General features: G+C 72.9%; 49 protein-coding genes and 1 pseudogene (1 of these 50 cut by a window edge). 24 read left to right on the top strand and 26 right to left on the bottom strand.

Annotation, left to right across the window (positions count from 1 at the left end; all coding sequences use genetic code 11):
• Window positions 1-519, top strand: partial view of an alkaline phosphatase PhoX gene (locus AB0D94_RS12130; RefSeq protein WP_362049666.1) — the end only. Its footprint begins 642 nt before the window's first position; 519 of the gene's 1,161 nt are visible here — the last part of the coding sequence; the start codon falls outside the window, past its left edge; it ends in the stop codon at window positions 517-519.
• Between the two features lie 57 nt (window positions 520-576).
• On the opposite strand, the gene AB0D94_RS12125 is transcribed toward AB0D94_RS12130, so the two are convergent.
• From AB0D94_RS12125 to dusB, 3 genes are all read right to left on the bottom strand, one after another.
• Entirely contained in the window at window positions 577-1,629 is a 1,053-nt protein-coding gene (locus AB0D94_RS12125) for a helix-turn-helix domain-containing protein (protein WP_362049663.1), read from the bottom strand.
• A 386-nt stretch (window positions 1,630-2,015) separates the two neighbouring features.
• Window positions 2,016-4,724: a pyruvate, phosphate dikinase gene (ppdK, locus tag AB0D94_RS12120; protein WP_362049660.1), complete on the bottom strand. Its 2,709-nt coding sequence runs from the start codon at window positions 4,722-4,724 to the stop codon at window positions 2,016-2,018.
• A gap of 365 nt (window positions 4,725-5,089) precedes the next feature.
• Entirely contained in the window at window positions 5,090-6,232 is a 1,143-nt protein-coding gene (dusB, locus tag AB0D94_RS12115; protein ID WP_362049657.1) for a tRNA dihydrouridine synthase DusB, read from the bottom strand.
• A 52-nt stretch (window positions 6,233-6,284) separates the two neighbouring features.
• Between dusB and AB0D94_RS12110 the strand changes: the two genes are divergently transcribed.
• From AB0D94_RS12110 to AB0D94_RS12100, 3 genes are all read left to right on the top strand, one after another.
• Window positions 6,285-7,730, top strand: a complete 1,446-nt coding sequence (locus AB0D94_RS12110; RefSeq protein WP_362049654.1) for an MFS transporter — start codon at window positions 6,285-6,287, stop codon at window positions 7,728-7,730.
• A 162-nt stretch (window positions 7,731-7,892) separates the two neighbouring features.
• Complete coding sequence (locus tag AB0D94_RS12105) at window positions 7,893-8,849, top strand: aldo/keto reductase (protein ID WP_362049932.1); 957 nt, start codon at window positions 7,893-7,895, stop codon at window positions 8,847-8,849.
• Window positions 8,850-8,870: 21 nt separating this feature from the next.
• Complete coding sequence (locus AB0D94_RS12100) at window positions 8,871-9,464, top strand: TetR/AcrR family transcriptional regulator (protein ID WP_362049651.1); 594 nt, start codon at window positions 8,871-8,873, stop codon at window positions 9,462-9,464.
• Between the two features lie 102 nt (window positions 9,465-9,566).
• Here the strand turns inward: AB0D94_RS12100 and AB0D94_RS12095 are convergent, their stop codons facing one another.
• Window positions 9,567-10,949 carry a glycine--tRNA ligase gene (locus AB0D94_RS12095; RefSeq protein ID WP_362049648.1) on the bottom strand — a complete coding sequence of 461 codons (1,383 nt, stop codon included), beginning with the start codon at window positions 10,947-10,949 and terminating at the stop codon, window positions 9,567-9,569.
• 154 nt (window positions 10,950-11,103) lie between these two features.
• Here AB0D94_RS12095 and AB0D94_RS12090 point away from each other — a divergent pair, with 154 nt between their 5' ends.
• The 4 genes from AB0D94_RS12090 to AB0D94_RS12075 are packed head-to-tail and all read left to right on the top strand — an operon-like array spanning window position 11,104 to window position 14,281.
• Entirely contained in the window at window positions 11,104-12,114 is a 1,011-nt protein-coding gene (locus AB0D94_RS12090; protein WP_362049644.1) for a metal ABC transporter substrate-binding protein, read from the top strand.
• Window positions 12,115-12,143: 29 nt separating this feature from the next.
• Complete coding sequence (locus tag AB0D94_RS12085; RefSeq protein ID WP_362049641.1) at window positions 12,144-12,935, top strand: metal ABC transporter ATP-binding protein; 792 nt, start codon at window positions 12,144-12,146, stop codon at window positions 12,933-12,935.
• Complete coding sequence (locus AB0D94_RS12080; RefSeq protein ID WP_362049638.1) at window positions 12,935-13,801, top strand: metal ABC transporter permease; 867 nt, start codon at window positions 12,935-12,937, stop codon at window positions 13,799-13,801. The genes AB0D94_RS12085 and AB0D94_RS12080 overlap by 1 nt, the downstream gene beginning before the upstream one ends.
• A gap of 51 nt (window positions 13,802-13,852) precedes the next feature.
• Window positions 13,853-14,281 carry a transcriptional repressor gene (locus AB0D94_RS12075; RefSeq protein ID WP_362049635.1) on the top strand — a complete coding sequence of 143 codons (429 nt, stop codon included), beginning with the start codon at window positions 13,853-13,855 and terminating at the stop codon, window positions 14,279-14,281.
• An 85-nt stretch (window positions 14,282-14,366) separates the two neighbouring features.
• On the opposite strand, the gene AB0D94_RS12070 is transcribed toward AB0D94_RS12075, so the two are convergent.
• From AB0D94_RS12070 to AB0D94_RS12045, 6 genes are all read right to left on the bottom strand, one after another.
• Window positions 14,367-14,897 (bottom strand): SMI1/KNR4 family protein, encoded by a 531-nt coding sequence (locus tag AB0D94_RS12070; protein WP_362049632.1) that lies wholly within the window; start codon window positions 14,895-14,897, stop codon window positions 14,367-14,369.
• Between the two features lie 68 nt (window positions 14,898-14,965).
• Window positions 14,966-15,541, bottom strand: coding sequence for a hypothetical protein (locus tag AB0D94_RS12065; RefSeq protein WP_362049629.1), 576 nt, complete (start codon window positions 15,539-15,541; stop codon window positions 14,966-14,968).
• Between the two features lie 21 nt (window positions 15,542-15,562).
• Entirely contained in the window at window positions 15,563-16,384 is an 822-nt protein-coding gene (locus AB0D94_RS12060; RefSeq protein WP_362049626.1) for an isoprenyl transferase, read from the bottom strand.
• 11 nt (window positions 16,385-16,395) lie between these two features.
• Window positions 16,396-17,142, bottom strand: a complete 747-nt coding sequence (recO, locus tag AB0D94_RS12055; protein WP_362049623.1) for a DNA repair protein RecO — start codon at window positions 17,140-17,142, stop codon at window positions 16,396-16,398.
• An 87-nt stretch (window positions 17,143-17,229) separates the two neighbouring features.
• Window positions 17,230-18,837, bottom strand: a complete 1,608-nt coding sequence (locus tag AB0D94_RS12050; protein ID WP_362049620.1) for a nucleobase:cation symporter-2 family protein — start codon at window positions 18,835-18,837, stop codon at window positions 17,230-17,232.
• Between the two features lie 634 nt (window positions 18,838-19,471).
• Window positions 19,472-20,167, bottom strand: coding sequence for a TerB family tellurite resistance protein (locus AB0D94_RS12045; RefSeq protein WP_362049617.1), 696 nt, complete (start codon window positions 20,165-20,167; stop codon window positions 19,472-19,474).
• Between the two features lie 181 nt (window positions 20,168-20,348).
• Here AB0D94_RS12045 and AB0D94_RS12040 point away from each other — a divergent pair, with 181 nt between their 5' ends.
• A complete protein-coding gene (locus AB0D94_RS12040) occupies window positions 20,349-21,107 on the top strand; it encodes an SDR family NAD(P)-dependent oxidoreductase (RefSeq protein WP_362049614.1) in 759 nt (252 codons plus the stop codon).
• A gap of 90 nt (window positions 21,108-21,197) precedes the next feature.
• Here the strand turns inward: AB0D94_RS12040 and leuA are convergent, their stop codons facing one another.
• Entirely contained in the window at window positions 21,198-22,961 is a 1,764-nt protein-coding gene (gene leuA / locus AB0D94_RS12035) for a 2-isopropylmalate synthase (RefSeq protein ID WP_362049611.1), read from the bottom strand.
• 366 nt (window positions 22,962-23,327) lie between these two features.
• Here leuA and AB0D94_RS12030 point away from each other — a divergent pair, with 366 nt between their 5' ends.
• From AB0D94_RS12030 to AB0D94_RS12005, 6 genes are all read left to right on the top strand, one after another.
• Entirely contained in the window at window positions 23,328-24,401 is a 1,074-nt protein-coding gene (locus AB0D94_RS12030; protein ID WP_362049608.1) for a M4 family metallopeptidase, read from the top strand.
• A gap of 9 nt (window positions 24,402-24,410) precedes the next feature.
• Window positions 24,411-24,680, top strand: coding sequence for a protealysin inhibitor emfourin (locus tag AB0D94_RS12025; RefSeq protein WP_362049605.1), 270 nt, complete (start codon window positions 24,411-24,413; stop codon window positions 24,678-24,680).
• Window positions 24,681-24,782: 102 nt separating this feature from the next.
• Entirely contained in the window at window positions 24,783-25,613 is an 831-nt protein-coding gene (locus AB0D94_RS12020) for a GNAT family N-acetyltransferase (RefSeq protein ID WP_362049601.1), read from the top strand.
• A gap of 104 nt (window positions 25,614-25,717) precedes the next feature.
• A complete protein-coding gene (locus AB0D94_RS12015) occupies window positions 25,718-26,377 on the top strand; it encodes a class I SAM-dependent methyltransferase (protein WP_362049598.1) in 660 nt (219 codons plus the stop codon).
• A gap of 319 nt (window positions 26,378-26,696) precedes the next feature.
• Window positions 26,697-28,136, top strand: coding sequence for a cytochrome P450 (locus tag AB0D94_RS12010; RefSeq protein ID WP_362049595.1), 1,440 nt, complete (start codon window positions 26,697-26,699; stop codon window positions 28,134-28,136).
• Window positions 28,137-28,244: 108 nt separating this feature from the next.
• The gene (locus tag AB0D94_RS12005; RefSeq protein ID WP_362049592.1) at window positions 28,245-29,294 is read left to right on the top strand and encodes a hypothetical protein; all 1,050 of its coding nucleotides are present in this window, start codon (window positions 28,245-28,247) and stop codon (window positions 29,292-29,294) included.
• Between the two features lie 6 nt (window positions 29,295-29,300).
• On the opposite strand, the gene AB0D94_RS12000 is transcribed toward AB0D94_RS12005, so the two are convergent.
• Complete coding sequence (locus tag AB0D94_RS12000; RefSeq protein WP_362049589.1) at window positions 29,301-30,698, bottom strand: gluconate:H+ symporter; 1,398 nt, start codon at window positions 30,696-30,698, stop codon at window positions 29,301-29,303.
• A gap of 111 nt (window positions 30,699-30,809) precedes the next feature.
• Window positions 30,810-31,307, bottom strand: a pseudogene (locus tag AB0D94_RS11995) (gluconokinase); the annotation flags it as partial.
• Window positions 31,308-31,444: 137 nt separating this feature from the next.
• On the opposite strand from AB0D94_RS11995, the gene AB0D94_RS11990 reads away from it, so the two are divergent.
• Entirely contained in the window at window positions 31,445-32,155 is a 711-nt protein-coding gene (locus AB0D94_RS11990) for an FCD domain-containing protein (protein WP_362049586.1), read from the top strand.
• A gap of 72 nt (window positions 32,156-32,227) precedes the next feature.
• Here the strand turns inward: AB0D94_RS11990 and AB0D94_RS11985 are convergent, their stop codons facing one another.
• The 4 genes from AB0D94_RS11985 to AB0D94_RS11970 form a co-directional block, all read right to left on the bottom strand.
• Window positions 32,228-32,644, bottom strand: a complete 417-nt coding sequence (locus AB0D94_RS11985) for a VOC family protein (protein ID WP_362049584.1) — start codon at window positions 32,642-32,644, stop codon at window positions 32,228-32,230.
• A gap of 10 nt (window positions 32,645-32,654) precedes the next feature.
• Window positions 32,655-33,074: a helix-turn-helix transcriptional regulator gene (locus AB0D94_RS11980; protein WP_362049581.1), complete on the bottom strand. Its 420-nt coding sequence runs from the start codon at window positions 33,072-33,074 to the stop codon at window positions 32,655-32,657.
• 223 nt (window positions 33,075-33,297) lie between these two features.
• A complete protein-coding gene (locus tag AB0D94_RS11975; protein WP_362049578.1) occupies window positions 33,298-33,720 on the bottom strand; it encodes a VOC family protein in 423 nt (140 codons plus the stop codon).
• 53 nt (window positions 33,721-33,773) lie between these two features.
• Window positions 33,774-35,675, bottom strand: coding sequence for an ABC transporter ATP-binding protein (locus AB0D94_RS11970; RefSeq protein WP_362049575.1), 1,902 nt, complete (start codon window positions 35,673-35,675; stop codon window positions 33,774-33,776).
• Between the two features lie 199 nt (window positions 35,676-35,874).
• Here AB0D94_RS11970 and AB0D94_RS11965 point away from each other — a divergent pair, with 199 nt between their 5' ends.
• Window positions 35,875-37,920, top strand: coding sequence for an AMP-binding protein (locus AB0D94_RS11965; protein ID WP_362049572.1), 2,046 nt, complete (start codon window positions 35,875-35,877; stop codon window positions 37,918-37,920).
• A gap of 26 nt (window positions 37,921-37,946) precedes the next feature.
• On the opposite strand, the gene AB0D94_RS11960 is transcribed toward AB0D94_RS11965, so the two are convergent.
• On the bottom strand, window positions 37,947-40,070 hold the full coding sequence (locus AB0D94_RS11960; RefSeq protein ID WP_362049569.1) for a GNAT family N-acetyltransferase: 2,124 nt from the start codon (window positions 40,068-40,070) through the stop codon (window positions 37,947-37,949).
• A 95-nt stretch (window positions 40,071-40,165) separates the two neighbouring features.
• On the opposite strand from AB0D94_RS11960, the gene AB0D94_RS11955 reads away from it, so the two are divergent.
• Window positions 40,166-40,588, top strand: coding sequence for a DUF350 domain-containing protein (locus AB0D94_RS11955; protein WP_328929280.1), 423 nt, complete (start codon window positions 40,166-40,168; stop codon window positions 40,586-40,588).
• A gap of 87 nt (window positions 40,589-40,675) precedes the next feature.
• On the opposite strand, the gene AB0D94_RS11950 is transcribed toward AB0D94_RS11955, so the two are convergent.
• The 4 genes from AB0D94_RS11950 to AB0D94_RS11935 form a co-directional block, all read right to left on the bottom strand.
• Complete coding sequence (locus tag AB0D94_RS11950; RefSeq protein ID WP_362049565.1) at window positions 40,676-41,905, bottom strand: acyltransferase; 1,230 nt, start codon at window positions 41,903-41,905, stop codon at window positions 40,676-40,678.
• Window positions 41,902-42,945, bottom strand: coding sequence for an alpha/beta hydrolase (locus AB0D94_RS11945; RefSeq protein ID WP_362049562.1), 1,044 nt, complete (start codon window positions 42,943-42,945; stop codon window positions 41,902-41,904). Before AB0D94_RS11945 ends, AB0D94_RS11950 begins: the two co-directional genes overlap by 4 nt.
• Before the next feature lie 174 nt (window positions 42,946-43,119).
• Window positions 43,120-43,800, bottom strand: coding sequence for a response regulator transcription factor (locus AB0D94_RS11940; protein WP_362049559.1), 681 nt, complete (start codon window positions 43,798-43,800; stop codon window positions 43,120-43,122).
• Complete coding sequence (locus AB0D94_RS11935) at window positions 43,797-45,152, bottom strand: sensor histidine kinase (protein WP_362049556.1); 1,356 nt, start codon at window positions 45,150-45,152, stop codon at window positions 43,797-43,799. Before AB0D94_RS11935 ends, AB0D94_RS11940 begins: the two co-directional genes overlap by 4 nt.
• A 95-nt stretch (window positions 45,153-45,247) precedes the next feature.
• On the opposite strand from AB0D94_RS11935, the gene AB0D94_RS11930 reads away from it, so the two are divergent.
• From AB0D94_RS11930 to AB0D94_RS11920, 3 genes are all read left to right on the top strand, one after another.
• On the top strand, window positions 45,248-46,192 hold the full coding sequence (locus tag AB0D94_RS11930; protein WP_362049553.1) for an AEC family transporter: 945 nt from the start codon (window positions 45,248-45,250) through the stop codon (window positions 46,190-46,192).
• Window positions 46,189-46,722, top strand: a complete 534-nt coding sequence (locus AB0D94_RS11925) for an HXXEE domain-containing protein (RefSeq protein WP_362049550.1) — start codon at window positions 46,189-46,191, stop codon at window positions 46,720-46,722. The genes AB0D94_RS11930 and AB0D94_RS11925 overlap by 4 nt, the downstream gene beginning before the upstream one ends.
• A 71-nt stretch (window positions 46,723-46,793) precedes the next feature.
• A complete protein-coding gene (locus AB0D94_RS11920; protein WP_362049547.1) occupies window positions 46,794-47,186 on the top strand; it encodes a hypothetical protein in 393 nt (130 codons plus the stop codon).
• Here the strand turns inward: AB0D94_RS11920 and AB0D94_RS11915 are convergent.
• Together AB0D94_RS11915 and AB0D94_RS11910 are read right to left on the bottom strand one after the other, a co-directional pair.
• Window positions 47,140-48,288, bottom strand: coding sequence for a hypothetical protein (locus tag AB0D94_RS11915; protein WP_362049544.1), 1,149 nt, complete (start codon window positions 48,286-48,288; stop codon window positions 47,140-47,142). The genes AB0D94_RS11920 and AB0D94_RS11915 overlap by 47 nt on opposite strands.
• A 63-nt stretch (window positions 48,289-48,351) precedes the next feature.
• The gene (locus AB0D94_RS11910) at window positions 48,352-49,884 is read right to left on the bottom strand and encodes an FAD-binding oxidoreductase (RefSeq protein ID WP_362049541.1); all 1,533 of its coding nucleotides are present in this window, start codon (window positions 49,882-49,884) and stop codon (window positions 48,352-48,354) included.
• A gap of 147 nt (window positions 49,885-50,031) precedes the next feature.
• On the opposite strand from AB0D94_RS11910, the gene AB0D94_RS11905 reads away from it, so the two are divergent.
• On the top strand, window positions 50,032-51,216 hold the full coding sequence (locus AB0D94_RS11905) for a cytochrome P450 (protein WP_362049538.1): 1,185 nt from the start codon (window positions 50,032-50,034) through the stop codon (window positions 51,214-51,216).
• 36 nt (window positions 51,217-51,252) lie between these two features.
• Here AB0D94_RS11905 and AB0D94_RS11900 read toward each other — a convergent pair whose 3' ends face one another.
• Both AB0D94_RS11900 and AB0D94_RS11895 read right to left on the bottom strand, forming a co-directional pair.
• A complete protein-coding gene (locus tag AB0D94_RS11900; RefSeq protein ID WP_362049535.1) occupies window positions 51,253-51,906 on the bottom strand; it encodes a class I SAM-dependent methyltransferase in 654 nt (217 codons plus the stop codon).
• A 33-nt stretch (window positions 51,907-51,939) separates the two neighbouring features.
• Window positions 51,940-53,580, bottom strand: coding sequence for an IucA/IucC family siderophore biosynthesis protein (locus tag AB0D94_RS11895; protein WP_362049929.1), 1,641 nt, complete (start codon window positions 53,578-53,580; stop codon window positions 51,940-51,942).
• 101 nt (window positions 53,581-53,681) lie between these two features.
• On the opposite strand from AB0D94_RS11895, the gene AB0D94_RS11890 reads away from it, so the two are divergent.
• Window positions 53,682-55,214 (top strand): IucA/IucC family protein, encoded by a 1,533-nt coding sequence (locus AB0D94_RS11890; protein WP_362049532.1) that lies wholly within the window; start codon window positions 53,682-53,684, stop codon window positions 55,212-55,214.
• Between the two features lie 175 nt (window positions 55,215-55,389).
• Window positions 55,390-56,172 (top strand): GntR family transcriptional regulator, encoded by a 783-nt coding sequence (locus AB0D94_RS11885; protein WP_362049530.1) that lies wholly within the window; start codon window positions 55,390-55,392, stop codon window positions 56,170-56,172.
• Window positions 56,173-56,359 lie beyond the last annotated feature (187 nt).

Below are 56,359 nucleotides of genomic sequence, written 5' to 3'. Positions count from 1 at the left end.
GTCCTCAAGGCGGGTACGGCCACCTCCGGCTCCTTCACCTGGGCCAACGTGCCGGACCCGGACGGCTCCCCGACCGCGACCCGCAGCCAGGTCTCGGGCGCGAAGAAGTTCAACGGCGGCGAGGGCTGCCACTACGCCAACGACACCGTCTGGTTCACCACCAAGGGCGACAACCGGGTCTGGCAGCTCAACCTCACGAACAACACCTACGAGCTGGCCTACGACGACTCGCTCGTCCCCGGCGGCTCGGCCCCGCTGACGGGGGTGGACAACGTCACCGGGTCCTCGTACGGCGACCTGTACATCGCCGAGGACGGCGGGAACATGGAGATCTGCCTGATCACCCCGGACGACGTGGTCGCCCCGTTCCTGCGGATCACCGGCCAGTCCTCCTCGGAAATCTGCGGCCCGGCCTTCTCCCCCGCCGGCAACCGGCTGTACTTCTCCAGCCAGCGCGGCACGAGCGGCAGCTCCACGGGCGGCATCACCTACGAGGTCACGGGCCCGTTCCGGGTCTGACCTCCAGCGCCGAGGGCGCGGCTCCGGGCTTCCCCGGGGCCGCGCCCTTCCGGCCTTCTACGAGGCCACCGCCCCGCCCTTGAGGAGGGCGGCGCCCAGCGGGGTCACCGTGTGCAGCACCGCGTTGCCGTGGCGCAGGGTGGTGACCAGGCCCGCCTCGCGCATCACGCAGGCGTGCTGGCTCGCGGAGGCCAGCGAGACCCCGGCCCGGCGGGCGAGTTCGCTGGTGGTGGCCCCGTCGCCGATGGCCCGCAGCACCACCGAGCGGGTGTGGCCGACGAGCTTGCCCAGGGTGCGCACCCGCTGCTCCTCGACGACCGGGCGCACGTCCCCGCCGGTCGGCGCGGAGACCAGCTGCGCGGCGGCCGGGTAGACCAGCACCGGCGGCAGTTCCGGGTCGTGCAGGGTCACCGCGGTCCGCCGGCAGAAGAAGGAGGGCTGGAGCAGCAGCCCGCGCCCGCGCAGACGTACGTCCCGGTCCACGGGGTAGTCGCACTCCAGCACCGGGGCCCGCCAGCGCAGCATCGGCGGCAGCGAGGCCAGCAGCTCGTCCGCGCCCCCGTCCAGCAGGGCCCGGCCGCGTGCGGCCCGCTCGGCCTCGATCTGGGCCTGGATGTGCGTCCAGTACGGTTCGACGGCCGCCCGGTGGTAGGCGCGCAGCTCGCCCAGCAGGCGCGGCAGGTGCTTGGTGCCGCCGTCCATGAGCTCCCGGAGCCGCCGCGGGAGGGAGGACTCGGCGCCCCCGCTCACGGCGGAGGGCATGCCGAACGCCGCTCCGAGACCGGCTCCCGCGCCCAGCAGCGCCAGCTCCTGCCGCATGCGGTCCGGGCGGATGCCGCGCAGCGCGTCGACGCCGACGTCCCACCCGTACTGCCCCTCCACGGGGGTCAGGAAATCCGGAAAATATCCGCGGCTCGGTATGAGCATACCGAGCACGCGTGTTTCACTATTCAACCTGCTCCGAGTTTCCGTTCGCCATTCACCGAACAACCGGGCGTCACGCCGGTCCCTTAAACGGTGAAAGCTGAGAACTGTTTCCCACAACGCATCGGGACGCCCTGCCATCCGTACGCGTGCCAGGTCCACTCCAGTGAAATGGATACGCAGCACCGAACCCCCACCTGTGCAACCGCAATCCCCCCGCCCCATGAGTATGCATGCCGTCACACGTGGTCACCACGCCCTTTCGGCCACAGTTGAAACCCCTTTCGGCAGGGGCGTGACAACCGAAATCCTGTACTCCGCCGGGCACACTCCGATGCGACCGAAACGCTCCGTGAAGGCCGTGGGGGGCTTTGCGGGGCCTGGCGGTCGGTCGCACGGGAAGCGCCGACGTGCCCGGCAGAATGACAGCAGGCGGTGGACGGGTGGGGATCCGTCCACCGCCTGCTGACGTAAAGACTTGTTGAACGAACAAAAATAGGCGCGCCCGCCCCCAGGGCGTCAGGGAACCCGGGGGCAGGCGCGGTCTGTGGGGCCCTTCGCGGGCCGGGGGGTCAGCGGCTGTCGCTGCCCTTCGCCTCGGCGGCGGCACGGCCGGCCTCCAGGCGCGCCACCGGGATCCGGAAGGGCGAGCAGGAGACGTAGTCGAGGCCGACCTCGTGGAAGAAGTGGACGGACTCGGGGTCACCGCCGTGCTCGCCGCAGATGCCGAGCTTGAGGTCGGGGCGGGTGGCCCGGCCGGCCTGGACCGCGCTGCGGACGAGGGCGCCGACGCCGTCCTTGTCGATGGTCTCGAAGGGCGAGACCCCGAAGATGCCCTTCTCCAGGTACGCGGTGAAGAAGCTGGCCTCGACGTCGTCGCGGGAGAAGCCCCACACCGTCTGGGTCAGGTCGTTCGTGCCGAAGGAGAAGAACTGCGCGGCCTCGGCGATCTGCCCGGCCGTCAGCGCGGCGCGGGGCAGCTCGATCATGGTGCCGATGGTCAGCTTGAGGCTGGTGCCGGTGGCGGCCTCGACCTCGGCGATGACCTGGTCGGCCTCGTCGCGGACGATCTCCAGCTCCTGGACGGTGCCGACGAGCGGGACCATGATCTCGGCGCGCGGGTCGCCCTTGGCGTTCTTGCGCTCGGCCGCGGCCTCGGCGATCGCCCGTACCTGCATCTTGAACAGGCCGGGGATGACCAGACCGAGGCGGACGCCGCGCAGACCCAGCATCGGGTTCTGCTCGTGCAGCTTGTGCACGGCCTGGAGCAGGCGCAGGTCGTTCTCGTTGGCGTCCTTGCGGGACTCGGCGAGGGCGACGCGCACCGACAGCTCGGTGATGTCGGGCAGGAACTCGTGCAGCGGCGGGTCGAGGAGGCGGACGGTGACGGGCAGGCCGTCCATCGCCTCGAACAGCTCGACGAAGTCCTTCTTCTGCAGCGGCAGGAGGGCACTGAGTGCCGCCTCGCGCTCTTCGTCGGTGTCCGCGAGGATCAGTCGCTCCACCAGTTCGCGGCGCTCACCGAGGAACATGTGCTCGGTGCGGCACAGGCCGATGCCCTGGGCGCCGAAGCGGCGGGCACGCAGCGCGTCCTCGGCGTTGTCGGCGTTGGCGCGCACGCGCAGCCGGCGGACGCGGTCCGCGTAGGCCATGATCCGGTGCACGGCGGCGACCAGCTCGTCGGCGTCGTCGGCGCCGGCGTGCATGCGGCCCTCGAAGTACTCGACGACCGGGGACGGTACGACGGGTACCTCACCGAGGTACACCTTGCCGGTGGAGCCGTCGATGGAGACGACGTCGCCCTCTTCGATGACCGTGTCGCCGACCGTCATCCGGCGGCGCTTGGTGTCGACGTCGAGCTCCTCGGCGCCGCAGACACAGGTCTTGCCCATGCCGCGGGCGACGACGGCGGCGTGCGAGGTCTTGCCGCCGCGCGAGGTCAGGATGCCCTCGGAGGCGATCATTCCGTCGAGGTCGTCCGGGTTGGTCTCGCGGCGGATCAGGATGACCTTCTCGCCGGAGCGGGACCACTTGACGGCCGTGTACGAGTCGAAGACGGCCTTGCCGACGGCCGCGCCCGGGGAGGCGGCGATGCCGCGGCCCAGCAGCGTGGTCTTCGCGTCCTCGTCGAAGCGCGGGAACATCAGCTGCGCGAGCTGGTGGCCGGTGACTCGCTGGAGGGCCTCGGCCTCGTCGATCAGGCCCTGGTCCACGAGCTGCGTGGCGATACGGAAGGCGGCGCCGGCGGTGCGCTTGCCGACGCGGGTCTGGAGCATCCACAGCTGGCCGCGCTCGATGGTGAACTCGATGTCGCACAGGTCCTTGTAGTGCGTCTCGAGGGTCTCCATGATGCCCATGAGCTGGTCGTACGACTTCTTGTCGATCTGCTCCAGATCGGCGAGCGGCACGGTGTTGCGGATGCCCGCGACGACGTCCTCGCCCTGCGCGTTCTGCAGGTAGTCGCCGTAGACGCCCTGGTGGCCGCTGGCGGGGTCGCGGGTGAAGGCGACGCCGGTGCCGGAGTCGGGGCCGAGGTTGCCGAAGACCATGGAGCAGATGTTGACGGCGGTGCCGAGGTCGCCGGGGATGCGCTCCTGGCGGCGGTACAGCTTGGCGCGGTCGGTGTTCCAGGAGTTGAAGACCGCCTCGACGGCGAGGTCCATCTGGTCGCGGGCGTCCTGCGGGAACTCGCGGCCCGCCTCCTTCGCCACGATCTTCTTGAAGAGCTTGACCAGCTTCTTCAGGTCAGCGGCGTCGAGGTCGGTGTCGACGGTGACCTTCTTGGCGGCCTTGGCCTCTTCGAGGGCTTCCTCGAAGAGCTCGCCGTCGACGCCGAGGACGGTCTTGCCGAACATCTGGATGAGGCGGCGGTAGGAGTCCCACGCGAAGCGCTCGTCACCGGACTGGGAGGCGAGGCCGGCGACCGACTCGTCGGAGAGGCCGATGTTGAGGACCGTGTCCATCATGCCGGGCATCGAGAACTTGGCGCCGGAACGCACGGAGACCAGCAGCGGGTCGTCCGACTGACCGAGCTTCTTGCCCATCTTCGCCTCGAGGGCCGCCAGGTGGGCGCTGACCTCGTCGCGCAGCTCGGCCGGGGCCGTACCGCTGTCGAGGTAGACCTTGCAGGCCTCGGTGGTGATGGTGAAGCCGGGAGGGACCGGCAGACCCAGGTTGGTCATCTCGGCGAGGTTGGCCCCCTTGCCGCCGAGAAGGTCCTTGAGGTCGCGGTTGCCCTCGGTGAAGTCGTAGACGAACTTCTGATCTTTGTTTTCCGACACGGGTCTCGACTCCTCGAGGCTCGGCTGGCTGCCCTGACGGCCAGGAACATACCCAGATCGAAGGCTTCTGGGTACGTCCACTTGGTCGTCATACGGCTGTAACCACCCGTGCGCCAGCAGATCGAAAGTAACTCATGGGTAATCAGAAAGTACGAAGAGCGTTCACAAGCCGAAGGGTGAGGGGGCTGGTGAGGCTTGATCCTGCTCGGATGAGCGATCATCGATACATTTGCGTTCAAGTATTGAACGCACAAAGGGTGGCACCCAGTGCCACCCTTTGAAAGTCTTATCCGTGACGTCGGCGCTCATCTGAGCGAAACCTCACCCATGCGTGGCGTATATCACGCGCCACGGAGGGCGATTTGTCAGCCTCCGGAGGTGTCCAGTTCGGCTTCCTCGCCGACGCCCGCGCAGTCGTACGGGTCCTTCAGCCAGCCGTCGGGCAGGACAACTCGGTTGTTTCCGGACGTCCGGCCGCGCGGACCGTCCGCACTCTCGGGCCATGCCTGATCCAGATCCAGCTCGCTCAGATGAGCGTCCAGCTCGGCCAGCGACGAAGTGACCGCCAGCTTCTTGCGCATCTCCGAACCCACCGAGAAGCCCTTGAGGTACCAGGCCACATGCTTACGGAAGTCGATCACCCCGCGCGCCTCGTCGCCGATCCATTCCCCGAGCAGCTGGGCGTGCCGGTGCATGGTGCCCGCGACCTCGCGCAGCGTGGGCTTGCGGAAGTCCTCCGGGCGCCCCTCGAAGGCCGCCACCAGGTCGTTGAACAGCCACGGCCGACCCAGGCAGCCGCGGCCCACGACCACGCCGTCGCAGCCGGTCTCGCGGACCATACGCAGGGCGTCCTCGGCGCACCAGATGTCGCCGTTGCCGAGCACCGGGATCTCCGGCACGTGCTCCTTGAGCCGGGCGATGGCCTCCCAGTCGGCGGTGCCGCCGTAGTGCTGGGCGGTGGTGCGCCCGTGCAGGGCGATGGCGGTGACGCCCTCCTCGACGGCGATCCGGCCGGCGTCGAGGTAGGTGAGGTGCTCGTCGTTGATGCCCTTGCGCATCTTCATGGTCACCGGCAGGTCGCCGGCGCCGGCGACGGCCTCGCGCAGGATCGCGCGCAGCAGGTTCCGCTTGTACGGGAGGGCCGAGCCGCCGCCCTTGCGGGTCACCTTGGGGACCGGGCAGCCGAAGTTGAGGTCGATGTGGTCGGCGCGGTCCTCTTCCACGATCATGCGGACGGCCTTGCCGACCGTCACGGGGTCGACGCCGTACAGCTGGATCGAGCGGGGCTTCTCGGCCTCGTCGAAGTGGATCAGCTGCATGGTCTTCTCGTTGCGCTCGACCAGGGCGCGGGTCGTGATCATTTCGCTCACGAACAGCCCCTTGCCGCCCGAGAACTCGCGGCAGAGGGTACGGAACGGGGCATTGGTGATACCGGCCATGGGCGCGAGCACCACCGGGGGCTGCACGGTGTGCGGGCCGATCGCGAGAGGCGGAGGGAGCGTGGTCATTCCCCCATTGTCGCGCACCGCTCGATCGTTAGTTTGACGTACTATCCCCGATATGTCCGACTTGAGTCACCGGCGACGCTTGCTCGTGCTGGGGATCTGCTGCACGAGCCTGTTCATCGTCAGCCTCGACAACACCGTCCTGAACGTCGCGCTCCCCTCCATGCGCCGGGACCTGAACGCCTCGGTCGCCGGAATGCAGTGGACGATCGACGCATACACGCTGGTCCTCGCCTCCCTGCTGATGCTGGCGGGCTCCACGGCCGACCGGATCGGGCGCCGGAAGGTGTTCATCGCGGGCCTGGTCCTCTTCACGCTCGGCTCGTTGCTGTGCTCGCTGACGCCGAACCTGGAGTGGCTGATCGTCTTCCGGATGATCCAGGCCGTCGGCGGCTCGATGCTCAACCCGGTCGCCATGTCGATCATCACCAACACCTTCACGGACCCCGCGCAGCGCGCCCGCGCCATCGGGATCTGGGGGGCGGTGGCGGGCATCTCCATGGCCGCGGGCCCGCTGATCGGCGGCGTACTGGTGGACTCGGTGGGCTGGCGGTCCATCTTCTGGGTGAACCTGCCGGTCGGACTCCTCGCCCTCGTACTGACCCTGCGCTACGTCCCGGAGTCGCGGGCCGCACGGGCCCGCCGCCCGGATCCCGTCGGCCAGCTGCTCGTCATGACCTCGCTCGGCACGGTCACCTACGCGATCATCGAGGCCCCGGCCGCGGGCTGGGGCTCGCCGGTGATCACCGGCTGCGTCCTGGTGGCCGTCGCCTCGCTGGTGGCGCTGCTGCTGTACGAGCCCCGGCGGGCGGATCCGCTGATCGATCCGCGCTTCTTCCGCAGCATCCCCTTCAGCGGGGCGACGGTGATCGCGGTGAGCGCCTTCGCGGGGCTGAGCGGAGTGCTGTTCCTGAACACCCTCTACCTCCAGGACGTACGGGGGCTCAGCGCCCTGGACGCCGGGCTCTACCTGCTGCCGATGGCGGCCCTGACCTTCCTGTGCGCGCCGCTGGCGGGGCGGCTGGTCGGCTCCCGGGGGCCCCGGCTGCCGCTGCTGATCGCGGGCGTGACGATGGCGGTGAGCGGGCTGCTCTTCGCGGTCTTCTCGGCCGAGACCTCCACGCCCCTCCTCTTCGCCGGGTACGTGCTCTTCGGGATCGGCTTCGGCATGGTGAACGCGCCCATCACCAATACGGCTGTCTCCGGCATGCCCCGTTCCCAGGCGGGTGTCGCGGCCGCGATCGCCTCCACCAGCCGGCAGACCGGCGGGGCGCTGGGCGTCGCGATCGCCGGTGCGGTCCTGTCGGCCGGGCTGGCGGGCGGCGCGGAGTTCACCGCGGCGGCCCGGCCGGCCTGGTGGTTCATCACGCTCTGCGGGCTGGCCGTCCTGGTGGTGGGCGTGGCGAGCAGTGGGCGCTGGGCCATGGCGACGGCCGAACGGACGGCCCGCACCCTGGAGGCGACCACGGACCCGGACCCCGACCGGACCCGCTCACACTGACGAGTGACAGATATTGAAATCTGTCATCCGTCATGCCATTCTCGTTTCATGGCTACGAACGAGAACGTCACCAGCACCGTCGGCACCACCCACCGCGACACGACCGCCTACCGCAGGCTCGGCGCCACCGGGCCGTCCGTCTTCCCGCTCGGCCTCGGCTGCATGGGGATGTCCGCCCTCTACGGGGAGGCGGACCGGGCCGAGTCCCTCGCGACCATCCACGCCGCGCTCGACGCGGGGGTCACCCTGCTGGACACGGGCGACTTCTACGGCATGGGCCACAACGAACTGCTGATCAACGAAGCCCTGCGCACCGCGCCCGCCGCGGCCCGCGAGAAGGCGCTGACCAGCGTCAAGTTCGGCGCACTGCGCACCGTCGAGGGCGGCTTCACCGGCTACGACGGCCGGCCCGAGGCCGTCAAGAACTTCCTGGCCTACTCGCTCCAGCGGCTCGGCCGGGACCACATCGACATCTACCGGATCGCCCGCGTGGACCCGGACGTGCCGATCGAGGAGACGATCGGTGCGATCGCCGAGGCCGTCGAGGCCGGGCACGTCCGCCACATCGGGCTCTCCGAGGTCGGCGCGGACACCATGCGCCGGGCCGCCGCCGTGGCCCCGATCTCGGACCTCCAGATCGAGTACTCGCTGATCTCCCGCGGCATCGAGGAGGAGATCCTGCCGACCGCCCGCGAGCTCGGCATAGGCGTCACGGCGTACGGGGTGCTGTCCCGCGGCCTGATCAGCGGCCACTTCACCCGCGACCGCGCGCTGGCCCCGGGCGACTTCCGCGGTATGAGCCCCCGCTTCCAGGGCGACAACCTCGACCGCAACCTGGACCTGGTGGACGCCCTGCGCAAGGTCGCGGAGGGCAAGGGCGTGAGCGTGGCCCAGACGGCCATCGCCTGGGTGCTCGCGCAGGGGCCGCGGCACGGCGTCGACATCGTGCCGCTGGTGGGCGCCCGCCGCCGCGACCGCCTCGCCGAGGCACTGGGCGCCCTGGACATAGAGCTCGACGCCGCCGACCTGGCCGCCGTCGAGGAGGCCGTGCCCGTCGGCGCGGCGGCCGGCGAGCGGTACCCCGCCGCGCAGATGGCCCACCTCGACAGCGAGCACTGAGCTGGCGGTACGGTCGTACTCATGCCTCCCGCAGCTGCCGAGCCCCTGACGTCCGAGCGCATCCTCGAGACCACCGAGGAGGTGCTGCGCCGCTTCGGCCCCACCAAGGCGACCGTGGTGGACGTGGCGCGCGCCCTGGGTGTCAGCCACGGCAGCGTGTACCGCCACTTCCCGTCGAAGGCGGCGCTGCGCGAGGCCGTCACGGACCGCTGGCTCGCCAAGAGCGTCGTCATGCTGGAGGAGATCGCCTCGGCCCCCGCAGCGAGCGCCCCCTCCAAGCTCGAAGCGTGGCTGGAGGCCCTCTTCGAGGCCAAGCGCCACAAGGCGGGGGACGACCCGGAACTGTTCGCCACCTACACCGTGCTGCTCGCCGAGAACAGTGACGTGGTGGACGCCCACCTCACCGAGCTGATCGCGCAGTTGGCCCGGATCATCGCCGAGGGAGTCGCGGCGGGCACGCTGGCCGCCGAGGACGTGCCTGGCGCCGCGCGCGCGGTGTTCGACGCCACCGGCCGCTTCCACGATCCGCAGTACGCGGCCGACTGGCTCTCGCCCACGATCACCACGGAGTTCGAGGCGGTCACCTCCCTCGTCATCCGGGGCCTGCGCGCCTGACGGGGGTCCGCGCCGTCCGAAGCGGACCGGGCTTGCCGGCGAAAGACCGGTGGCCCGGTGCGCAGCGTGCGCACCGGGCCACCGGTCTTGGTACGGCAGGTACTAGCAGCCGAGCAGGCGGCTGCCGAGGTAGCTCTGGATCTGGTCCAGGGAGACGCGCTCCTGCTTCATGGTGTCGCGCTCGCGCACGGTCACCGCGTTGTCGTCCAGGGTGTCGAAGTCGACGGTGACGCAGAACGGCGTACCGATCTCGTCCTGGCGGCGGTAGCGGCGGCCGATGGCGCCCGCGTCGTCGAACTCGATGTTCCAGTTCTTGCGCAGGTCGGCGGCGAGGCCCTTGGCCTTCGGCGACAGCTGCGCGTTGCGGGACAGCGGCAGGACGGCGACCTTGACCGGGGCCAGGCGCGGGTCGAGGCGCATCACGGTGCGCTTCTCCATGATGCCCTTGGCGTTGGGGGCCTCGTCCTCGTTGTACGCGTCGAGCATGAAGGCGAGCATGGCGCGGTTGACACCGGCTGCCGGCTCGATGACGAACGGGGTGTAGCGCTCGCCGGACTCCTGGTCGTGGTAGGTCAGGCTCGCACCCGAGGCCGCCGAGTGGGCCTTGAGGTCGTAGTCGGTGCGGTTGGCGATGCCCTCGAGCTCGGAGAACTCGTTACCACCGAAGTTGAAGCGGTACTCGATGTCGGCGGTGCGCTTCGAGTAGTGGGACAGCTTCTCCTTCGGGTGGTCGAACCAGCGGATGTTCTCCTCGCGGATGCCGAGGTCGCGGTACCAGTTCCACCGCTCGGCCATCCAGTACTCCTGCCACTGCTCGTCCTCGCCCGGCTTGACGAAGAACTCCATCTCCATCTGCTCGAACTCGCGCGTGCGGAAGATGAAGTTGCCGGGGGTGATCTCGTTGCGGAAGGACTTGCCCATCTGCGCGATGCCGAAGGGGGGCTTCTTGCGCGAAGTGACCTGCACCTGGGCGAAGTTGGTGAAGATGCCCTGGGCGGTCTCGGGGCGCAGGTACGCCTTGGAGCCGGTGTCCTGGGTCGGGCCGAGGTGGGTCTCCAGCATGCCGGAGAACTGCTTGGGCTCGGTGAACTGGCCCTTCACACCGCAGTTGGGGCAGTTGATGTCGGCGAGGCCGTTGGCGGGCACACGGCCGTGCTTGGCCTCGTACGCCTCTTCCAGGTGGTCGGCGCGGTGACGCTTGTGACAGGAGGTGCACTCGGTGAGCGGGTCGGAGAAGGTGGCGACGTGACCGGAGGCCACCCACACCTCGGGAGCCAGGATCACGGAGGAGTCGAGGCCGACGATGTCCTCACGCCCGGTGACCATCGCCTTCCACCACTGGCGCTTGATGTTCTCCTTGAGCTCGACACCGAGCGGGCCGTAGTCCCAGGCGGCCTTGGAGCCGCCGTAGATCTCACTGCACGGGAAAACGAAGCCACGGCGCTTGCTCAGGCTGACGATGGTTTCGATCTTGTCGGCGGCCACGGTGCTCTCTTCATTACGAGGACGAACGGCGAAGTCTTTAGGTTACCGGCGCCCGCACCCCCCCTTTCAAATCGGATCCCCTTCTACGGCCCGGACCGGGGCCGCCCACCTGGGTTTTTGACAATCGTTTCCATTTTTGATGAAAATGGATGTCATGAACGTACGACGCCTCATACCCACAGCCGCCCTCGCCGGAGCCGTCGCCCTCGGCGCCACGGCCCTCACCGCCTGCTCCGGAGCCGCTGCCACCGGTGGGACGGACGGCAAGCTCGACGTGACGGCGTCGTTCTACCCGATGCAGTTCCTCGCCGAGCAGATCGGCAAGGACCACGTGAAGGTCAGCAGCCTGACCGAGCCGGGCGTCGAACCGCACGACCTGGAGATCACCCCGAAGCAGACCGCCCAGCTGGGCGAGGCCGACGTGATCCTCTACCTCAAGAGCCTGCAGCCCGCCGTCGACAAGGCCGTCGCCCAGTCCGACGTGAAGAACATCGTCGACGCCGCCACCCTCACCACGCTGGAGTCCCACGGCGCCTCCGGCCACGACCACGAGCACGGCCACGAGGGCGAGGCGGGCCACTCCGAGGAGGAGCACGGCAAGGAGGAGCACGGCAAGGAGGAGCACGCCAAGGAGGGCGAGGCCACCACCGACCCGCACGTCTGGCTCGACCCGGCCAAGTACGCCGAGATCGCCCAGGGCGTCGGCAAGGCGCTGGAGAAGGCGGACCCCGACCACGCCGCCGACTACAAGAAGAACACCGAAGAGCTGGTCGCCAAGCTGACCGGGCTCGACACCGAGTTCAAGGACGGCCTGAAGAACACGGCCACCAAGACCTTCATCACCACCCACGCCGCCTTCGGCTACCTCGCCGAGCGCTACGGCCTGGACCAGGAGGGCATCTCCGGCGTCGACCCCGAGTCCGAGCCCAGCCCGGCCCGGATGAAGGAGCTCCAGGAGGTCGCCAAGAAGGACAATGTCTCCACCGTGTTCTTCGAGACCCTGGCCAGCGACAAGACGGCCAAGACCCTCGCGGCGGACACCGGCCTGAAGACCGACGTCCTCGACCCGCTCGAGGGAATCACCGACAAGTCCCAGGGCGCTGACTACTTCGAGGTCATGCGGTCCAACCTGAAGAACCTCCAGAAGGCGCTCGGAGCCAAGTAATGACAGCAGCAGCAACGGAGGCGCGAGCCATGCAGTCCACGCCCCGACAGGCAGCGGACCAGCCCGTCATATCCCTGCGCGGGGCCACGGCCTCGCTCGGCTCGCGCCCCGTGCTGCGCGGGATCGACCTCACCGTCCACTCCGGTGAGGTCGTCGCGCTTCTCGGAGCCAACGGTTCAGGCAAGTCCACCGCCGTCCGCGCCGTCGTCGGCCAGGTCCCGCTGACCGGCGGCTCGCTGTCCCTCTTCGGCACCGACCTCAAGCGCTTCCGGGACTGGTCGCGCATCGGCTACGTCCCGCAGCGCACGACCGCCGCCAGCGGCGTCCCCGCCACCGTCCGGGAGGTCGTCTCCTCCGGCCGGCTGGCCCGCGCCCGGTTCGGTCTGCTGCGCAAGGCCGACAAGGCGGCCGTCGAGCGCGCCCTGGCCCTCGTCGACATGGAGACCTACGCCGACGCCTCGGTCAACGCCCTCTCCGGCGGCCAGCACCAGCGCGTGCTCATCGCCCGGGCGCTCGCCGTCGAGCCCGAGCTGCTGATCATGGACGAGCCGATGGCCGGCGTGGACCTCGCCAACCAGGAGGTCCTGGCGAACGCCCTGCGCCGGCAGGTCGCCGAGGGCTCCGCCGTCCTGCTCGTCCTGCACGAGCTGGGCCCGCTGGAGCCGCTGATCGGCCGGGCCGTCGTACTGCGCGACGGCTGCGTCGTGCACGACGGCCCGCCCCCGGAGGCCGTCGGCCAGCACGCCCTGCCCGGCCACGACCACGTACACCCCCACGCGGCGCACGACGCCGAGCCCCTGCGGACGGGACTGCTGAGCTGATGGACCTCCTCGACTACCCCTTCATGGTGCGGGCGCTGATCGCCGCCGGTCTGGTGGGCATCACCGCACCCGCGATCGGCACGTACCTCGTCCAGCGCCGCCAGGCGGTCATGGGCGACGGTCTCGGCCACGTGGCCATGACCGGTGTCGCGCTCGGCTTCCTGCTCAACACGAGCCCGGTGTGGATGGCCACCCTGGTCGCGTCCATCGGCGCCATCGGCATGGAGCTCATCCGCTCCCGGGGCCGCACCAGCGGCGACGTCGCGCTCGCCATGCTCTTCTACGGCGGCCTGGCCGGCGGAGTCATGATCATCAACATGGCTCCGGGCGGCTCCACGACCAACCTGCTCAGCGCCATGTTCGGATCGATCACCACGGTCGCGTCCGAGGACGTCACCGCGATGGCGATCCTCGCCGCCTTCGTCCTCGCCGTCACCCTCGGCCTGCGCCGGCAGCTCTTCGCCGTCTGCCAGGACGAGGAGTTCGCCCGGGTCACCGGCCTGCCGGTGCGCCTGCTCAACCTGCTGATCGCGGTCACGGCCGCGGTGACCGTCACCGTCGCCATGCGCATCGTGGGCCTGCTGCTGGTCAGCGCCATGATGGTGATCCCGGTCGCGGCCGCCCAGCGGGTCACGCGCGGGTTCACGGCGACGTTGTCCCTGGCCATGGCGATCGCGCTGCTGGTCTCCCTGACCGGCACGGCCACCACGTACTACATCGACGCCCCCTCCGGCGCGACCATCGTTCTGCTCGCCATCGCCGTCTTCATGATCATGACGGCCCTGTCGGCACCGCTGGCCCGGCGCCGCGCCAAGGCCGCGAGCGCGGCCGAAGAGGTCTGCACGCGAGACGATGTGAAGGTATAGAGAGACCGGCCGCCTGGCACAATGGGCCAAGGCCGATACGAGGAGGAACCGGTGGCGACTGCGCCTGGCGAGATGAATACCGCGCCAGTACGAGGGCGATCCACCCGGCAGCGGGCAGCCGTGGCGGCGGCGCTGGACGAGGTGGACGAGTTCCGCAGTGCCCAGGAACTGCACGACATGCTCCGGCACCGGGGCGATTCCGTGGGCCTGACCACCGTCTACCGCACCCTCCAGTCGCTCGCCGACGCCGGAGAGGTCGACGTACTGCGGACCAGTGACGGCGAGTCCGTCTACCGCCGCTGCTCCACCGAGGACCACCACCACCACCTGGTCTGCCGCAAGTGCGGCAAGGCCGTCGAGGTGGAGGGCCCGGCCGTGGAGAAGTGGGCGGAGTCCATCGCGGCCGAGCACGGCTACGTGAACGTGGGCCACACGGTGGAGATCTTCGGCACCTGCGCGGACTGCGCGGCCGCCGCGTAGGGAGTCCCCAGGGGGCTCCCGCACCGGCTCCGCCGCATACGGCGACCGGCCGGCTCCCGCACCGGCCGGCAGCCGGGGCCGCGCCTCAGCGGCAGAGCTCGAAGAGGTCGTCCTCGAAGGTCGCGAACTCCGCCTGCGCCTCGGTGATGATCTCCCGGGCCGGCCGGCGCGGGGTGGTCGCGTGCCGCTCGGCGATCGCGGTCAGGGCCGCGTCCGGGCGTGCCTCACGCTCCGCGTGCAGGGCGGCCTCCCGCGGCCCGAAGCCGTCGGCCAGCACCCACAGGAAGCCGGACAGGTCCCCGGCCACCACCCCGCACTCGCCCTCCGACCCCAGGAACACCACGGGCTGCTCGGCGAGGGGCCGCCCCGCCCGCACGCACCAGACGGCGGCGAGCCCGCCGGAGCCGTCCTGGCCGAAGACCCGGTAGGCGTCGCCGTCGAGCTCGTGGTTCGCCGTCCAGTGGCGCAGCCAGTCGGTGGTCTCCTCGGCGGACTCGAAGGCCTCGTAGGGCGAGAAGTCGACGCCCTCGCCCTCGTCGCCGTAGTCGAACTCGACCCGGGACACCTCGGCCAGGGCGGGGGGAAAGCGGCGGTCGTCGCCGGTGGTGCTGATCATCCCCGCAGGCTAACGGCCCCCACTGACACTCTTGCGCCGGGCGGCCTGCGCCCCTATGCCGACGCTCCCTAGAGCCTGCGCAGGTTCCGGTCCAGGATCGCCCGCAGGCGGTCGACGTCGGCGGGCTGCTGGGCGCCGCGCTTCGGCAGCACCCCCACGGCGGCCGCGCGCGTGCCCCCGACGAGGACGAACAGCTCCGGGGTCTCGATGTAGTGCGGGAAGAGCTTCCAGTCGGTCGTGAAGGACATGGTCTCGCCCGTGGTCGCGGTGCCCCGTTCGTCGGCCACCGTGCGGCACTGGCCGTACTGCCCCACCACGGAGTACATCTGGCGGGCCATGGTGCGCCGGATCCACACGACACCGCAGAGCGCGACGGCCAGGGCCGGCACCACCGAGACCGCGGTCACGACCGGCAGCGTCCCCCGGAACAGGCAGAGCCCCACCACGGCGAGGACCGTCAGCACCGGGAGCAGGAGCGTCTCCGCCCGGCCCGCAGCCGTACGGCGGGCCCGGGCCTGCACGGCCCCCTGGATGTCGGCGAGCGTCGGCCGGTAGACGAAGGCGACCTGCTCCTCCGTCTGCCCGGCCGGCTCGGCCTGTTCGCCCTGTTCTGCCTGCTGTCTGTGATCCCCACCCGTGTTCATCCGGCGAGGATAGCGACAGGGTCAGCCCTTGGAGCCCTCGGCCTGGTTCGGGACCGCGCCGCCGAAGCGGCGGTCGCGCTGGGCGTACTCCAGGCAGGCCGCCCACAGGTTGCGCCGGTCGAAGTCCGGCCACAGCACGTCCTGGAAGACCATCTCGGCGTACGCGCTCTGCCAGAGCAGGTAGTTGGACGTGCGCTGCTCACCGCTCGGACGCAGGAACAGGTCCACGTCCGGCATGTCCGGGTAGTACATGTACTTCGCGAAGGTCTTCTCGTTGACCTTCGACGGGTCCAGCCGGCCCGCCGCCACGTCGCGGGCGATGGCCTGCGCCGCGTCCGCGATCTCCGCGCGGCCGCCGTAGTTCACGCAGAAGTACAGGGTCATGGCGTCGTTGTCGACGGTCTGCTCCTGCGCGACCTGGAGCTCCTGGACGACCGACTTCCACATCTTCGGCATGCGGCCGACCCAGCGGATGCGGATGCCCAGCTCGTTCATCTCGTCGCGGCGGCGCCGGATCACGTCGCGGTTGAAGTTCATCAGGAAGCGCACCTCGTCGGGCGAGCGCTTCCAGTTCTCCGTCGAGAAGGCGTACAGGGAGAGGTTCTTGACGCCCATCTCCAGGCAGCCCTTGAGCACGTCCAGCACGACGCCTTCGCCGACCTTGTGGCCCTCGGTGCGCGGCAGGCCGCGCTCCTTGGCCCAGCGGCCGTTGCCGTCCATGACCACGGCGACGTGGTTGGGGACGAGCTCGCCGGGGATCTTCGGCGGGCGCTCACCGGACGGGTGCGGCTCGGGAACCTTGTACTCGCGGCGAGAGCGTCCCAGAATCCCGCGTCGTGCCATGTGCCCAGCTCCTATTTCTCGACGTATCGCAGGGAGCGTAGCCCGCGCTCCAGATGCCAGTGCAAATAGGCGGAGACCAGCCCGCTGCCCTCCCGCACGTGACGCGCCTCGCACGCGTCGGCATGGCCCCAGTCGCCCGTCAGCAGTGCGCTCAGCAGGGCGATGGCCTCCGACGAGGGTACGACGCTGCCCGGTACCCGGCAGTCCCCGCATATGACCCCGCCCGCGGCGACGGAGAAGTGCCGGTTGGGACCGTGGATCCCGCACTTGGCGCAGTCGTCGAAGCTGGGCGCGTAGCCGTTGACGGCGAGGGAGCGCAGCAGGAAGGCGTCGAGGATGAGGTGCGGTTCGTGTTCGCCGCGGGAGAGCGTCCGCAGCGCCCCTACGAGGAGCAGGTACTGCTGGACGGCGGGTTCGCCCTCGTTCTCGGTGAACCGCTCGGCGGTCTCCAGCATGGCGGTGCCGGCGGTGTAGCGGGCGTAGTCGGTGACGATGCCGTTGCCGTACGGGGCGATGATCTCGGTCTGGGTGCAGAGCGGGAGGCTGCGGCCGATGAGCTCGCTGCCGCGGGCGAAGAACTGCACGTCGGCGTGGGAGAAAGGTTCCAGCCCGGCCCCGAACTTGGATTTGGTGCGCCGGACCCCGCGGGCGACGGCCCGTACCCGGCCGTGGCCCCGGGTCAGCAGCGTGATGATGCGGTCCGCCTCACCCAGCTTCTGGGTGCGCAGCACGATGCCGTCGTCGCGGAACAGACTCATGGGCCCATTGTCGCCTGCCGCGCGGACAGCGAAGGCCCCTCGCCCGGGACGGGGGTCCGGGCGAGGGGCCAGCACCCCTTGGGAGGATCAGGTGGCGGAGGACGGTTCCGCGTCGTCCGCCTTCTTGGAACCGGACGCTTTCTCGGCTCCGGCCGCGGGGGCCGCAGCCTGGGCGGGGACCACCGCGGCGACCGCCTCGGCGTCGGGTTCGGCGGCGGATTCCGCGTCGGCTTCGGCTTCGGCGGCGGGTTCCACGGCCAGGCCGGTGGCGGCCTCGGCGGCGGGTTCCACGGCCAGGCCGGTGGCGGCCTCGGTGGCGGCGGCCACGCCGTGCGCGTCGTCCTTGGCCGGGCCGTTGAAGAGCAGGTTGAGGACGATGGCCGCCGTGGCACCGAGGGTGACACCGCTGTTGAGCAGCGAGGACAGGTCCGCGTCCAGGTGCTTGGAGAAGAAGACCGGGACGGTCGCCGGGAGCAGGGCGAAGGCGAGGGAGACGCCGACGATCAGCGCGTTCTTCTCCTCCTTGAGGTCCACCTTGCCCAGGGTCTGGATGCCTGCCAGGGCGACCATGCCGAACATGACGGTCGCGGCGCCGCCGAGGACCCCGTGCGGGACGGCGGCGACGATCGCGGCGGCCTTGGGCAGCAGACCCAGGACGATCATGAAGACACCGGCGGCGACGACCACGAACCGGCTCTTGACCTTGGTCATCCGCACCAGGCCGACGTTCTCGGCGAAGGCGACGTACGGGAAGGAGTTGAGGACGCCGCCGAGGGCGGTCGCGGCGCCGTCGGCGCGCAGGGCGCGGGCGACGGTCTCGCTGTCGATGTCCTTCTCGACGATCTCGCCGACCGCGTAGGTGTCACCGGTCGTCTCGACCATGGTGATCAGCATGACGATCAGCATCAGGACGATGGGGAACCACTGGAACTGCGGGACTCCGAAGTGGAAGGGGGTGGTGACCCCGATCCAGTCCGACTTGCCGACGTCGCCGAACTTCGCGTCGCCGAGGAGGAAGGCGGCCGCGGTGCCGCCGACCAGGCCGAGGAGGATCGAGATGCTGGAGAGGAACGGCTTGCCGATCTTCATCAGGATCAGGATGAAGAGCATCGTGCCGCCGGCGTAGGCGAAGTGCTTGGGGTCGCCGAAGTCGGGGCTGCCGACGCCGCCCGCCGCGTCGTTGAGGCCGACGGGGATCAGGACCACGCCGAGCACGGTGATCACCGTGCCGGTGACGACCGGCGGGAACAGCCGCATGACGGCCCGGAACGCCTTGGCGGGCAGCCAGGCGAAGGCGAAGGTCGCGATGCCGGCGGTGATGACCGCGCCGTAGATGACCAGCAGCGCGGCGGTCCCGCCGCTCGCGCCGAGTCCGATGGCGATCATCGGGGAGACGGCGGTGAAGGTCACGCCCTGGATCAGGGGCAGGCGCGCACCGATCCGGCCGATGCCGAAGGCCTGGATGATCGAGGCGATACCGCAGGTGAAGAGGTCCGCGTTGATCAGGTAGACCAGCTGCTCAGGGCTCAGTTTCAGCGCGTTGCCGACGATGATCGGGACGATCACCGCGCCGGCGTAGAACGCGAGGACGTGCTGGAAGCCGTAGAGCGCGAGCTTGGGGAGGGGGAGCACCTCGTCGACCGGGTGGGTGCTCTGCTTTCCGTTGCCGGAAAGCCGGGCGGCGACACGTGCCATCTCTGCCTGGCCCTTCAAAGAGGTAGGTAAGTGAGAGGAGATCTGGTTGTCCCTGGCCGGAGTGGGTCGCTAACCCGTTGGTCCGTCAGGGTTGTCAGTGGAGTTCACCGTGAATCGAAGCCCCGCTGTGTTACGGGCGGCGTCTCGTCGTGTGACCGGAATTGAACGCCTGTGGGGGGACTCACAGATATCGTCAACTTCTACAAATTGTTGACGCTTCGCGATCTTCGATCTGTCGATTCCTCCCATTGCGGAGGCTTCCGCACAGGCGTATGCACGACACCCCCCTGAGGGGCGCATTCCGGCCGCGCAGTCGCGAACTCCCACGCCAACTGCCCACGCCACGCCCGGTCATGTGCTTCAGGTGCGCAAACCCGCCGTCCCCGCTCCGGCTGTCCGACAGGTGGGACGCACCCGGCCCGAAACGGCCGCCGCCGTCAGCCGCACCCCGCCCGGAGGGTACGAATCCGGTCGCGTGCGGCCGGATCGTTACGTCCGGCGGGGCCGTTTCGGCCGCTTCCGGCGCGCCCGCCACCGTCCGCCGCCGCCCGCCGGGGACCCGCCCGTACACGAGCGAGGGCCCGGCGGAGATCCGCCGGGCCCTGGGAAGGCTCCGTACACCGCCCGCGCGCGCTCAGGGCGCGCGGACCGCCGACAGCAGCCGGGCCACCTCGTCCGTGCCGATCCGCAGCGCCGCGCCCACCGTGGCGAGGACCTCGCGCTCCGCCGGGGTGTACGGGCCGTCCGCGAGCGCGATACGGGCGCCCTGCAGCAGGATCGATTCGCGGCCCGGTCCGGCCAGGTGCGGGGCCAGCGGCTCCAGGGCCTCGTGGAGCTCTATCGACAGGGCCGCCCCGCAGCACTCCGGGACGTCGTACAGGCCGAGCCGGCCCTCCTCGGTGGACAGCGCCTCCACGAGGGCCTCCAGCTGCTCCTCGGTGCAGTCCTGGAAGCCCACGGCCCGTACGGCGCACACGGCGGCCTCCAGGGCCCCCTGCGAGGCCGTCCCGCCCGCGGCGAGCACGGCCAGCGTCACGGTGTGCACGGCGTCGCGCAGCAGCGCCGTGAACCGGGTCGTCGTGAGGTGGTCGAGGACCTCGGTGCCGAAGCGCTCCCGGCACCCCTGGCACTCGACGACGGGCCCGGCCTCCCCGCGCGGCACCAGCGGCACCCCGAGGACGGTGAACCGGCGGCGCCCGGTCCGCCTGCGGTAATTGCGGTCCCCACCGCAGGCGGGGCAGAAGAACTCCCCGTCACCCACGGTGCTCCAGGTGGTACGGATGCCCCAGACCGTCAGCTTCCGGCCGTCCCCACCCCGAACTGGCAGCACGTCGCACCTCCGTAACCTTCCGGCAACATCGCCGGGTTGGCGTGATGTTAGCCACATCGGTGAGGATGCGTCAGTCGTGTGACAAGACAACCTCTGCCACGACGCGGACTTGGCCGAACTGCGCCCCCGCCCCGGCCCCGTCCGGCCCCGACCCGACCTGCGGTTCTCTAGGGTCTGCCGCATGAACGAGAAGTCCTGTCTGGTGACCGGCGCCGCGAGCGGGATCGGCCGGGCCACGGCCCTGCTGCTGGCCCGCTCGGGGGCCCGGGTGACCGCCGCCGATGTCAACGGCCCCGGGGTCGAGGCCCTGCGTGCGCAACTGGCCGGGGAGGGGTACGGGATCACCGCGGTCACCGGTGACGTCTCCGATCCGCGGGCCAACCGGGCCATGGTCGACGCCGCCCTCGACGCGTACGGGCGGCTCGACGTCGCCGTGGCGAACGCCGGGGTGCTCCCCCTTTCGGACGTACGCGAGACCAGCCCCGAGGACTGGGACCACGTCATGGCCATCGACGGCCGGGGCATGTTCCTGACCTGCAAGTACGCCATCGAGGCGATGACGGCGCAGCCGCGGCCCGGCGGGGCGCTGGTCTGCGTCTCCTCGATCTCGGGGGTGGCGGGGCAGGCCCGCCAGGCGGCATACGGGCCGGCGAAGTTCGTCGCGTCGGGGCTGACCAAGCACCTCGCGGTGGAGTGGGCCGCGCACGGGATCCGGGTCAACGCGGTGGCCCCCGGCACCATCCGTACGGAGCGGGTGCTCGCGCTGAAGGACGAGCCCGGCGGGCCGGAGTACCTGGAGGAGATCGCGGGGGCCCACCCGATGGGGCGGCTCGGCGAGCCGGAGGAGGTGGCCCGGGTCATCGCCTTCCTGGCCTCCGACGCGGCCTCGTTCGTGACGGGCGTGGTGCTCCCGGTGGACGGCGGGTACCTGGCGCGCTGAGCCGCGCCCGGCCCGGCCGACGGGGCACCCCCCGGGAAACGGCGCTGCCCCGCCCCTCCGGGTGGAGGGACGGGGCAGCGGCCGGGTGACTCAGCGGCCCGCGCGGTTGACGGCGGAGATGACCGCCTTCAGGGAGGCGCGGGTGGTGTTGGCGTCGATGCCGATGCCCCACAGGACGCGGCCGTCGATGGCGCACTCGATGTACGAGGCGGCCACGGCGGAGGCGCCCTCGCTCATGGTGTGCTCGGTGTAGTCCAGCAGGCGGGCGTCGACGCCGATGCCGGCCAGCGCGTCGAAGAAGGCGGAGATCGGACCGTTGCCGGTGCCGTTCAGGACGGCGTCGACGCCGTCGACGACCGCCTCGACGGTCAGCGTGTCCGTGCCGTCCTTGTCGGTGGCCGTCGAACCGGAGCGCAGCTGGATGCGGCCCCACGGGTTCTCGGGGTTGGGCAGGTACTCGTCCGAGAACACGTCCCAGATCGCCTTCGGCGTGACCTCGCCGCCCTCGGCGTCGGTCTTGGCCTGGATGATGCGGGAGAACTCGATCTGCATGCGGCGCGGCAGGTCCAGCTTGTGGTCGTTCTTCAGGACGTACGCGATGCCGCCCTTGCCGGACTGCGAGTTGACCCGGATGACGGCCTCGTAGGAGCGGCCGACGTCCTTGGGGTCGATGGGCAGGTACGGCACGGCCCACTCGATGTCGTCGACCGTCTTGCCCGCGGCGGCCGCGTCGGCCTCCATGGCGTCGAAGCCCTTCTTGATGGCGTCCTGGTGGGAGCCGGAGAAGGCGGTGTAGACCAGGTCGCCCGCGTAGGGGTGGCGCGGGTGGACCTCCATCTGGTTGCAGTACTCGCTGGTGCGGCGGATCTCGTCGATCTGCGAGAAGTCGATCTGCGGGTCGATGCCCTGGGAGAACAGGTTCATGCCCAGGGTGATCAGGTCGACGTTGCCGGTGCGCTCGCCCTGGCCGAACAGGCAGCCCTCGATGCGGTCGGCGCCGGCCATCAGGGCCAGCTCGGCGGCGGCGACGGCGGTGCCGCGGTCGTTGTGCGGGTGCACGGAGATGCAGATGTGCTCGCGGCGGGTCAGGTTGCGGGCCATCCACTCGAAGCGGTCCGCGTGGGTGGAGGGCGTCGAGCGCTCCACGGTGGCGGGCAGGTTCAGGATGATCTCGCGGCCCTCGGCCGGCTGCCAGACGTCGCAGACGGCCTCGCAGACCTCCAGGGCGAAGTCCAGCTCGGTGTCGGTGAAGATCTCCGGACTGTACTGGTAGCCGAAGGTGGTCTCGGGGCCCAGCAGCTTCCCGGCGTACTCCATGACCAGGCGGGTGCCGTCGACGGCGATCTGCTTGATCTGCTCCTTGGAGCCGCGGAAGACGACCCGGCGGAAGGTCGGCGCGGTCGCGTTGTACAGGTGGACGGTGGCGCGCTTGGCGCCGACCAGGGACTCCACGGTCCGCTCGATCAGGTCCTCGCGGGCCTGGGTCAGTACGGAGATGGTGACGTCGTCCGGGATCGCGCCCTCTTCGATGATGGAGCGCACGAAGGCGAAGTCGGTCTCGCCGGAGGACGGGAAGCCGACCTCGATCTCCTTGTAGCCCATGCGCACCAGCAGGTCGAACATCTCGCGCTTGCGGGCGGGGGTCATCGGGTCGATCAGCGACTGGTTGCCGTCGCGCAGGTCGGTGGAGAGCCAGCGGGGAGCCTTGGTGACGCGGGCGTCCGGCCAGGTGCGGTCCGGGATGTCCACCTGCTCGTACTGGCCGTACTTGTGGATCGGCATCCCGGAGGACTTCTGGGTGTGGGTCGCGTTGGTGATGGGCGTGGGGCGACCGACAAAAGGCTGCTGGCTCATGGCGTTGGGCTCCTCGCGTGTCCGCGTGTAGTTCGCTGGGACGGCCGACGGCGGTCGTAAAAACCGCAACACCAAACTCCGCGGGGAGGGGGTCGGCCTACGACTACAGACCCTCGCCGCGGCAGCTAAGGAGAAGCAGCCCGAAACGCATGATGGACCGAGCCTAGCCGAGCCGCGCCGTGACGCGAGGACCTGTTTCAGTATGCAAGACCCAGGCGTCCGTTTTGTACCGAATGTGAGCTAGGCCTCTTCTGTCCCGCCCGGGTCAGGTGGATCCGTCAACTCCATGTCACGTCTTTCAGACAGGTGAATGAATCATGGTCGCAACTAGTGACAGCGGCATGACCCACTGCCACATTGCCGGGCATGGATGCCTCCCGTACCCACCGCCACCCCGTCTTCTGCACCGTCGTGCCCCCGCACCTCCTCGACAAGATCGCCCGGTCCGAGGACGCCCGGCGCGCCGGTCTCGCCCAGCGCACCCTCGAACGTGACGCCCTCCTGCGCACCCGCCGCCGGATCACCACCGTCCGGGGGATCGCCCCCGCTCTGGGCGCTGCCGGCTCCGACGATCCGAACCGCACGGTCTACGACGCGCAGCACCGCACCCAGCTGCCCGGCAAGAAGGTCCGCGCGGAGGGCGACCCCGCGGGCAAGGACGCCACCGTCAACCGCGCGTACGCCGGGCTCGGCGCGACGTTCGAGCTGTTCCTGAAGGGGTTCGGGCGGCGCTCGATCGACGATGCCGGGCTGGCCCTGGACGCGACCGTCCACTACGGCGAGGACTACAACAACGCCTTCTGGGACGGGCAGCAGATGGTCTTCGGCGACGGGGACGGGGACCTCTTCCTCGACTTCACGGTGTCGCTCGACGTCATCGGCCACGAGCTGACCCACGGAGTCACCCAGTACACGGCGAACCTCGAGTACTACCAGCAGTCCGGCGCCCTGAACGAGTCGATGTCCGACGTCTTCGGCTCACTGATCAAGCAGTACTCGCTGGAGCAGACGGCGGAGGAGGCGGACTGGCTGATCGGGGCGGGGCTGCTGGGGCCCGAGGTGAGCGGGGTCGCACTGCGGTCGATGAAGGCGCCGGGGACCGCGTACGACGACGACGAGCTCGGCAAGGACCCGCAGCCCGCGACGATGGACGACTACGTGCGGACCTCCCGCGACAACGGCGGTGTGCACATCAACTCCGGCATCCCCAACCACGCCTTCTACATCGCCGCGACCGAGCTGGGCGGCAAGGCCTGGGAGCGGGCGGGCCAGATCTGGTACGACACCCTCACGGGCGGGGAGCTGGCCCCGGACGCGGACTTCGCGGACTTCGCCCGGCTGTCGGTGGCGGCGGCCGTGACCCGGTACGGGGACGGGGGCGCGGAGCACCAGGCCCTCCAGAAGGCGTGGTCGGCGGTGGGCGTCCCGCTGGCCGGGTAAACGGTCCCCATGCGCATTCTGGTGATCAGGACGGGTGGCTTCGCGGGCATCGAGCGCCGGGCCGAGGTGGACACCTCGGACCGGCCCGACGAGGACGAGTGGCGGGCCCTGGCCCAGCTGGCCCTGCGGCCGGGTCCGCCGGGGCACGGGGCGGACCGGGTGCGGGACGGGTTCTCGTACCGGATCACGGTGGACGGGCGGACGGTGTCCTGCCAGGAGCCGCACCTGTCGGACGCCCAGCGGGCGCTGATCTCGCGCGTGCTGAAGGAGGGCGCCTGAAAGGGCGCTGAACAGGGCGCCGGGCCGGGCACTGAGACCGGGCGCAGAGGCCGGGCGCTTAAAGGAGGTGTCCGGACGGCACCGCTTTGCTTGGATGGCCCGATGTCCAACCACAAGATCAACGGGGCCGGCGGGAAACTGTCCGAGCTGGAGCGGTACTACGACACGGTGCCGCGGGCGGGCGGGGCGCGGGCCGAGGACTTCGGCCCGCTGACGCTGTTCGTCCAGGAGGGCGCGGGCTGGCCGTACTACGCGCGGCCCGCGCTCGGCGGCCCGGAGGCGACGGCCGCCGACGTGGAGCGGGTGCGGGCCCGCCAGCGGGAGCTGAAGGTCCCGGAGGCCTTCGAATGGGTGGCCGAAACCAGCCCGGCGCTCCGGGCCGCGGTGGAGGCGGCGGGACTGCACGTCCACGCGCACCCCCTGATGGTCCTGGACCCGGCGGCCGCGGCCGTCCCCGCCCATCCGGACGTACGCCTGCTCGGCGCGGACGACCCGCTGCTGACGGCGGCGGTCACGGTCCCCGCCCTTGCCTTCGCGGCCCCGGGAACGGCGGTGGGCGAGGCCGGCCCGACCGAACTGGCGGCGGCGACGGCGGCTCCTGAGGCGCAGGCCCGCCGGGCCCGGGTCTCCGGAATGCTGGCGTCGGGCCGTACGGTCATGGCGGCGGCCGCCCGGGACGGCGTGGTGCTGTGCTCGGGCCTGTACAACCCGGTCGGCGACGTCGCCGAGGTGGTGGCCGTCGGCACCCTGCCCGCGGCGCGGCGCCAAGGGCTGGCCCTCGGGGTGACGGCGGCCCTGGTCGCGCGGGCCCGTACGAGCGGGATCCGTACGGTCTTCCTCTCCGCGGGCGACGAGGACGTGGCCCGCGTCTACGCCCGCATCGGCTTCCGCCGGGTGGCGACGGCCCTGATCGCCGAGCCGCCGGAGGCATAGCCGGACCCGGGGGGCGCTTTTGCGGAAACGGCAAAGATGTTTGCCTCCCGGACCCCCTCGGCGGAGCATCGGCGGCACAGCCACGCAGACGGAAAGAGGCCGCCGTGACCGAGCACGCGCACACGCACACGCACGAGACCCAGCCCGAGGGGGGCCAGGAGTTCTGGGACGACCGCTACCGCGAGAGCGACCGGATGTGGAGCGGCAACGCCAACGCCGTCCTGGTGCGGGAGGTCCAGGGCCTGGCCCCCGGCCGCGCCCTGGACCTCGGGTGCGGCGAAGGGGCCGACGCGGTGTGGCTGGCCCGGCAGGGCTGGCAGGTCACCGCGACCGACATCTCCGGCGTGGCCCTGGGCCGGGCGGCCGCGCACGCCGCCGAGGCGGGGGTGGCCGAGCGGGTCGAGTGGCAGCGGCACGATTTCGCGGAGTCCTTCCCCGAGGGGGAGTTCGACCTCGTGTCGGCCTGCTTCCTGCACACGTACGGGGAGTTCCCGCGGCCCCGGATCCTGCGCACGGCCGCCGCCGCGGTGGCCCCCGGCGGGGTCCTCCTGGTCGTCGGCCACGCGGGCGGCCCGTCGTGGGCCCCGGACGCTCACTCGGGCCTCGCGTTCCCCACCCCCGAGGAGGTCCTGGAGCAGCTGGAGCTCCCGGAGGGCGGCTGGGAGGTCCTGCTCGCGGAGGAACACGTACAGCCCATGAAGGCCCCCGACGGCAGCGCCGGCACCCGCCCGGACAACGTGCTCAAGGTCCGGCGCCTGCGCTAGGTCGTGTCGTCGAAGTGCCGTCTGGCTGGTGGGGTCCGGCACGCACGCTCGCCGCGTTGTCGTCGGTCGCCGATGCTCCGCATCGACTCCCTCCTCCGCCTTGCGATCGCACGCACCAGACCCCACCAGCACCGCCCTCCGGGCGGCCGACGCCACTTTGACGGCACTCCCTGGTGCTGTGGCCCTGTCCGTCCGGTCCGCCCCGTCCCTCCTGTCCGCTCGGAGGGGGCCCGGCACTCGGGGCGCGCGGCTCGCGGGAGCGACGTACGGTGATGCCGATGTCGCCGACCGTTGATGTTCCCGCTGCGGAGGTACACGGATGCGTACGGTCCAAGGGGTCGCCCTCGACGGGCTCAGGGCCCGGGTACGGGCCCTCGCGGAGCGCACTTGGCTGCCGGTGCGGCCCGCGCCCGAGGATGCCCGGGGGAGCGGTCCGCCCGTCGCCGGGTACGGCCGCTTCCGCCCGGCCGCCGGAGGAGCCGGCCGGTCGCCCCGGGGCGGGACACCGGTCGCGGACCGCGGTCCGGCCGTGCCGTCGCTGGGCGCGGCAACTCCCGGCCGGCGGACATCCGTAAAGGAATCGCTTCCGCGTGCCGCCGCGCTCGTCCGCGGCTTCGTGCCCGCCCGCCCCCGCCCCGGCACGGCCCGCGCCTCCGCCGCCGTCCTGCGCGCCCTGCGGGCCCGGCGCGGGGACGAGCCCGTCCTCGTACGCGCCCGCTCCGGCCGGACGGTGCTCGTCCTCCTCGCCCCCGGGGACGTGCGCCGGTTCTACGCCGAACCCGTGAGCGTCCTCGCGGCCGACCCGCCGCAGCCCGCCGGCCTCGGCTGCCCCCACGCCGGACCCGGCCGCGAGCAGCGGCTGGCCAGCGAGGAGGTGCTCGCCGCGGGCGTCCCCGTACACCCCTCCTGCGCCGCCTTCCTGACGGCCGTGGCCGAGGAGGCCCGGCACCTGACCGCCTCCGGCACCCTGGAATTCGCCCGCGCCCGCCACGCCGTGGGCCGCGCCGCCCGCCGGATCGTCCTCGGCGAGGCCGCCGCCGGCGACGAGGAACTCGCGGTCTGGCTCGGGCAGTCCCGGGCCAAGAGCCGGGCCCGCGCCGCACACCGCATCCGGGAGTACGCCCGCCACGCCGGCCCCGGCACCCTCCTGGGGCGGGCCGCCCGGCACACCGGGCCCGCCGCCGTCGCCGACCCCTTCGGCCAGGCCCGACAGTGGTTGCTGGCCATGGAATCCCTGCCGGCCACCCTGCTGCGCACCCTGCTCCTGCTCGGCGCGCACCCAGCCGAGCAGGACGCGGCCGCCGCGGAGGCCGCGGGTGACGCGGCCCGGGGCGAACTGCGCCGACTGCGGGCGTGCGTAAGGGAATCACTGCGCCTGTACCCGGTGGTGCCCGACCTGGTCCGGACCACCCGCACCGAGACCGAGTGGCGCGGCGTGCGCTACCCGGCCGGCACCTCCGTACTGCTGCCCGCCGCGTTCCACCAGCGAGACCCCGAACGGGTCCCGGCCGCGCACGTCTTCGTACCGGGCCGGTGGAAGAACCCGGACGCCGACCAGGACCTCCGGATGGCGCCCTTCGGCCACGGCGGCGGCCGCTGCCCGGGTGACCAGCTGGGCCTGCTGGTCACGGCCGCGTTCTGCGCCGAGGTGCTACGGGGCCACCGCGTCGGGAGGTCCCGGCCGGTCCTGGACCCGGTGGGACCGCTGCCCACGACGCTCGATCCGCACGCCATCCGGCTCACCCTCACCCGCCGCTGACCTGGACCCGCCGACCCCGTACCGCCGCCGCCCCCGTACCCGCCGCGCCCCAGCCGCCGCGGCCCAGTCCACCGCCCCCCGACCCCTGCCGAACCACGCGAGGATCCCATGCCCGACGCCGCGACCGCCGCGTCCAACGCCGCCTCCACCGACGTGGACACCGACCTGCTCGTCGACCTGTGCCGTGAACTCGCCGAGGCCGCCGACGCGGTCGGCGAGGCCGCCCGCTACGCCTCGGGGCTGGCCCTCGGCGGCCGGCTGCCCGCGACCGCCCTCGCCCGCGGCGGCCGCCGCAGGCTCGGCTGGCGCACCCTGCTGCGCACCCTCACCGATCCGTCGGGCCTCGGCTGGGCCCCGCGCGGCCGGGGGGTGGCGCGGGCCGGAAGGCTCGCCGGGATGCTGACGGGCCGCGAGAGCCTCGCGGTCACCGTCGCCGTCTGCGGACTCCGCGTCCGGATCCGGGCCGAGAGCGCGGCCCGCCCCGACCTCCTCGGCGACCCCGGCGCGGCGGCGGTCCTGAAGGCCGTCGAGGAGGGCCGGCAGGCGGAGGCCGCCCGGCTGTTCCGGGGCCTCGTGCGCGACCGGGGCGCCGGGCCCGCCTTCTCGCTGCTGACCCCGGCCTTCGCCGACATCCTGGCCTGGAACGCCCTGACCGACGCGAACCCCTTCAACGACCACGCCGGCTGGCAGGTCGCCACCGGCCGGGCCGTGCCCGCCGAACCCCTCCTCGGGCTGGGCGCCGCCTTCCGGGCCTTCTGCGACCGCGGTGCCGGGGCGCCCGCCGACCAATCGCCCCAGCCCCAGCCCCAGCCCCAGCCCCAGCCCCAGCCCCAGCCCCCGTCCACGCCCGCGCCCGATCCCCGCCCCCTGAGGGCGCTCCCGCCACCGGCACCGACCCCGCACCCGTACGCGCACTCGTACGCGCGGCCGTGTCCGGATCGGTACCCGGAACGGCCCGGCAGTCTGCGCTCCCACGCGGCGGCGCTGCGCTCCCACGCGGTGCGGCTGCGGGCGGCGGCTGCCGCGCCGGCCTGGCGGGGCCGGGGGGCCGACGTACTGCGCACCGAGGTCAGGACCCTCGCGGGCCGCTGCGCCATCGCGGCGGACGGCTTCAATCTGGCGGCGGCGCAGCTCGGAGAGGCGCGCCGGCCGCGCTGAGCGCCGCTACAGGACCAGCGACAGCAGCAGGACGAAGCCGAGGCCGACCACCGAGATGATGGTCTCCATCACCGACCACGTCTTCAGGGTCTGACCGACGGTCATGCCGAAGTACTCCTTGACCAGCCAGAACCCGGCGTCGTTGACGTGGCTGAAGAACAGCGAGCCGGACCCGATGGCGAGGACCAGCAGAGCGGTCTCGGTGGTGGACATCCCCGCGGCGAGCGGGGCCACCAGACCGGCCGCGGAGATGGTCGCCACGGTGGCCGATCCCGTGGCCAGCCGGATGGCCACGGCGATCAGCCAGGCCAGCAGCAGGGTCGGTATCGCCCAGTTCTTCGACAGGTCCAGGATCATCTGGCCGACGCCCACGTCGATGAGGGTCTGCTTGAAGCCGCCGCCCGCGCCCACGATCAGCAGGATGCCGGCGATCGGGGCCAGGGACTTCTCCACCGTGGTCGAGAGCCGCTCCTTGGTGAAGCCGGCCGCCCGGCCGAGGGTGAACATGCCCACCAGCACGGACGCGAGCAGGGCGATCAGCGGCGAGCCGATGACGTCGGTGACCCGCTGCACCGCGTTGGCGGGGTCGTTGACGACGATGTCGACCAGGGCCTTGACCAGCATCAGGGCCACCGGCAGCAGCACGGTGAAGACGGTCGCCCCGAACCGGGGGCGGTGCTCCAGCTCCGCGGAGGGCCGCTGCGCGATCATGCGCTCGGGGGCCGGGATGTCCACCCACCGCGCCGCGTACCGGGAGAACAGCGGCCCGGCGATGATCACGGTCGGGACGGCCACGAGCACGCCGAGTGCGAGGGTGACGCCCAGGTTCGCGTCGAGCGCGTCGATGGCGACGAGCGGGCCGGGGTGCGGCGGGACCAGCCCGTGCATCACGGACAGGCCGGCCAGTGCCGGGATCCCGATGCGCATCAAGGAGTAGTTGCCCCGCTTGGCCACCAGCAGGACCACCGGGATCAGCAGCACGATGCCGACCTCGAAGAAGAGCGGCAGCCCGATCACCGAGGCGATCAGCACCATCGCCCAGGGCATGGCCCGCCCCTTGGCCCGGGCCAGGATCGTGTCGACGATCTCGTCCGCGCCGCCGGAGTCCGCCAGCAGTCTGCCGAGGATCGCGCCGAGCGCGATCAGCATGCCCACGCCCGCGACGGTCGAGCCGAGGCCGGCCGTGAAACTGGCGATGGTCTTGGCGAGCGGCGCGCCCGCGAAGGCCCCGAGGGCGAGCGAGCCGACCGTCAGCGCCAGGAAGGCGTGCATCTTGAGGCGGGTGATGAGCAGGACGATGACGGCGATTCCCGCGAGGACGGCGATGCCCAGCTGGGTGTTCCCGGCCGTGGTGATCGGTCCGGTGCCGGCCGCTGCCAGTGTCTCGACGCTGAGACTGGTCACGGTGACGATTCCTTAGTTCTCGGGTGTGCTGTTCGGGGGCGTGGTGTTCTCGGGTGCGGTGTGCTCGGGCACGCTGTTCTCGGGTGCGCTGTTCCCGGCCGTGAGGAACTCCCGCAGGGCGGCCAGCGCCCGTGCGGTGATGCCCTCGGGGGACCCGGACACGTCGACGACGACGCCGGGTTCGTCGTCCTGGAGCGGCTCCAGGATGGCGAACTGCGAATCCAGCAGGGTCGTGGGCATGAAGTGGCCGGTGCGGGCGGCCATCCGCTGCTCGATCAGCGGGCGCTCACCGGTGAGGTGGACGAAGACCGTACGGGAGGCCGAGGCGCGCAGCCGGTCGCGGTAGGCGCGCTTGAGCGCCGAGGCCGAGACCACCCCGCCGCCGGTTCCCGCACGTTCGCGGATCCATGCGCCGATGGCGTCCAGCCACGGCCGGCGGTCCGTGTCGTCCAGCGGGGTGCCGGCCGACATCTTGGCGACGTTGGCCGCCGGGTGGAAGGCGTCGCCCTCGGCGTACGGGATCCCGAGCGCCTCCGCGAGCAGCCGGCCCACGGTCGTCTTGCCCGTGCCGGCCACGCCCATCACCACAATGACGCGCTGGGTGCTCACGTCGTACCTCGCTGTCCTCATCGACATCGGTCCGTGTTCGTGGGCACCACTGAAGCCTATTAAGTAGTACTTATTCAAGGGTCAAGCAGAAAACATCGCATCTTTTGTTCGCCGGGGCGTCACCGTACGCTTACGCCATGACCACCGAAGGCAGTCCTGGACAGGGCCTCCACTCCCATGTGCTGGACACCCTCGGCCTCGCGATCACCGCGGGGGAGTACCCGCCGGGCAGCGTCCTGCGCACGGACGAGATCGCCGAACGCTTCGACGCCTCCCGCACCGTCGTGCGCGAAGTCGTACGCGTCCTGGAGTCCATGCGCCTGGTCGAGTCCCGCCGCCGGGTCGGGGTCACCGTCCGCCCCACCGAGGAGTGGAACGTCTACGACCCGCGGGTCATCCGCTGGCGCCTGGCCGGCGCCGACCGCCCACGCCAGCTGCGCTCCCTCACGGTGCTCCGCTCCGCCATCGAGCCCGTCGCCGCCGGACTGGCGGCGGCCCGGGCCACCCCCGACCAGTGCGCCGAGCTCACGGAGGCGGCCCTCGGCATGGTCCGCACCTCGCGCGGCCACCAGCTGGAGGGGTACCTGCGCCACGACATCGCCTTCCACCGCGTCGTGCTGAACGCCTCCGGCAACGAGATGTTCGCCCGGCTCGGGGACGTCGTGGCGGAGGTCCTGACCGGCCGCACCGAACACGCGGTGATGTTCCACGACCCCGATCCCGCAGCCGTGACCCTCCACGTCCAGGTGGCCGAGGCGGTACGGGAGGGCGACGCGGCCCGCGCCGAGGCGCTGACCCGGCAGATCGCGGTGGGCGCCCTGGAGGAGCTGGACGTCCTCGCCCCGTAACGGGTCCGGACGCAGGTCCGCCCCGCTCGGGGCGAGCGGGGCGGGAGTCGGTTCAGCGCGCGGGAGCGCGGGTCACTGCTTGCGGGACTGGGAGATGCGCAGCATGTTGCCGGAGGGGTCGCGGAAGGCGCAGTCGCGGACGCCGTACGGCTGGTCGATCGGCTCCTGGAGCACCTCGCCACCGGCCGCGCGGACCCGCTCGAAGGTGGCGTCGCAGTCGTCGGTCGCGAGGATGACCCCGCGCAGCATGCCCTTGGCCAGCAGCTCCGCCATGGCCTGCTTGTCCTCGGGGGAGGCGTTCGGGTTCGCGAGCGGCGGTTCGAGGACGATGGCCACATCGGGCTGCGACGGCGAACCGACGGTCACCCAGCGCATGCCCTCGAACCCGACGTCGTTGCGCACCTCCAGGCCGAGCGCGTCGCGGTAGAAGGCGAGCGCCTTGTCGTGGTCGTCGACGGCGATGAAGCACTGCGAAAGCTTGATGTCCATGCCGTACACGCTACGGCTGGGCGAAGGGCCTGGCTTCTCCGTTCCTGACCGGTCGGGTGAAGATCTTGGCGACGCACGCCGGGATGTCCGCGCCCTGCTCGTGGTTGCGCGCCCGGTAGGCGCTCGGGCTCTCGCCCACCAGCTCGGTGAACCGCGAGCTGAACGAGCCCAGCGAGGTACATCCGACCGCGAAGCAGACCTCCGTCACCGACAGGTCGCCCCGGCGCAGCAGCGCCTTGGCCCGCTCGACCCTGCGCGTCATCAGGTAGCTGTACGGGGTCTCCCCGAAGGCGGCGCGGAAGCTGCGGGAGAAATGGCCCGGCGACATGAGGGCGGTGCGCGCCAGCGCCGGGACGTCGAGCGGCTCCGCGTAGTCGCGGTCCATCCGGTCACGGGCCCGGCGCAGTCGGACGAGGTCTTCCAGTGTCACGGGACCACCATCGCACAGCGCCGGGGGCGCCCCCCGACCCGGACCGGGGAGCCGCCTCTAGGTCCTGTCCGGGCGATCTTCGTGGATCAGCCCGCGTCGTCTGGTGCGGTGCATCGCAAGGCGGAGGATCGCAGTTCGTACTCGGCTGTACTCGCGCGGTCCGACAACGCGGCGAGGCGCCGTACCAGGCGGCGCGGGCCCGCGAAGATCGCCCGGACAGGGCCTAGCCCTCGGCTCCGGCTCCGGCCCCGGCTCCCGTCCCCGTCCCGGAGCCGGACGAGGTGCGCGGGGTGGTCTGCTGGACCGCCCAGCCGTTGCCGTCCGGGTCCGAGAAGTAGACGAAGGACCCCCACGGCATGTCCTGGATCTCGGTCACCTCGATGCCGCGGCCCCTGAGGTCGGCGTACGCCTCCTCGATGTCGGTGACGACGACCTGCATGTTGTCCAGGGAGCCCGGAGTCATCCGGGTGAGTCCCTTGCCCAGGGCGATCGAGCAGGCCGACCCCGGCGGGGTGAGCTGCACGAAGCGGATGTCCTCGCTCACCGTGACGTCGTGGTCGGCGTTGAAGCCGATCCGCTCGTAGAAGGCCTTGGCCCGGTCCACATCGGTGACGGGGACCGCGACCAGTTCCAGCTTGATGTCCATCTGATGCTCCAAGATCGGAAGTTGCCCGGCGGGGCGAGGGGACCTGTCGGCCATCATGCTCCCGGCGCCGGGACCGCGCCGCTCGAATGCGCTTCCGCCGCCGCGAACTGGGTGCGGTACAGCTCCTCGTACCGGCCGCCCGCGGCCAGCAGCTCGGTGTGGGTGCCGCGTTCCACGATCCGGCCCTCCTCGACCACGAGGATCTGGTCGGCGGCCTGTACGGTCGACAGCCGGTGCGCGATCACCACCGCGGTCCGGCCCGCCAGGGCCTCGCCGAGCGCCTCCTGCACCGCCGCCTCGGAGGTGGAGTCCAGGTGGGCGGTGGCCTCGTCGAGGATCACCACCCGCTGCCGGGCCAGCAGCAGCCGCGCGATGGTCAGCCGTTGCCGTTCGCCGCCCGACAGCCGGTAGCCGCGCTCCCCGACGACCGTGTCCAGCCCGTCCGGCAGCGAGGCGACCAGCCCGTCCAGGCGGGAGCGGCGCAGGGCCTCCCAGATCTCCTCCTCGGCCGCGTCCGGCCTGGCCAGCAGCAGGTTGGCCCGTACCGACTCGTGGAAGAGGTGCCCGTCCTGGGTGACCATGCCGAGCGTCTCGCGGATCGAGTCGGCCGTGAGGTCGCGTACGTCGACCCCGCCCAGGCGGACCGCGCCCGCGTCCGCGTCGTACAGCCGCGGCAGCAGCTGCGCGATGGTGGACTTCCCGGCGCCGGACGAGCCGACCAGGGCGATCATCTGGCCGGGTTCGGCCCGGAAGGACACCTCGTGCAACACCTGGGTGCCGCCCCGCGCGTCGAGGGTGGCGACCTCCTCCAGGGAGGCGAGCGAGACCTTGTCGGGGGAGGGGTAGCCGAAGGAGACCCCGTCGAACTCGACGGTCACCGGCCCGTCCGGCACCCGGCGGGCGTCCGGCTTCTGGGCGATCAGCGGCTTAAGGTCGAGGATCTCGAAGACCCGCTCGAAGCTCACCATGGCGCTCATCACCTCGACGCGGGCTCCGGCGAGCGCGGTGAGCGGGGCGTAGAGCCGGGTCAGGAGCAGGGCGAGGGCGACGACGGAACCGGCGTCCAGGGTCCCGCGCAGGGCGTAGAAGCCGCCCAGCCCGTAGACGAGCGCCAGGGCCAGCGCCGAGACCAGGGTGAGGGCGGTGATGAAGGCCGACTGGGCCATCGCCGTGCGGATCCCGATGTCCCTGACCCGCGCCGCGCGGGCGGCGAACTCCGCGGACTCGTCGGCGGGCCGGCCGAAGAGCTTGACGAGGGTCGCGCCCGGGGCGGAGAAGCGTTCCGTCATCTGGGTGCCCATCGCGGCGTTCAGCGCGGAGGCCTCCCGCTGCATGGCGGCCATCCGCGCACCCATCCGGCGGGCCGGCAGCACGAACACCGGCAGCAGCACCAGCGCCAGCAGGGTGATCTGCCAGGAGATGCTCAGCATCACGGCCAGGGTCAGCAGCAGGGTCACGGTGTTGGCGACCACCCCGGACAGGGTGTTGCTGAAGGCCCGCTGGGCGCCGATCACGTCGTTGTTGAGCCGGCTGACCAGGGCCCCGGTGCGGGTGCGGGTGAAGAAGGCCACCGGCATCCGCTGCACGTGGTCGAAGACCGCCGTGCGCAGGTCCAGGATCAGCCCCTCGCCGAGTGTGGCGGAGAGTCTGCGGGTCAGCAGCCCCAGCGCCGCCTCGGCGACCGCGATCAGCGCGATCAGGAGGGCGAGGCGGGTGACGGTACCGCTGTCACGGCCGCTCACGATGGAGTCCACGATCCGGCTGGCGAGCACCGGGGTGGCCACCGCGAGCAGTGCGGTCACCACACTGAGCAGCAGGAAGAAGGTGAGCCCGCGGCGGTGCGGGCGGGCGAAGGCGGCGATCCGGCGCAGGCTCGCCCGCGAGAGCGGCCGACGGTCCTGCTGGGCGTTGATCGCGCTGTGCAGCGATGTCCAAGCGGTGACTTCCATGTCCATGAACCGAACCGTAGGACCTCAACCAACCTTGAGGTCAATGGTCCGCTCCCGGACCACCCGTCAGTGGCACCCGGGGCCGCCGCGCCGGTGTGCGTGCGGGGCTGCCGGGCGGGCCGCCGGGCGGAACCCCAACTCCCCTACTGGGGTGGGAATTTCGCGAGCCTCCTCCAGTGTCGGTGCCCGGTGGCATCATCGGGACATGACGCAGGGATCCGAGTCCACCCGCTCAGACCGGCCGTCCGCCGACGGCACCGACACCGTCCTGCACCGCTTCGAGCGATGGGCCCGGGACACCCCCGCCGCCCGCGCCGTCATCGCCGGGGCCGACAGCCTCACCTACGGACAACTCGACGCCCGCGCCAACCAGTTGGCGCACCACCTGCTCGACGCCGGCCTGCCGGCCGATGCGCTCGTGGCCGTCGGCACCGCCCGGCAGGCAGAACTGCTCGTCGCCGTCCTGGCCGCCCTCAAGGCCGGCGCCGCCTACACCGTCGTAGACGTCGAAGCCCCGCGCGCCGCCCGGCAACTGCTCGCCGCCGTGGAGCCGTTCGCGCTGCTCACGCACGCCCCCCACGAGGCCCGCCTCGACGACGGCAGCGGACGGCGGGTGATCCGCCTCGGCTCGGAGTCCGCCGCGATATCCGCCCGCCCCACCGGCCCGCCGCCGCGCCCGCGCACCGGACCCAAACGGACCGCGGCCGTCCTCTGCGCCGGGGGAGCGGTTCCGCGCGCCGTCTCCGTCAGCCACCCCCGGCTGCTCGCCGCCTACGAGAGCTGGGCGGAGGTCGCCCGGCTGCACCCGGGCGACCGCCACCTGATCACCGCCGGAACGTCCGTCACCGCCTTCGCCGCGGGCTGGACCCGGGCCCTGTGCTCGGGCGGCGCCCTCGTCGTGCCCGTCCTGGCGCCCTGGCGGCCGGAGGAGATCCGCGAGGCGATCGAAGCCGAGCATGTCACCGTCGTGCACACCGACCCGGCCGGCGCCGCCCGGCTGCTCCTGCGGGACCCCGGACCGAAGGACGGCGCCCAGCGGCCGGGCGTACCCGGGCCCCGCCGCGAAGCCGACCCGCAGTTGCGGGCGGTACGGCTGCTCACCGTCACCGGCGACCGGCTCTACCTCGACGAACAGGCCGCCCTCCAGAGCCGCCTGCGGACCGGCGTACGGCTGATCAACGTGTACGGGCTCACCGAGACCGCGGGCACCGGCGCCTGGTTCGGGCTGCCGCAGCTGCCCGGCCCGGTCGACGACCCGGAACAGCTCTCCCTCATCGGCACCCCCTTCCCGGGCTGCCGCGTCGACCTCCGCGCCGGGGAGATCCGCCTCACCCCGCCCGACGGCGGCGACGCGATCCCCACCGGCGACCTCGCGCGGCTGCGCGAGGACGGGCTGCTGGAGTTCGGCGGGCGGATCCGCGACCGGATCACCGTGGACGGGCGCACCCTCGACCCGCACGCCCTGGAATCCGCACTCCGCGGCCACGAGGGCATCGGCTCGGCGATGGTGGCCGCCGTGCCGGGCTTCCAGGGCGTCCGCCGCCTCGTCGCCTACGTCGCCCCGCCCGCCGACGACACCTCATGGCCCCCCGGCTCCCTCCTGCCCGACATCGACGAGGTACGCGCGCACCTCGCGGACAAGGTGCCCTCCGAGGACCGGCCCCGCGCCGTGGTACGGCTGCGCACCCTGCCCCGCAACCGGGCCGGCCAGGAGGACCGGGCGGGCCTGCCCCAACCGCCGCAGGCCGTCCGCGGACACGCCACCGCGGGAGTGGCCCGCGGCGGAGGCAAGTACGGAGGCGCGAGTGCGGGAGAGAGCTCCGCCTCGTGCGCCATCGGCTGCGGGGCGATCGTGCTGGCCTTCGTCGCCCGGCTGCTCACGGACGTCATCTGGCCCGGATCGACCGATCTCACCGGGGTGCCGAACCCGTGGGCGTTCCTCTTCGGCACCCTCTACCTGTTCGAGTGTCTGGCCTTCGGCCTCGGGGTGGGCTTCCTCTTCACGGGACGCTCGCGGATGCTGAGCCACGGCCGGGGCCGCGCGCTCACCACCGCGGCCCACCTGGCCGTGGTGTACCTGCTGGTGTCCTGGTGGCCGCAGGACAACCTCTACCGGCTGGCGGCCAAACAGGACTGGCCGCGCCAGGCCGCGCTCGTCTACACCTTCAACGTCCCGCTGATGATCGCGGCCGCGGTCCTCGCCTTCTACGTCTCCCGCAGGCGGGCCTCGCCCTTCGACTTCGAGGACTGATCGGGCGGTGGCGGTGTCGGTGTCGGCTATGGCTGCGCTGGATGCGGGCGGGGTCGCGGCGTCGGCGTCGGCTGGGGCTGAGGGTGCGGGGGGCCGTCGAACCCCGCCCCCACCGCCAGGGCCCGCTCCCGGACCAGCGCCTCGGCCGCGTCCAGTACCTCCCGGCTGTGCGCGGCCACCAGCACGCCCAGCCAGGGCCGGGGGTCGAAGGCGCCCGTGGGGATCGCGGGGACGAACACCGCCCCGAACTCCGCGCAGTCCCGGGCCAGCGCCCCGCACACCTCGTCCAGCTGGGCGTCCGGCAGCCGGGCCCCCAGCTCCACCCGGTCGGCGATCCGTACGAGGTGCCCCGCGCCCCTCAGCGCGTCGAGCCGGGCCGCCACCATGAAGGCCACCGAGGGCCCGGTCAGCCGCAGGTTCGTCTCGGTCGGCGCGAGCCGCCCCGCGCCGTCCGCCACGAAGTCCACGTCGAACCAGCCCCGGTAGCCGGAGGCCGCCAGCTCCCGCCCCACCGCCGCCCCGAAGCCCAACAGCGCCCGCTCCGCCCAGGCGGGCACCACCCCCGGCCCGACCGTGGCCCCCTGGTAGGCGGCGCCGTCCACGTCCATCACCGCCCCGCCGACCTCGTGCACCCGGCCCCGCGGGTCCACGAACCCGTCGTACGTCAGGTCGCGCGGCCCCTCGGCCGGGCCGGGCACGTACTCCTCCACCAGGAGCGGCCCGCGCGGCAGCCGGCGCAGTACGGCGCGGGCCCCGCCCGCCGCCCGGACCTGCTCCGGCGTCACCACGGTGGTACCCGAACCCCCGACGCCGTGCTCCGATTTCAGAACACTGCTCTCGCCCGCCTTGGCCCGGGCCGCCAGCAGCCGCACCGCGGCCCACCGGCCGTCAGCCCTCCACTGCGCAGGCAGCACGATCCCCGGATGCCCGCCCGCCGCCAGGATCCGCCCGAAGAGCGCGTGCGACGCGGACTTCGACTCGTACCGCAGCTCCCCGGGCCGCCACGGCAGCCCCGCCAGCTCCGCGAACGGGCGCGTCCGCCCCCACGGTACGAGGGGCAGCCCGGCCCCGGTCAGCAGCGCGGCCAGTGCCGGGCGGGCCCGTACGGCGTCCACGAGACCCGGACCCCGGTCCACGAGGCCGTCGTACACCTCCACCCCGGTCCAGCCCAGTTGGCGGCAGACCAGCCCGGCCCAGCCCTCCGGTACGGAACGGGGCAGCACCAGCGCCGCCGGGTACGGGCTGTAGAACGCGGCCAGGGCGGCGTAGTGGTGCGCGGGCCGCTGCTCCCGGTCCAGCGAGGCGTCGGCGAACTGGGCGTTGAACTCGGCGACATTGCCCAGGTGCACGGCCCGCCCGCCACCGGTCCACGCCCGCGCCCAGCCGGCGAGCGGGGCGGGGGCGACCTCGAACCGCACCAGAGCCCCAGGAGGGCCGTCGTGCTCGCCGCCCCGGCCCTGGCCCTCACCGCCTTGGCCCTCGCTGCCCCGGCCCTCGCCTTGGCTGTCGCCCTCGCTGTTCCGGCCCTGGCCCTCGCCGTAGCCGATGCCGTCGCCCTCGCCGTAGCCGATGCCGTCGCCCTCGCCGTAGCCGATGCCGTCGCCCTGGCCCTGGCCGCGGCCTTCACTTTCGCCGCGGCCCCGCCCTTCGCCCTCGCACTGGCCCCGGCCGTTGCTGATGCCGTCGCCCCTGCCCTCGCCGTCCCCGTCCCGGCCCGGGCCGCCGCCCCCACCGGCCTCGGCCCCCGCCGCCACGCGCACCGCGACCGCCCCCATCGCCCGGTAGAACCCGGCCGCGTGCGGATCGGCGTCGATCAGCAGCCTGCGGACCCCCAGCTCCACCGCCCGGCGCAGCACGTCGCGGTAGAGCAGCCGCCCCACGCCCCGCCCGATGACCGAGGGCTCCACGAACAGCAGCCCCAGGGTCGCCAGCGGAGGCGCGCCCTCCAGCGAGGCGAGTCCGAGGACCTCCCCGCGTCCGTTCTCGGCCACCACGATCCGGCGTCCCGTCACGTCGGTGGGACGGATCCGCAGTTCCTCCGCGCACGCGGCCAGGAACGCGGCGTCGTAGCCCCAGTGGGCCTTCGACCGCATCACGAGCCCCGTCAGGGCCTCCGCCTCGTCCGCCCGCGCGGCCCTGACCTTTGCCATTTCCTGACCTCCCCATGGTCCGCCGCACGGCCGTGCGATAGATTCGGCCTCCCCACGGCACATCTTTTCCCACCCACGCGGAGACAGGCTTCTCAATGAGCGACATCATCAACGGACTTGGCCGCACCAGCGCCTTCGGCGCCCTCGGCCTGGTGCTGCTGATCCTCGGCATCGTCCTCGTGGACGTACTGACGCCCGGGAAGCTCCCGAAGCAGATCTGGGAGGAGCGCAACCGCAACGCCGCCCTCCTGCTCAGCTCCGCACTCCTCGGCATCGGCGGCATCGTCTTCACCTCGATCTGGACGACGTACGACGACTTCGGCAAGGGACTGCTCTCCACCGCGGCCTTCGGCGTGCTCGGCCTGGTCCTGATGGCCGTGGCCTTCCTGGTGCTCGACCTGGTGACCCCGGGCAAGCTCGGCGCCATCGTCGTCGACCCGGAACCCCACCCCGCGGTGTGGGTCACGGCCTCCTGCAACCTGGCGGTGGCCGCCATCGTGGCGGCCTCGATCGCCTGACACCGGCAGCCGACCCCGGTCGCGCCACACACCGAGAGCGCCGCTCCCTCCGGGGAGCGGCGCTCTCGGCGTATTCCGCGCCGCCCGTTACGCGAGGCCCAGGGCGAACACCGCGAACCCCGCGGCGAGCACCCCGGCGACCGTCCGGCGCACCACCGGTGCCCTGCGCCCCTCCACCGGCGGACCCTCGAACCGGCGCGTGTACCGGGCGATGACCACCAGCAGCGCCGCGAACACCGGCATCCACGCCACCCGCGCCACGATCCAGCCCAGGCTGTCCGGCGCCGTCGTCAGCCCCGCCAGCTCACCCACGAACGAAGCGGGAACGGCCGCGGCCAGCATCGCGCTCTGGTGCCAGCACAAGATCGTCATCGCGCACAGGTTGATCACGACCACCGGCGCCCACAGGGCAGGCCGGGCCAGCAGCTTCGCCAGCCGGTCGCGCAGCAGCATCGCCGCCCCCGACTGCGCGGCGGCCAGGGCCAGCACCAGCAGCGACGGCGGGTGCGAGTTCGTCCGGGCCTCGCCCGGTACGCCCACCATCGACGCCGGGTAGTGGAAGACCACCAGCAGCACGGCGAACAGCGCGCCCCCGCCCGCCAGCAGCAGCCAGGCTCCTAGCCGCCCGGTCCGCCGCTCGCCCCAGGCCACGCCCAACTGGTACGCGAACAGCCAGCCCGGGAGGATGTTCAGCAGCGCCAGCCAGGACGGCACGGACTCCGCGAGCGGCCCGTAGCGCAGGAAGTCCACCACGGCCACCGAGCCGATCAGCGGGAGCGCGGCCCAGCCGCCGAGCCTGCGCGCCGCCCGCACGCAGTACGGGGTCAGCGCGGTGACGACGGCGTACACCCCGACGAACCACAGCGGCTGGATCACCAGCTTCGCCCCGGTCCGCAGCGTGGCCTCCGGCACCCCGGCCGCGTACAGCACCGGCGCGGCCAGCGCCCATACCGCGGTGACCCCCAGCACCGGCCGCCCCAGCCGGACCATCCGGCCCTTCAGCCACGCGGTCACCGACCCCTCGTGGCGCCGGAAGGAGAGCGCGGAGGCGTAGCCGCCGACCAGGAAGAAGATGCCCAGCATCTGGAGCACCCAGCTGGCCGGGGCGAGCCCGCCGAAGGTGGACAGCGGGCTGGCGTTGTGCAGCCCGCCCCCGGCGTCCAGGGTGAAGCCGCCGAGCAGCCAGTGGCCCGTCGGCACCGCCAGCAGCGCGAGCGCGCGCAGCCCGTCGACGGCCCGGTCGCGGTGGGCGGGGGTCTGCCGGTCGATCCGCTCGGCGGCCTTCTTCAGCGGGGCCAGAGTGGCGGAGGCGCTCATCGGGACTCTCCCTTCGCGATGGCGGCGAAGGCCGCCAGGGACTGGGTGCCGGGCGTGAAGTAGCCGGTGTGGCCCCGCACGTCGTTGGCGGGCACCCGGCGGGCGCCGAAGGCCGGGGAGGTGGGGTCGGCGCCGTGGCCGATCCCGGCGAACTCGACGTTCGGGACGTCGGCGATCCAGTCCGAGGGGCCGCGGGCCGCCCAGACGCGGGCGCCGGTGCGCAGGGCGGCGGCGGTGTCCGCGCGCATCCCCGGCGAGCCGAACACGACGATGTCGGCGGCGTCGGTGTGCCGGGCCGCCAGCCCGCAGACCACCGAGCCGTAGCTGTGGCAGAACAGGGCCGGGTCGGGGGCGCCTACGGCGTCGAGTCCGGCGGTGAACCGGGCCAGGCGGGCCGCCCCGGCCTGCGCGAGCCGTCCGCCGGCCGCGTCCGGGCCCACCCCGACCGGGGTCGTGTAACCGGTCCAGGCGATCACCGCGGTGGCCGGGCCGGCCGCCGCCCGCAGCGAACGGGCCATCCCGGCCGGCCCGGTGTACGCCTTGCGCCCGCCGTCGTAGGCGGTGGCGTCGTTGTCCGAACCCGGCACGACCACCGAGACGTGCGCCGCCCGTTCCAGGTCCCCGAAGACCTCGGCGACCTGGCCCCGGCCGCGCGGGTCGAAGGCGAGGATCTGCCGGCCGGGCGCGGCCAGCGAGGCGTACCGCGCCTCACCCGTGGCGGCGACCGCGATCCGGTTGGCCTCGTACCGCAGGGGGAGCGGAGCTCCGTCCAGATTGCCGACGACCAGCGGGTGGCGGCCCAGGAGTTCCCGCCGCGCGCCCTCGTCCAGCCCGGCGAAGAAGTGGGCCACCTCCCGCGGCGCGGCGGTCACCGGGTCGGGCAGCGGCCGGCCGGAGGCCGTGTCGGCCCGCCAGGCGGCGGTGCCCGGCGGCGGCCCGGTGACCGCGGACCGGCTCTCGCCGGAGGCCCATCCCGCGGTGCCCGCGACGGCGGCCACCGCCAGCGCGGCCGTGACCAGCGTCCTTCCGAAGCGGCTCATGCCCCTTCTCCTCTCCTCGTGACGAGGAGGAAGGTAGGGAGAATGTCCCGGACCGGACGTCGGACCGGGGAGCCAAGTCGGATGTCATACCCCGGTAGGGGGTGGAGGAGACGGCGCCCGTCCGCTCACGGCGGGAGGCGGGAGGCGAGCGGTGAGGTGAAGCAGGGCGGGAGGTCAGGCACCGTCGCCCGGGCGGACCAGGCCCGCCTCGTAGGCGAAGATCACGGCTTGGGCCCGGTCGCGGAGGTCGAGCTTGGCCAGGACCCGTCCGATGTGCGTCTTGACCGTCTGCTCCGCCACCACCAGGTGAGCGGCGATCTCCTGGTTCGACAGGCCGCGCGCGATGAGCTCCAGCACCTCGGTCTCCCGCGGGGTCAGCCCGTTCAGCCGCAGCGCCGGGTCCTTGCGCGGCGCGGGCCGCTGCTGGACGAAGTCGGCGATCAGCCGCCGGGTCACCGAGGGCGCCAGCAGTGCCTCGCCCGACGCGACCACCCGTACCGCCGCGATCAGGTCGGCCGGCGGGGCGTCCTTCAGCAGGAAGCCGGAGGCGCCCGCGCGCAGCGCCTCGTACACGTAGTCGTCGATGTCGAAGGTGGTCAGCATCAGCACCTTCGGCCGGTGCACCACCCCGGGCGGCGGGTCGAGGATCTCCCGGGCCGCCGTGAGCCCGTCCATCTCCGGCATCCGCACGTCCATCAGCACCACGTCGGGGTGCGTGGAACGCGCCACCTGCACGCCCTGCCGCCCGTCGGGCGCCTCGCCCACCACGTCGATGTCGGCCTGCGCCGACAGCAGTGCGGCGAAGCCCGCCCGCACCATGGCCTGGTCGTCGACGATGATCACACGGATGGTCAACTTGCTTCCTCGGTCGGGTCGTCCAACGGCAGGCGGGCGGCGACCCGGAAGCCGCCGTCGGGCAGCGGACCGGTGTCGAGGGTCCCGCCGGTCAACCGTACGCGCTCGCGCATCCCCACCAGCCCGTGGCCCGTGCCCGAACTCTCCAGCTCCACCACGGCGTCCCGCGCCGGACCGTTGACCACGAGCACGAGGACCTCGTCCTCGTCCACGGTCACCGAGACCCGGGTGGGCGCCCCCGGCGCGTGCCGCACCACATTGGCGAGGGCCTCCTGCACGATCCGGTAGGCCGACAGGTCCACGGCGGGCGGCGCCGCCCGCTGCGCCTCCGCCGCCAGGGACAACTCCACCGGCTGCCCGGCCCGTACGGTCGCCTCCACCAGCTGCTGGAGCCGGCCGATCCCCGGCTGCGGGGCCCGCTCGCCGTCGGCGCCCGGCCCGCCGTTCGCCCCGTCGCCCCGCAGGACCGTCAGCAGCCGCCGCATCTCGCCCAGCGACTCCCGCGCACTGGCCGCGATCGCCTCGAACTCCTCCCGCACCGGCTCCGGCATGCCGGGCAGCCGGTACGGAGCGGAATCGGCCTGCACGGTGATCACCGACATGTGGTGCGCCACCACGTCGTGCAACTCCCGGGCGATCCGGGCCCGTTCCTCCAGCAGCGTGCGCCGGGCCCGCTCCGCCTCGCTGATGCTCTCCTGCTCGGCGATCCGCTGCTGGGCGTCGCCCAGACCGCGCAGCGCCCCGGTCAGCGCCAGCATGACCCCGGCGAGTACGAAGAGCAGCGCGGCGGTGTTCATCACGCCCTGCGGCGGGAAGAAACCCAGCACCGCACCGACCCCGCCGGTCACCAGCCACACCCCGACCAGGGTCCGGATGGACTCGCGCAGCCCCAGACAGGCCATCAGCACCAGGTAGCCGACGATGACCATCGGGGTCCACGGCCAGGGGTGCCCGGCCACGCCGTCGGCCCGGAGCAGCAGCACCGCGCCGAACGTGTCCGCCAGCAGGATCACGGCCCAGGCCGCCATCGGCCGGGTCACCGCGAGGAGCAGCGGCACGGTCTGCGCCACCCCGAGCGCGCCCGACCAGCCGCCGCCCGCCTTGTAGTCGTTGGTGAGGACCGCGATGGTCACCGGCAGCAGTGTCACCACGAAGACGCCGATCACGGCGTACGGCAGCAGCCGCTGCCAGGCCTTGGGAGCGTGCGCGAAGAGGGGCTGGGCCGCTCGTGCGGGCGTACGCACGACCACGGCCAGCTGGGCCAGAGCGCCGGGCACGCGGGCCGGGCCGGAACCGGAGCGGGAAGTCGCGCGGGTCCGGCCGAGCCGCCGCGCACGGGGTTGGTCGCTCATGATCGGCCAGCCTACGGGACGACCCCTGTGCGTCCGGGGGGCCGGAAAGGGGCGAGGGTAGGCTGCTCGTCGGTCGATCATGGGGGGATCAGGTCATGGGTGGCGCGGCCGCGCTCGAAAAGCTGGTGCCGGTCCTGCTGGCCTTCGGTGGCGGAGTACTGCTCGCCCGGCGCAAAATCGTTCCCGCCGAGGCCTCCAAGGTGTTCGCCGACTACGCCTTCCTCTTCGCCGTCCCCTGCTACCTCTTCGGCAACATCTACGCCAGCGACCTCGCGGCCCTCTTCGACTGGCGGGCCATCGGCGGCTACGCCGCGGCGGCCGCCCTCGCCGTGGCCGCGGTCGTCGCGGCAGCCGTCGCCCACGGGCTGCGCGAGCCCCGCGAGGTGGCCCTGCGCGTGATGGCGGGGGTCCAGGTGAACACCGCCTACTTCGCCGTCCCCGTCTTCATCACCGTGTTCGGGACGGCCGCGCCGATCTTCCCGATCCTGCTCTTCCAGGTGTGCGTACTCTCCCTGGTCGTCATCGCCCTCATGGAACTGGGCCGCGCGGGCCCCGGCGGCAGCCCGCGCCGGAGGCTCTCCCGCGCCCTCGGCGCCTCCCTCGCCACCCCGCTGGTCCTCGCCTGCAACGCCGGGATCCTGCTCAACCTGCTCTCGGTGCACGTCCCGGAGGTGGCGCTGGACGGTGCCGCCTTCGTCGGCGACAGCGCCTCCCCGGTGGCCCTGTTCGCCCTCGGCCTCCACCTCGGCGGCCTCGGCCTGGACCTGCGGGGCACCACCCGCGAGGAGATGGCCCTCATCGCCTTCAAGTGCCTGGCTTTCCCGCTGCTGACCTGGGCGGTCTGCGGGGTCCTGTTCGGGGTCCGGGGCGAGTGGCTGGCCCACCTCGTCCTGATCGCCGCCATGCCGACCCCGCAGAACCTTTTCGTCTTCGCCCAGCGCTACGACGTGGGCGTCGACCTCTCCGCCTCGATAGTGATCAAGACCTCACTGGTGTCCCTCCTGCTGCTGCCCTTCTGGCTGCAGACTGCCGTGTCATGAGCGAACCGAAGACGCCCACCGTCCCCCTCGCCTTCGCCACCCTCGGACTGCTGGCCGCCTGGGCCGTGCACGACCTGGAGGAAGTGGCGACGACGGCACGCTGGTCCCGTACCCGGGTTCCCGTCCTGCGCGAGCGCCACCCGCGCGTCCCCGACCGGATATGGCGGCGGCTCGAAGGCGTCGACGGGCGCGAGTTCGCCACCGCCGTGGGCTTCATGGGCCTGGTGGTGGCCGCCGCCTCCGCCGACGGACACCGCACCGGCGGCCGTTCCGCCTTCTACCAGAGCGCTTTGACCGGCTTCGGCCTGCACGGCCTCGTCCACCTCGGACAGGCCGCCGCCACCCGCGGGTACACTCCGGGCGTGGTCACCTCGCCGCTCGTCGTCGTCCCCTTCACGCTCTGGGCCCGGGGCCGGCTGCGGCGCGCCGGAGTGCTGCGGCCCGCCCGGGTGCGCGACGCGGTCCAGGGCCTGGCGCTGGCCGCCGTGGCCACGGCCGCGGCGCACGCCGCGGCACGCCGGATCCGCTGACCCCGTCCGGACCCGCGGCCGTGCGGGTGCGCCGGCTCGTTCCCCCGGCGGGATCCGCTCGTTGACCGGGCATGGAAATGCCGACCATCGCGGCTCACGGCGTCGGGGAACGCGCCGACGCCGTGGCCGATGCCGCCTGCCACCTCTACGACGCCGTCGCCCCCTGGGGCGGCGCGGCGCCCGCCGGCTGGAGCCGGACCGCGGCCGAGGACGCCGCCGAGGCGATCGAGACCACCGCGCACGCCCTCGCGCACACCCACCCGCGGGCCGAGGTCGTCCTCGCGCCGGTCCACGCCGCCCTGGCCGACCTGCGCCGTCAGCTGGGCCTCCCGCCCGCCGACCAGCTGACCGCGGACGGGCTCCCGGCGACCCCGCGCACCGTCGGCAACCCGCGCCGGACCCGGTGGGTGCGGGTGCTCACCCCGCCTTTGCCCCGGCAACCGCCTTCGCGTACAACTTCCTGATGTCGGCGCCGAAGTAGGAGCTGTACGAGGTGTCCACCTTGTCCCCGCCGGTCTTCCAGCCGCCGATCACCCCGACCACGTCACCGGTCCCGGTCCGCGCGTCGTAGCGGGTCAGGAACGGGCCGCCGCTGGTCCCGCCGGGATAGCCCGTGCAGTCGATCCGCAGGAACGATCCCGGAATCTTCGGATCGGCGCTGGTGAACTTGGTCGTCCGGTTGACGCACAGGCGCGGGCGCGCGGCGGACGACGGATAGCCGATGAGCGTGACCTTGGGGTGGGCGTACGGGCCGCCGGTGACCAGGCGGTTCCCGCCGACCACGGCTTCCACGGGGTGGCCGGCGGCGTTCGGGCCCACTTGGGCGAAGGCCACGTCGAGGGTGGCGGCCCGGTCGGGCCCCTGGGACACGTAGCGGGGGTCGATCCACACCTTCGCGCGCCCGGCGGCGTTCCGCAGGACCGGGAAGAGGCCGTACGGCTGCGGTTTCGCCCGCGTGTACCGCGGTACGAAGGCCACTTGGCGGGCGTCGGAGCCGAGCAGGCAGTGTCCCGCGCTGAGCACCAGGTTGCGGCCGGGGGAGGAGACCACGCTCGCGGTGCAGAAGTAGGCCCCGGCGCCCTTCATGACGAACATCCGGCCGACGACGGGGACTCCGTCGAAGTCCTGCCCGACGCCGGGGCCCGCGAAGGGCAGGTGGGCCGGGACGGGCGCCCGCGCCGGCGTCCCGGCCGGCGTGGGCGTGGGGGCGGCCGTGGGCGTGACGGCGGGCGTGGGGACGAGTACGGGGCTGGGCGGCGCCGGGGTAGGCATGGCCGAGGGGGCGGCCGGGCTCACGGCCTGCGCGTCGGGCGTGGCGGCCGGGTCCGGCGCGGGCAACGGGGCCGGGTCCGGCGCGGGCACCGGGGCGGCCGGGTCCGGTGCCGGATCCCCGGGCAGCAGGACGGCGGAGGCCATCCGCTCGGGCGTCCAGAAGGCCGCCGCCTCGCGGGCGGACCAGGGGGCAGGACCCGCAGGGGCGGCGGGCCCGGCCTCGGCGACGGGCAGCGGCCCTCCGGGCAGCAGCAGCGCTGCCGTTGCCGCGGCCATCGTCAACGTACGTAGCATGCGGAGCTCCTCGTGGCGGTAGCTGGGGCGGGCACCCGCGTAGCAGGCCCGGACGGCGGAGGTCTATACGGCCTGGGGGAAGCGGAACAGCCGGCCGGGGTCGTAGCCGCGCCGGACCTCCTCCAGGCGCGGGAGGTTCGGCCCGTAGTAGGCCTCGCGCCAGCCGGCGAGCTTCGGATCGGCGTAGTTCTGGTAGGCGCGCCCGCTCGCCCAGGGGCGCAGGTCCCGCCAGAGTCCGTCGAGCCAGTCCTGGTGCCGGGCCGCCTCGGAGGCCGGCGCGGACTCGGGCCAGTGGACGAGGTACTGGGCGAGGAAGGCGCTGTCGCGGTGGGTGAAGGCGGTGGCGGTGGCGGGCACGCGGTTGACGGCGCCGCCGCAGACCCCGTCGAACTGGACCACGCCCCGCCCGCCGCGCGGCACGGACGACGGGTAGCGCCGCACGGCGTCGAGCACCGCTCCGATCGCCGCGTCGGGCAGCCCGGCAGCCGCCCAGAAGTCGGAGCGGGCGGCGTACGATTCCCGCCCCAGCCGCCCCCGCGGGTCCCGGCCGGGCAGCGTGCCCGGCAGCCGGCACTGCGCGGCGCTCCGCTCCAGGCAGCCCGCCATGGCCCGTACGGTGTCCCCGTAGCCGCGGACGACGGTCCAGCTGTCCCGGGGCTGCCGGCCGATCAGATCGGACAGCCGGGTGAGCTGGGCCTCCAGCTCGTGGCGCCCGTCGAGGGACACCACGCGGACCGCCGGGGCGGAGGCGGCCCCGGCCTCGACCACGAACTCCACCTGGCTCCAGAACGGGTCCGGCAGCCCGCCCAGCCAGCGCTGCCAGCCGCGCAGCACCGCCGCGGAGTCACTGCCGGGCCAGTGGAGTTCGGCGAAGGCGCAGTCGCCGACCGGATGGGTCTCGAAGCGGAACTCGGTGACCACCCCGAAGTTGCCGCCCCCGCCGCCGCGCAGGGCCCAGTACAGCCCGGGGTCCCGGTCGGCGGAGACCTCGCGGACGACCCCGTCGGGGGTGACCACCCGGGCGCCCGTGAGCCGGTCGGCGGTGGTGCCGTACGCCCGCGAGGCCAGCCCGAGGCCGCCGCCGAGGGTGAGCCCGGCGATGCCGACGGAGGGGCACAGCCCGGTCGGGATGCCCAGACCCCGTCCGGCGAGCGCGGCGTTCACGTCGCCCAGCCGGGCTCCCGCGCCGATCCGTACGCCGGCCGGTGCACCCGCGCGCCCGGCGGCCCCCTCGACCGTGACCGCCGCCATGGCCCCGGTGTCCAGCACCAGGCCCGCGGCCCGGGTGGACCAGCCCGCGTAGCTGTGCCCGCCGCCGCGCGGCACCACCGCGGCGCCGGAGCGGCGGGCGAAGTCCAGGCAGGCGGCCACGTCGCCCGCGTGCGCCGGATAGGCCACCGCGCCCGGCGCGACGGTGTCGTACCGGGGCTGGAACAGCTGCCGTGCCTCGGCGTAGTCCGCGTCGCCCGGGAGCACCACCCGTCCGTCGATCCCGCGGGCGAGGGCGCCGTAGTCAGGGCCCCGGGATGCCGCGCCGACGGTGGCGAGCACGGCCGCGGCCGCGCTCCCCAGGACCTGGCGGCGATGGAGGCTCATGCCTCCTTCCTGCCACCGCCAGGACCGATCGGCGTGAAGGCGGGCCCACACACACCGGGTTGCCCCCCGAACGGCCCACGGCGGAATCGATTCGGCTGGTCGTATAAGCAGTTCGGTCCAGGCGGCGGGCGACCGTAGGGTGCCCCCATGCCTCTCGTGGACCTCAGCGCGCACAGCGAAGACTTCGACGCCGACCCCTACCCCCTCTACGCCGCCCTGCGCACCGCCGGTCCCGTCCACCAGCTGTCCTTCGGAGGCGACCGTTCCTGGCTGGTCGTCGGCCACGACGAGGCCCGGCAGGCCCTCAACCATCCCGCCCTGGCCAAGAACTGGCTCGGCTCCGAGCTGTTCGCCCTCCCGGCCGCGGCGGCCCACACCAACATGCTGGAGGCGGACCCGCCCCACCACACCAGGCTGCGCCGACTGGTCTCCCGCGAGTTCACCGCCCGCCGGGTCGAGGCACTGCGGCCCCGCGTCCAGCAGGTCACCGACGAGCTGCTCGACGCGATGGCGGCCCGCCCCGACCGCCGGGGCGACCTGATCCGGGACTTCGCGGTACCGCTGCCGATGACCGTCATCTGCGAACTCCTCGGCGTCCCCGACCTGGACAGCGCGCGCTTCCGCTACTGGTCGGGGGAGATCGTGGCCCCGCTGGGCACGGCGGGCCCGGACAGCCGCGTCATCGGCCAACTGACCGCGTACCTGGTCGAACTCGTCGAGGCCAAGGCGGCCGACCCCGGCGAGGACCTGCTCAGCGCCCTGATCCGGACCCGCGACGAGGACGGCGACCAGCTCTCCCCGGACGAACTGATCGGGATGGCCTTCCTGCTCCTGATCGCGGGACACGAGACGACGGTGAACCTGATCGGCAACGGCGTACGGGCCCTGCTGGAGCACCCGGAACAGCTCGCGGCCCTGCGCGCCGACCCCGAAGGGCTGATCGACGGCGCGGTGGAGGAGATGCTGCGCTACGACGGCCCGGTGCAGCACGCCACGTACCGCTTCGCCCTCGCCGACCTGGAACTCGGCGGGGTCACCGTCCCGGCCGGCTCCTCCGTCCTGGTCGCCCTCGCCGCCGCCGACCGCGACCCGGCCCGCTTCGCCGAGCCCGACGTCTTCGACATCCGCCGGACCGGGCCGGGACACCTGGCCTTCGGGCACGGCATCCACTTCTGCCTCGGCGCCCCGCTGGCCAGGATGGAGGGCCGCATCGCCGTCCGCGCCCTGTTGGAGCGCTTCCCGGAACTGGCCGAGGACCCGGAGGGCGGGCCGCGCGACTGGCTGCCGGGCACGCTGGTACGGGGTGTCACCCGGCTTCCGCTGCGCTGGTAGCAGGCCGCCGGGACCGCCCCGGCCGCCACGGCCCGCTCAGGCTTTGCGGGCCAGCAGCAAACCCTGCGCGGACCTCTCGTACCCGTCGGGTTCCCGGACCAGACGGGCCACCTCGGCGAGCCCGGCCCCGGCGAGCAGGGCGGCGATACGGTCGGGCGGGGTCCCGTACACGTCGAGGTCGACGGGATGGCCGTACGCGTGCTCCAGCCGGATCTGCTCGTCGCCCGCCTCGAACGCGACCAGCGCGTACCCGCCCGGTGCCAGCACGCGGGCGAACTCCGCGAACACCGGCGGGAGTTCCGAGGGCGGGGTGTGCACCGTCGAGTACCAGGCCAGGACCCCGCCCAGCACACCGTCCGCCACGTCCAGCGCGGTCATCGAGCCCACCTCGAAGCGCAGCCCGGGATAGGTCCGGCGGGCCACCGCCACCATCGCCGGGGACAGGTCGACCCCGAAGGTCCGTACCCCGAGCGCGTCGAGATGTGCCGTCACCCGTCCCGGACCGCAGCCCAGATCGGCGACCGCCCGGCCCCCGCCGCCCTCCTCGCCGCGCACGTACTCGGCGAACGCGGCGAGCATGGCCCGGTCCAGGGGCCCTTCGGCGAGAGCCGTCCCGAGCAGTCGGGCGTAGTCGGCGGCGACGGCGTCGTAGGAGGCCCGGACGGCGGTCAGGCGCGAGGTCTCTGTCATGCCCCTGAACAGTAGCCCGCCGGGCGCCGCGGCTCACCCCCCAGCCAGCGGATTGGGTAGTTCCGCCCACTGGTCGCCCGGGACGCCCGGGCTCAGCCGCATCAGGGTGAGCGCCTTGGTGGGCAGCGGACCGGTCAGCAGGGCCTCGGTGTCCGCGGTGGGGGAGAGTCCGGCCGCCTGGGCGAGGAGTTCGGCGAAGGCGTCGGCCGAGCCCGCCGTGGCGCCGAGCGCCCCCGTCACCAGCGACCCGAACAGCTTGCGCCGCAGGGTGCGCACGTCGTCGGTCACCAGCCGGCCCGACAGGGGCGGCACCGGCAGGCCGTGCCGCTTGAGCCGGGCCGGGCTGATCCGGATGTCGGCGAGGTCGCGGTACACCAGCCGGACCGGCGCCCCGGTCGCGGCGACCACGACCAGGAGGTTCTGCCCGTGGGCCTCCAGGGCCACCCCGAGGTCCAGGGCGCGCAGGCACACCGAGAGCGCGAGGCGGGCGAAGGCGGCCTGCCAGGCGGCCGAACGGGCAGGCGGGAAGGCGGCCAGCGCCGCCACCGGGAGCACCCGCTCACCGGCGGAGGCGTCCGCGTACACCTCCGGGGGCTCGCGCAGCACGGCCGCCAGGTCCGGGCTGTGCGCGCTCGCCGCGCCCAGGGTGCGGGTGATGTGCAGCCGGCCGTCGAGCCGCTCGCACAGGGTCTCGGCGAAGGCGGAGACGGCCGCCGCCGTTTCGACGGAGTAGACGGAGATGTCCCGTACGGAGGAGGTCAGCCGGGTGCTCAGCGCGGTCTTCACGTGCGCCCCGCCGAGCCGGTCCGCCCCACTGGTACTGCCCGCATCGCCTGCCCCGCCCGGCGCCGGCGCGAGGGTGCGCAGGGACATCAGCGGATGCGCCGGGAAACCGGCCCGGACCCGCTCGTGGGTGAGCACGTGCTCCGCCTGCCAGGGATGCACCGGGAGCAGCAGCCGCCCCCCGTCCCGGAGCCGGTCCGGCCAGTCGCCGGTGACCACGCACTCAGCAGCCGGTACGGCGAGCAGCCCGAGCTCCACCACGGGCCGGTGCTCCGGCGCGTACGCGAGCTGCTCGGCCACCGAGAAGCCGGGCCGGGAACGGCAGTTGGGATGGTACGGATGCCCGTCGACCACCCGCTGCTCCCACCCCCAGGGGGTCGGCGGAGCGTCCTCCTCCGCCGACCCCTCCTCGCCGCCGGGCCGGCCGGCCCGGGAGAGCGCCAGCGAGGCCGTGCTGTCGTCCAGCTCGGCGGCGAACTCCTTCCCGTACGGCACGTCCAGCGCCGCCATCAGCCGGGCTGCCTGCCGGTACGCCCTGCCGTCGAACCGCAGCTCGCCGACGTACGCCCCGGTCGCGCAGGGATCCGGAAGCGGGCCCTCCAGGCGCTTGCCCCCGTCCAGTGTGAGTACCAGACCGCCGGGCCCGAGCTCCCGGGCCACCACCCAGGGCAGGGGCTCGAAGGCCAATGCCCGCCACAGCCGGGTCAGCACGGCAGCCCGGGCGCCGCCGAGCGCCGCGGTGTACGCGGGTGTCAGCGCGGGGCGTACGGAGGCCAGCCCGGCGGCGACCGTGTCCTCGGCGGGGGAAGCGGGCGCGTCGGCGCTCGGGTGCCTGCTGCGGTCCAGGGTCCTGTTCCTCTCAGGGGTACGGGCGGGGGCACGTGGGTACATCGCCACGAAGTGATGATCAGGTCATCATCGCGGATACTGATGATCATGGCCGGTGATACGCCGCGCATCTCCGGCGCACCGGGACCGACCGATTGGAATCAGTGGACCTCACTACCCTCGCAGACGCATATGCCGCGACCCCGCTCCTGAACTGCCTGCTCAGGGAGGCCGCGGAGCCGGCCCCGGAACACGGCCTGGGCGCCCACCGGCTGCGCGGCAGCGGGCGGCTGCTACGGGTGCGGGGCGGGCGCCGCCCCGTACGGCCGGAGCTGCGCACGACGGACGGCTGGCATCCGCTCAGCCACACCGAGCTGGTCAAACTCACCTCCGACGAACTGCGCCAGTACACCGGTGTCTCCAACGACGAACTCCCCGTAGAAATGGCCGACAGCCGCGAGGCCGTCGCCGCACTGCTGACCGCCCGCGCCGGGGCCGAGCCTCCGCGGGACCCGTACCTCCGCTCCGAACAGTCCCTGGTCATGGGCCACCCGTACCACCCCGCCCCCAAGGCCCGGGGCGGCGCCCCGGCCGCGAGCTGGCTGCCGTACGCACCCGAGGCGCACGCCCGCTTCCCGCTGGTCTTCCTGGCGCTGCGCGAGGACCAGGCCGTGGAGGAGGGCGGCCCGGCCGCCGCCGCGGCGCTCGACTCGCTCGCCGACCTCCTCGACGGGCCGCGCCCGCCCGCCGGTTACCGGCTGCTGCCCGCCCACCCCTGGCAGCTCGACCTGGTCGGATCCCGGCGCGCGGTCCGCGAGGCCTTCGCCGACGGGCGGCTGCTGCGGCTCGGCGAGAGCCGGCTGCCCGCCTGGCCCACCGCCTCGATCCGGACCCTGCACGTGCCGGACCCTTCCGCCGACCTGTTCGTGAAGTTCAGCCTCGACGTCCGCATCACCAACGACGTTCGCCGGCTGTGGCGGCACGACCTGCTGACGCTGCGCCGCACCGACGCCGCGGCCGAGGCCGGCTTCGCCGCCCTGCGCCGCACCGGATCGGACGCGGCCTGGCTCGCCGACCGCGGCTACCGCACCGCGGGCTTCGCCTTCGAGGAGCTGGCCGTCCTGGTCCGCGACGGCCTGCGTGCGCACGTACTGCCCGGGACGACGCCGCTGCTGGCCGCCGCACTCGCCGAGAGCGACCCCGGCAACCCGCTGGCGCGCACCGCCGACCCGGCCGGCTGGTGGCGGGCGTACCTGCGCCAGGTCGTGCCGCCGGTACTGGAGCTGTTCGCCCGGCACGGGGTGGTGCTGGAGGCCCACCTCCAGAACACCCTGGTCGCCTTCGACGCGTCGGGCACGCCGGTGCAGGCCCTCTTCCGGGACGCGGAAGGGGTGAAGCTGTCGGCGGACCTGGACCGGGAGGCCGCCTGGCAGCGCCTGGTCTACTGCCTGGTCGTCAACCACCTGATGGAGATCGCGGGGGCGCTGGCCGAACGGCATCCGGACATCTCGCCGCTCGTGTGGCCCGCCGTGCGCGAGGAGTTCCTGCGCTACGACGCCACCCGCGGCCTCCCCGAGACGGCGGCGCTCCTCGCCGCCCCGGCCCTGCCCGCCAAGACCAACCTCCTGCTGCGCTGGACGCGGGCGGACGGGGCGGCCGCCCGCTACCTGCCGCTGCCGAACCCGCTGCGGGAGTAGGGCCCCGGACGGGCGGACGGGGCGGGCGTACGGGGCGGGAGGGGGGTGCGGGCGGGGGTGCGGAATCGGCCAAGGTGGGTCCCGTACTCACGACCCTCTCACCCAGAGGTATAGACCAATGCTACGTTGGTCGGGCAGACCGCGCAGTCCTTGACCACCCGTCAGAGGAGAAGCCATGCCCTCCCCTTCGCGGGGCGGCGGCCCGGCCGCCATGCCCAAGTACCAGCGGATCGCCGCAGCGCTGCGCAGCGATCTCGAGCGCGCCGCGCACGCCCCCGGCGGCCGGCTGCCCTCCGAACGGAGCCTGGCCGCGCGCTACCAGGTCAACCGCCAGACGATCCGGGCCGCGCTGCAGCACCTGCGCGAGGACGGACTCGTCGTCACCGGCCGCAGGGGCAGTCGCCCCGCAGGCGTCAGCTCCGCCGGTGTCGGCTCCGTCGGCGGGGTCGCCGCCGGAGCGCAGCCGGCCGCCCACCCGGCTCCGCCGGCCTCCGCGCCCGGTGAGAGCTGGCTCACGCTGGTCACCGTGCCGCCCTCGCTCGCCGCGCTCCTCGGCATGGGCGGCGGGGACCGCACACTGGTCCACCATCGGCGCGAAAGCGGCCCGGGGGGAGACGCCCGCCGGCACGCCGTCACCTACCTCAGTCCGGGGGTCGTCGCGCGGACCCCCGAACTGGCCCGCTACCGAGACCGGGCGGCCGCGGTGCGCGGCGAGGACCTCGGCCCGCTGCACCGCTGGCTCGAACGGGCCGCGGCGGACGGCCGGCTGGCCGAGACCATCACCATGACCCGCACCACACATCCCCAGGGCCCCTCGCCGACCTGCGGACTGACCGTCCGCCGCACCCTGCACGACTCCTCGGGCCGCCTGCTGGCCGTCACCGACCTGGCCTTCCCCTCCTGGGACCGCCTGACCTTCCACCGCGACCCCGCCGAGTCCGGCTTCCGCGTCATATAGCCGCAGCTCCCGGGGCGGAACTCCCGGTGAGTCCCTGTGCCCCGCCTCCTGGGCCCTGTCCGGGCGATCTTCGCGGGCCCGCGCCGCCTGGTACGGCACCTCGCCGCGTTGTCGGACCGCGCGAGTACGGCCGAGTACGAGCTGCGATCCTCCGCCTTGCGATGCACCGCACCAGACGACGCGGGCT

Origin of the sequence: Streptomyces sp. NPDC048255, from assembly GCF_040652415.1 — a bacterium.
In the GTDB taxonomy this organism is placed as follows: domain Bacteria; phylum Actinomycetota; class Actinomycetes; order Streptomycetales; family Streptomycetaceae; genus Streptomyces.
The sequence above is the reverse complement of the archived record's forward strand: the minus strand, read 5'-3'. Positions and strand labels throughout refer to the sequence as shown.

Excerpts from the sequence above, each read along its gene's own strand:
- dusB (WP_362049657.1), bottom strand. The coding sequence starts at position 6,232 with ATGACCACGCTCCCTCCGCCTCTCGCGATCGGCCCGCACACCGTGCAG.
- AB0D94_RS12110 (WP_362049654.1), top strand. The coding sequence starts at position 6,285 with ATGTCCGACTTGAGTCACCGGCGACGCTTGCTCGTGCTGGGGATCTGC.
- AB0D94_RS12105 (WP_362049932.1), top strand. The coding sequence starts at position 7,893 with ATGGGGATGTCCGCCCTCTACGGGGAGGCGGACCGGGCCGAGTCCCTC.
- AB0D94_RS12100 (WP_362049651.1), top strand. The coding sequence starts at position 8,871 with ATGCCTCCCGCAGCTGCCGAGCCCCTGACGTCCGAGCGCATCCTCGAG.
- AB0D94_RS12090 (WP_362049644.1), top strand. The coding sequence starts at position 11,104 with ATGAACGTACGACGCCTCATACCCACAGCCGCCCTCGCCGGAGCCGTC.
- AB0D94_RS12085 (WP_362049641.1), top strand. The coding sequence starts at position 12,144 with ATGCAGTCCACGCCCCGACAGGCAGCGGACCAGCCCGTCATATCCCTG.
- AB0D94_RS12080 (WP_362049638.1), top strand. The coding sequence starts at position 12,935 with ATGGACCTCCTCGACTACCCCTTCATGGTGCGGGCGCTGATCGCCGCC.
- AB0D94_RS12070 (WP_362049632.1), bottom strand. The coding sequence starts at position 14,897 with ATGATCAGCACCACCGGCGACGACCGCCGCTTTCCCCCCGCCCTGGCC.
- AB0D94_RS12065 (WP_362049629.1), bottom strand. The coding sequence starts at position 15,541 with ATGAACACGGGTGGGGATCACAGACAGCAGGCAGAACAGGGCGAACAG.
- AB0D94_RS12060 (WP_362049626.1), bottom strand. The coding sequence starts at position 16,384 with ATGGCACGACGCGGGATTCTGGGACGCTCTCGCCGCGAGTACAAGGTT.
- recO (WP_362049623.1), bottom strand. The coding sequence starts at position 17,142 with ATGAGTCTGTTCCGCGACGACGGCATCGTGCTGCGCACCCAGAAGCTG.
- AB0D94_RS12050 (WP_362049620.1), bottom strand. The coding sequence starts at position 18,837 with ATGGCACGTGTCGCCGCCCGGCTTTCCGGCAACGGAAAGCAGAGCACC.
- AB0D94_RS12040 (WP_362049614.1), top strand. The coding sequence starts at position 20,349 with ATGAACGAGAAGTCCTGTCTGGTGACCGGCGCCGCGAGCGGGATCGGC.
- leuA (WP_362049611.1), bottom strand. The coding sequence starts at position 22,961 with ATGAGCCAGCAGCCTTTTGTCGGTCGCCCCACGCCCATCACCAACGCG.
- AB0D94_RS12030 (WP_362049608.1), top strand. The coding sequence starts at position 23,328 with ATGGATGCCTCCCGTACCCACCGCCACCCCGTCTTCTGCACCGTCGTG.
- AB0D94_RS12025 (WP_362049605.1), top strand. The coding sequence starts at position 24,411 with ATGCGCATTCTGGTGATCAGGACGGGTGGCTTCGCGGGCATCGAGCGC.
- AB0D94_RS12020 (WP_362049601.1), top strand. The coding sequence starts at position 24,783 with ATGTCCAACCACAAGATCAACGGGGCCGGCGGGAAACTGTCCGAGCTG.
- AB0D94_RS12010 (WP_362049595.1), top strand. The coding sequence starts at position 26,697 with ATGCGTACGGTCCAAGGGGTCGCCCTCGACGGGCTCAGGGCCCGGGTA.
- AB0D94_RS12005 (WP_362049592.1), top strand. The coding sequence starts at position 28,245 with ATGCCCGACGCCGCGACCGCCGCGTCCAACGCCGCCTCCACCGACGTG.
- AB0D94_RS11990 (WP_362049586.1), top strand. The coding sequence starts at position 31,445 with ATGACCACCGAAGGCAGTCCTGGACAGGGCCTCCACTCCCATGTGCTG.
- AB0D94_RS11985 (WP_362049584.1), bottom strand. The coding sequence starts at position 32,644 with ATGGACATCAAGCTTTCGCAGTGCTTCATCGCCGTCGACGACCACGAC.
- AB0D94_RS11975 (WP_362049578.1), bottom strand. The coding sequence starts at position 33,720 with ATGGACATCAAGCTGGAACTGGTCGCGGTCCCCGTCACCGATGTGGAC.
- AB0D94_RS11970 (WP_362049575.1), bottom strand. The coding sequence starts at position 35,675 with ATGGACATGGAAGTCACCGCTTGGACATCGCTGCACAGCGCGATCAAC.
- AB0D94_RS11965 (WP_362049572.1), top strand. The coding sequence starts at position 35,875 with ATGACGCAGGGATCCGAGTCCACCCGCTCAGACCGGCCGTCCGCCGAC.
- AB0D94_RS11960 (WP_362049569.1), bottom strand. The coding sequence starts at position 40,070 with ATGGCAAAGGTCAGGGCCGCGCGGGCGGACGAGGCGGAGGCCCTGACG.
- AB0D94_RS11955 (WP_328929280.1), top strand. The coding sequence starts at position 40,166 with ATGAGCGACATCATCAACGGACTTGGCCGCACCAGCGCCTTCGGCGCC.
- AB0D94_RS11950 (WP_362049565.1), bottom strand. The coding sequence starts at position 41,905 with ATGAGCGCCTCCGCCACTCTGGCCCCGCTGAAGAAGGCCGCCGAGCGG.
- AB0D94_RS11945 (WP_362049562.1), bottom strand. The coding sequence starts at position 42,945 with ATGAGCCGCTTCGGAAGGACGCTGGTCACGGCCGCGCTGGCGGTGGCC.
- AB0D94_RS11935 (WP_362049556.1), bottom strand. The coding sequence starts at position 45,152 with ATGAGCGACCAACCCCGTGCGCGGCGGCTCGGCCGGACCCGCGCGACT.
- AB0D94_RS11930 (WP_362049553.1), top strand. The coding sequence starts at position 45,248 with ATGGGTGGCGCGGCCGCGCTCGAAAAGCTGGTGCCGGTCCTGCTGGCC.
- AB0D94_RS11925 (WP_362049550.1), top strand. The coding sequence starts at position 46,189 with ATGAGCGAACCGAAGACGCCCACCGTCCCCCTCGCCTTCGCCACCCTC.
- AB0D94_RS11920 (WP_362049547.1), top strand. The coding sequence starts at position 46,794 with ATGGAAATGCCGACCATCGCGGCTCACGGCGTCGGGGAACGCGCCGAC.
- AB0D94_RS11915 (WP_362049544.1), bottom strand. The coding sequence starts at position 48,288 with ATGCTACGTACGTTGACGATGGCCGCGGCAACGGCAGCGCTGCTGCTG.
- AB0D94_RS11910 (WP_362049541.1), bottom strand. The coding sequence starts at position 49,884 with ATGAGCCTCCATCGCCGCCAGGTCCTGGGGAGCGCGGCCGCGGCCGTG.
- AB0D94_RS11905 (WP_362049538.1), top strand. The coding sequence starts at position 50,032 with ATGCCTCTCGTGGACCTCAGCGCGCACAGCGAAGACTTCGACGCCGAC.
- AB0D94_RS11900 (WP_362049535.1), bottom strand. The coding sequence starts at position 51,906 with ATGACAGAGACCTCGCGCCTGACCGCCGTCCGGGCCTCCTACGACGCC.
- AB0D94_RS11895 (WP_362049929.1), bottom strand. The coding sequence starts at position 53,580 with ATGTACCCACGTGCCCCCGCCCGTACCCCTGAGAGGAACAGGACCCTG.
- AB0D94_RS11885 (WP_362049530.1), top strand. The coding sequence starts at position 55,390 with ATGCCCTCCCCTTCGCGGGGCGGCGGCCCGGCCGCCATGCCCAAGTAC.